The 57,671-nt window shown below is 50.1% G+C and carries 50 protein-coding genes, 1 other RNA gene and 1 pseudogene; 17 read left to right on the forward strand and 35 right to left on the reverse strand.

Annotated features, from left to right (window positions below; all coding sequences use genetic code 11):
- Window positions 1-2,988 (forward strand): Ig-like domain-containing protein (locus BLP55_RS02830; protein ID WP_139149572.1); only part of this gene is annotated, 2,988 nt, incomplete at its 5' end.
- A gap of 168 nt (window positions 2,989-3,156) precedes the next feature.
- Here BLP55_RS02830 and BLP55_RS02835 read toward each other — a convergent pair.
- Window positions 3,157-4,350, reverse strand: a complete 1,194-nt coding sequence (locus BLP55_RS02835; protein WP_091141046.1) for a pyridoxal phosphate-dependent aminotransferase — start codon at window positions 4,348-4,350, stop codon at window positions 3,157-3,159.
- 117 nt (window positions 4,351-4,467) lie between these two features.
- Between BLP55_RS02835 and BLP55_RS02840 the strand changes: the two genes are divergently transcribed.
- Window positions 4,468-5,784: a retropepsin-like aspartic protease gene (locus BLP55_RS02840; protein WP_091141047.1), complete on the forward strand. Its 1,317-nt coding sequence runs from the start codon at window positions 4,468-4,470 to the stop codon at window positions 5,782-5,784.
- Window positions 5,785-5,898: 114 nt separating this feature from the next.
- Here BLP55_RS02840 and BLP55_RS02845 read toward each other — a convergent pair whose 3' ends face one another.
- Window positions 5,899-6,333, reverse strand: coding sequence for a DUF1573 domain-containing protein (locus BLP55_RS02845; RefSeq protein ID WP_091140818.1), 435 nt, complete (start codon window positions 6,331-6,333; stop codon window positions 5,899-5,901).
- Complete coding sequence (locus tag BLP55_RS02850; RefSeq protein WP_091140819.1) at window positions 6,330-6,593, reverse strand: hypothetical protein; 264 nt, start codon at window positions 6,591-6,593, stop codon at window positions 6,330-6,332. The genes BLP55_RS02845 and BLP55_RS02850 overlap by 4 nt, the downstream gene beginning before the upstream one ends.
- A gap of 178 nt (window positions 6,594-6,771) precedes the next feature.
- Between BLP55_RS02850 and BLP55_RS02855 the strand changes: the two genes are divergently transcribed.
- The gene (locus BLP55_RS02855; RefSeq protein WP_091140820.1) at window positions 6,772-9,396 is read left to right on the forward strand and encodes a valine--tRNA ligase; all 2,625 of its coding nucleotides are present in this window, start codon (window positions 6,772-6,774) and stop codon (window positions 9,394-9,396) included.
- A 96-nt stretch (window positions 9,397-9,492) separates the two neighbouring features.
- On the opposite strand, the gene BLP55_RS02860 is transcribed toward BLP55_RS02855, so the two are convergent.
- The 7 genes from BLP55_RS02860 to rsfS all read right to left on the reverse strand — a co-directional run bounded on the left by BLP55_RS02860 (window position 9,493) and on the right by rsfS (window position 14,993).
- Window positions 9,493-10,263, reverse strand: a complete 771-nt coding sequence (locus BLP55_RS02860) for a superoxide dismutase (RefSeq protein WP_091140821.1) — start codon at window positions 10,261-10,263, stop codon at window positions 9,493-9,495.
- A 3-nt stretch (window positions 10,264-10,266) separates the two neighbouring features.
- Window positions 10,267-10,530 (reverse strand): acyl-CoA-binding protein, encoded by a 264-nt coding sequence (locus BLP55_RS02865; RefSeq protein WP_091140822.1) that lies wholly within the window; start codon window positions 10,528-10,530, stop codon window positions 10,267-10,269.
- Window positions 10,530-11,183, reverse strand: a complete 654-nt coding sequence (locus BLP55_RS02870; RefSeq protein WP_091140823.1) for a phosphatidylserine decarboxylase family protein — start codon at window positions 11,181-11,183, stop codon at window positions 10,530-10,532. The genes BLP55_RS02865 and BLP55_RS02870 overlap by 1 nt, the downstream gene beginning before the upstream one ends.
- A complete protein-coding gene (locus BLP55_RS02875) occupies window positions 11,173-11,973 on the reverse strand; it encodes a phosphatidate cytidylyltransferase (RefSeq protein WP_091140824.1) in 801 nt (266 codons plus the stop codon). Before BLP55_RS02875 ends, BLP55_RS02870 begins: the two co-directional genes overlap by 11 nt.
- Window position 11,974: 1 nt before the next feature.
- On the reverse strand, window positions 11,975-12,577 hold the full coding sequence (locus BLP55_RS02880) for an LUD domain-containing protein (protein ID WP_091140825.1): 603 nt from the start codon (window positions 12,575-12,577) through the stop codon (window positions 11,975-11,977).
- 107 nt (window positions 12,578-12,684) lie between these two features.
- Window positions 12,685-14,580 carry an ATP-dependent zinc metalloprotease FtsH gene (gene ftsH, locus BLP55_RS02885; protein ID WP_394331900.1) on the reverse strand — a complete coding sequence of 632 codons (1,896 nt, stop codon included), beginning with the start codon at window positions 14,578-14,580 and terminating at the stop codon, window positions 12,685-12,687.
- 41 nt (window positions 14,581-14,621) lie between these two features.
- Window positions 14,622-14,993 (reverse strand): ribosome silencing factor, encoded by a 372-nt coding sequence (rsfS, locus tag BLP55_RS02890; RefSeq protein WP_091140827.1) that lies wholly within the window; start codon window positions 14,991-14,993, stop codon window positions 14,622-14,624.
- Between the two features lie 93 nt (window positions 14,994-15,086).
- On the opposite strand from rsfS, the gene BLP55_RS02895 reads away from it, so the two are divergent.
- Window positions 15,087-15,803 carry a biotin--[acetyl-CoA-carboxylase] ligase gene (locus BLP55_RS02895; RefSeq protein WP_091140828.1) on the forward strand — a complete coding sequence of 239 codons (717 nt, stop codon included), beginning with the start codon at window positions 15,087-15,089 and terminating at the stop codon, window positions 15,801-15,803.
- Between the two features lie 243 nt (window positions 15,804-16,046).
- On the opposite strand, the gene BLP55_RS02900 is transcribed toward BLP55_RS02895, so the two are convergent.
- Both BLP55_RS02900 and pyrE read right to left on the reverse strand, forming a co-directional pair.
- Complete coding sequence (locus BLP55_RS02900; protein WP_091140829.1) at window positions 16,047-16,439, reverse strand: orotate phosphoribosyltransferase; 393 nt, start codon at window positions 16,437-16,439, stop codon at window positions 16,047-16,049.
- Between the two features lie 41 nt (window positions 16,440-16,480).
- A complete protein-coding gene (pyrE, locus tag BLP55_RS02905) occupies window positions 16,481-17,128 on the reverse strand; it encodes an orotate phosphoribosyltransferase (RefSeq protein ID WP_091140830.1) in 648 nt (215 codons plus the stop codon).
- 8 nt (window positions 17,129-17,136) lie between these two features.
- Here pyrE and BLP55_RS02910 point away from each other — a divergent pair, with 8 nt between their 5' ends.
- Window positions 17,137-17,739, forward strand: coding sequence for an NUDIX hydrolase (locus BLP55_RS02910; RefSeq protein WP_091140831.1), 603 nt, complete (start codon window positions 17,137-17,139; stop codon window positions 17,737-17,739).
- A 32-nt stretch (window positions 17,740-17,771) separates the two neighbouring features.
- Here BLP55_RS02910 and BLP55_RS02915 read toward each other — a convergent pair whose 3' ends face one another.
- The 4 genes from BLP55_RS02915 to BLP55_RS02930 form a co-directional block, all read right to left on the reverse strand.
- Window positions 17,772-20,444 (reverse strand): T9SS type A sorting domain-containing protein, encoded by a 2,673-nt coding sequence (locus BLP55_RS02915; RefSeq protein ID WP_091140832.1) that lies wholly within the window; start codon window positions 20,442-20,444, stop codon window positions 17,772-17,774.
- A 79-nt stretch (window positions 20,445-20,523) separates the two neighbouring features.
- On the reverse strand, window positions 20,524-22,212 hold the full coding sequence (locus BLP55_RS02920; RefSeq protein WP_244503406.1) for a M14 family metallopeptidase: 1,689 nt from the start codon (window positions 22,210-22,212) through the stop codon (window positions 20,524-20,526).
- 246 nt (window positions 22,213-22,458) lie between these two features.
- The gene (gene coaD / locus BLP55_RS02925) at window positions 22,459-22,917 is read right to left on the reverse strand and encodes a pantetheine-phosphate adenylyltransferase (protein ID WP_091140834.1); all 459 of its coding nucleotides are present in this window, start codon (window positions 22,915-22,917) and stop codon (window positions 22,459-22,461) included.
- An 84-nt stretch (window positions 22,918-23,001) separates the two neighbouring features.
- Window positions 23,002-23,991 (reverse strand): D-alanine--D-alanine ligase, encoded by a 990-nt coding sequence (locus BLP55_RS02930; RefSeq protein ID WP_091140835.1) that lies wholly within the window; start codon window positions 23,989-23,991, stop codon window positions 23,002-23,004.
- A gap of 238 nt (window positions 23,992-24,229) precedes the next feature.
- Here BLP55_RS02930 and BLP55_RS02935 point away from each other — a divergent pair, with 238 nt between their 5' ends.
- Both BLP55_RS02935 and BLP55_RS02940 read left to right on the forward strand, forming a co-directional pair.
- Window positions 24,230-24,850, forward strand: a complete 621-nt coding sequence (locus BLP55_RS02935) for a PASTA domain-containing protein (protein WP_091140836.1) — start codon at window positions 24,230-24,232, stop codon at window positions 24,848-24,850.
- Window positions 24,843-25,889: an RluA family pseudouridine synthase gene (locus BLP55_RS02940; protein WP_091140837.1), complete on the forward strand. Its 1,047-nt coding sequence runs from the start codon at window positions 24,843-24,845 to the stop codon at window positions 25,887-25,889. The genes BLP55_RS02935 and BLP55_RS02940 overlap by 8 nt, the downstream gene beginning before the upstream one ends.
- Here the strand turns inward: BLP55_RS02940 and BLP55_RS02945 are convergent, their stop codons facing one another.
- From BLP55_RS02945 to panB, 9 genes and pseudogenes are all read right to left on the reverse strand, one after another.
- Window positions 25,890-26,396: a hypothetical protein gene (locus BLP55_RS02945; RefSeq protein WP_091140838.1), complete on the reverse strand. Its 507-nt coding sequence runs from the start codon at window positions 26,394-26,396 to the stop codon at window positions 25,890-25,892.
- Between the two features lie 32 nt (window positions 26,397-26,428).
- Window positions 26,429-27,046: pseudogene (locus BLP55_RS17255) on the reverse strand (DUF998 domain-containing protein).
- Entirely contained in the window at window positions 27,043-27,909 is an 867-nt protein-coding gene (ypfJ, locus tag BLP55_RS02960) for a KPN_02809 family neutral zinc metallopeptidase (RefSeq protein WP_091140841.1), read from the reverse strand. Before ypfJ ends, BLP55_RS17255 begins: the two are co-directional and overlap by 4 nt.
- Window positions 27,910-27,928: 19 nt before the next feature.
- Window positions 27,929-31,432: a PAS domain S-box protein gene (locus tag BLP55_RS02965; RefSeq protein ID WP_091140842.1), complete on the reverse strand. Its 3,504-nt coding sequence runs from the start codon at window positions 31,430-31,432 to the stop codon at window positions 27,929-27,931.
- 89 nt (window positions 31,433-31,521) lie between these two features.
- Window positions 31,522-32,328 (reverse strand): hypothetical protein, encoded by an 807-nt coding sequence (locus BLP55_RS02970; protein WP_091140843.1) that lies wholly within the window; start codon window positions 32,326-32,328, stop codon window positions 31,522-31,524.
- 1 nt (window position 32,329) lies between these two features.
- Window positions 32,330-33,655: an aldehyde dehydrogenase gene (locus BLP55_RS02975; protein ID WP_091140844.1), complete on the reverse strand. Its 1,326-nt coding sequence runs from the start codon at window positions 33,653-33,655 to the stop codon at window positions 32,330-32,332.
- 29 nt (window positions 33,656-33,684) lie between these two features.
- Entirely contained in the window at window positions 33,685-35,034 is a 1,350-nt protein-coding gene (locus BLP55_RS02980; protein WP_091140845.1) for a hypothetical protein, read from the reverse strand.
- 148 nt (window positions 35,035-35,182) lie between these two features.
- Window positions 35,183-35,896, reverse strand: a complete 714-nt coding sequence (locus BLP55_RS02985) for an RluA family pseudouridine synthase (protein WP_091140846.1) — start codon at window positions 35,894-35,896, stop codon at window positions 35,183-35,185.
- Window positions 35,897-35,999: 103 nt separating this feature from the next.
- Window positions 36,000-36,818, reverse strand: a complete 819-nt coding sequence (gene panB / locus BLP55_RS02990; RefSeq protein WP_091140847.1) for a 3-methyl-2-oxobutanoate hydroxymethyltransferase — start codon at window positions 36,816-36,818, stop codon at window positions 36,000-36,002.
- 403 nt (window positions 36,819-37,221) lie between these two features.
- On the opposite strand from panB, the gene BLP55_RS02995 reads away from it, so the two are divergent.
- Window positions 37,222-37,656 (forward strand): nuclear transport factor 2 family protein, encoded by a 435-nt coding sequence (locus BLP55_RS02995; RefSeq protein WP_091141048.1) that lies wholly within the window; start codon window positions 37,222-37,224, stop codon window positions 37,654-37,656.
- A gap of 10 nt (window positions 37,657-37,666) precedes the next feature.
- Here BLP55_RS02995 and bla read toward each other — a convergent pair whose 3' ends face one another.
- The 4 genes from bla to BLP55_RS03015 form a co-directional block, all read right to left on the reverse strand.
- Window positions 37,667-38,398: a BlaB/IND/MUS family subclass B1 metallo-beta-lactamase gene (bla, locus tag BLP55_RS03000; protein WP_091140848.1), complete on the reverse strand. Its 732-nt coding sequence runs from the start codon at window positions 38,396-38,398 to the stop codon at window positions 37,667-37,669.
- 12 nt (window positions 38,399-38,410) lie between these two features.
- On the reverse strand, window positions 38,411-39,838 hold the full coding sequence (locus tag BLP55_RS03005; protein WP_091140849.1) for an L-serine ammonia-lyase: 1,428 nt from the start codon (window positions 39,836-39,838) through the stop codon (window positions 38,411-38,413).
- Between the two features lie 83 nt (window positions 39,839-39,921).
- A complete protein-coding gene (locus BLP55_RS03010) occupies window positions 39,922-40,878 on the reverse strand; it encodes a hypothetical protein (protein ID WP_091140850.1) in 957 nt (318 codons plus the stop codon).
- 2 nt (window positions 40,879-40,880) lie between these two features.
- Entirely contained in the window at window positions 40,881-42,326 is a 1,446-nt protein-coding gene (locus BLP55_RS03015) for an MBOAT family O-acyltransferase (RefSeq protein ID WP_091140851.1), read from the reverse strand.
- Window positions 42,327-42,465: 139 nt separating this feature from the next.
- Between BLP55_RS03015 and BLP55_RS03020 the strand changes: the two genes are divergently transcribed.
- Both BLP55_RS03020 and dnaK read left to right on the forward strand, forming a co-directional pair.
- Entirely contained in the window at window positions 42,466-43,362 is an 897-nt protein-coding gene (locus tag BLP55_RS03020) for an EamA family transporter (RefSeq protein ID WP_091140852.1), read from the forward strand.
- Window positions 43,363-43,655: 293 nt separating this feature from the next.
- Window positions 43,656-45,545, forward strand: a complete 1,890-nt coding sequence (gene dnaK, locus BLP55_RS03025; protein WP_091140853.1) for a molecular chaperone DnaK — start codon at window positions 43,656-43,658, stop codon at window positions 45,543-45,545.
- 54 nt (window positions 45,546-45,599) lie between these two features.
- Here the strand turns inward: dnaK and BLP55_RS03030 are convergent, their stop codons facing one another.
- Window positions 45,600-46,313, reverse strand: a complete 714-nt coding sequence (locus tag BLP55_RS03030; protein ID WP_091140854.1) for a carboxypeptidase-like regulatory domain-containing protein — start codon at window positions 46,311-46,313, stop codon at window positions 45,600-45,602.
- 123 nt (window positions 46,314-46,436) lie between these two features.
- Here BLP55_RS03030 and BLP55_RS03035 point away from each other — a divergent pair, with 123 nt between their 5' ends.
- On the forward strand, window positions 46,437-47,105 hold the full coding sequence (locus tag BLP55_RS03035) for a hypothetical protein (protein ID WP_091140855.1): 669 nt from the start codon (window positions 46,437-46,439) through the stop codon (window positions 47,103-47,105).
- Between the two features lie 69 nt (window positions 47,106-47,174).
- Here the strand turns inward: BLP55_RS03035 and BLP55_RS03040 are convergent, their stop codons facing one another.
- The 3 genes from BLP55_RS03040 to BLP55_RS03050 all read right to left on the reverse strand — a co-directional run bounded on the left by BLP55_RS03040 (window position 47,175) and on the right by BLP55_RS03050 (window position 50,118).
- On the reverse strand, window positions 47,175-48,002 hold the full coding sequence (locus tag BLP55_RS03040) for an alpha/beta hydrolase (protein ID WP_091140856.1): 828 nt from the start codon (window positions 48,000-48,002) through the stop codon (window positions 47,175-47,177).
- Between the two features lie 10 nt (window positions 48,003-48,012).
- Window positions 48,013-48,876: an alpha/beta hydrolase gene (locus tag BLP55_RS03045; protein WP_091140857.1), complete on the reverse strand. Its 864-nt coding sequence runs from the start codon at window positions 48,874-48,876 to the stop codon at window positions 48,013-48,015.
- 192 nt (window positions 48,877-49,068) lie between these two features.
- Complete coding sequence (locus tag BLP55_RS03050) at window positions 49,069-50,118, reverse strand: glutaminyl-peptide cyclotransferase (protein ID WP_091140858.1); 1,050 nt, start codon at window positions 50,116-50,118, stop codon at window positions 49,069-49,071.
- A gap of 87 nt (window positions 50,119-50,205) precedes the next feature.
- On the opposite strand from BLP55_RS03050, the gene ffs reads away from it, so the two are divergent.
- The 5 genes from ffs (at window position 50,206) to fsa (ending at window position 54,006) form a co-directional block, all read left to right on the forward strand.
- Window positions 50,206-50,304: signal recognition particle sRNA small type (ffs, locus tag BLP55_RS03055), an RNA gene on the forward strand.
- Between the two features lie 359 nt (window positions 50,305-50,663).
- On the forward strand, window positions 50,664-51,062 hold the full coding sequence (locus BLP55_RS03060; protein ID WP_139149574.1) for a hypothetical protein: 399 nt from the start codon (window positions 50,664-50,666) through the stop codon (window positions 51,060-51,062).
- 212 nt (window positions 51,063-51,274) lie between these two features.
- Window positions 51,275-52,072, forward strand: a complete 798-nt coding sequence (locus tag BLP55_RS03065; protein ID WP_091140860.1) for an SDR family oxidoreductase — start codon at window positions 51,275-51,277, stop codon at window positions 52,070-52,072.
- A 91-nt stretch (window positions 52,073-52,163) separates the two neighbouring features.
- A complete protein-coding gene (locus tag BLP55_RS03070; protein ID WP_091140861.1) occupies window positions 52,164-53,231 on the forward strand; it encodes an SGNH/GDSL hydrolase family protein in 1,068 nt (355 codons plus the stop codon).
- Between the two features lie 118 nt (window positions 53,232-53,349).
- On the forward strand, window positions 53,350-54,006 hold the full coding sequence (gene fsa / locus BLP55_RS03075; protein WP_091140862.1) for a fructose-6-phosphate aldolase: 657 nt from the start codon (window positions 53,350-53,352) through the stop codon (window positions 54,004-54,006).
- Window positions 54,007-54,117: 111 nt separating this feature from the next.
- On the opposite strand, the gene BLP55_RS03080 is transcribed toward fsa, so the two are convergent.
- Window positions 54,118-55,575, reverse strand: a complete 1,458-nt coding sequence (locus BLP55_RS03080; protein WP_091140863.1) for a TlpA family protein disulfide reductase — start codon at window positions 55,573-55,575, stop codon at window positions 54,118-54,120.
- Between the two features lie 151 nt (window positions 55,576-55,726).
- On the opposite strand from BLP55_RS03080, the gene BLP55_RS03085 reads away from it, so the two are divergent.
- Window positions 55,727-57,343, forward strand: a complete 1,617-nt coding sequence (locus tag BLP55_RS03085; RefSeq protein WP_091140864.1) for an ABC-F family ATP-binding cassette domain-containing protein — start codon at window positions 55,727-55,729, stop codon at window positions 57,341-57,343.
- 89 nt (window positions 57,344-57,432) lie between these two features.
- Here BLP55_RS03085 and BLP55_RS16935 read toward each other — a convergent pair whose 3' ends face one another.
- A complete protein-coding gene (locus tag BLP55_RS16935; protein WP_170826776.1) occupies window positions 57,433-57,606 on the reverse strand; it encodes a hypothetical protein in 174 nt (57 codons plus the stop codon).
- Window positions 57,607-57,671: the final 65 nt, after the last annotated feature.

Consider the following 57,671-nt stretch of genomic DNA (forward strand, 5'->3'; position numbering starts at 1 on the left):
CTTCCGACGATCACGGGCGCTACGGCCTTGTGCGAGGGCACGACGACCACGTTGACTGGCTCGGGTACGGCATCGGCCACCGCGCCATGGGTATCTTCTGATCCGTCTATCGCTTCGGTCGACGCCACCGGATTGGTCACGGGCATCGCCGCGGGCGGCCCTGTGACGATCACCTATACCAATGCCGACGGGTGTACGATCACCTCGACGATCACGGTGAACCCGCTCCCTACCATAGGCGGCACGTTCACGCTGTGCGAGGGCGACACGAGCATCTTGACGGGCTCGGGCACGCCTGCAGCGACAGGCGCCTGGGTATCCGATGCACCTGCGGTTGCCACGGTGAACGCGACGGGTACCGTTGCGGGTATCGCCGGCGGTACGGCCAACATCACCTATACCGACGCCAACGGCTGCACGAGTACGCAAACGGTTACGATCATCGCCCTGCCGACGATCACCGGCGATACGGCGCTTTGCCTTGGCGCCACGACCACATTGACCGGCTCGGGCACGGCATCGACCACCACGCCATGGACGTCGTCGAACCCTTCGATCGCCTCGATCGACGCGACCGGCTTGGTCACGGGCAACGCTGCGGGCGGCCCTGTGACGATCACCTATATGAATTCTAACGGCTGTACGACGACCTCGACGATCACGGTGGATCCGTTGCCTACGATAGGCGGCACGTTCACGCTGTGCGAGGCCGCCACGAGCACCCTGACGGGCTCGGGCACGCCTGCTGCGACAGGCGCCTGGGTATCCGACGATACTTCGGTAGCCACGGTTGACGCCACGGGTACCGTAACGGGTATCGCCGGCGGTACGGCCAACATCACCTATACGGACGCCAACGGCTGTACGGCCACGCAGGCCATCACGGTCATCGCGGCCCCTACGATCGGCGGCACGTTCAACGTTTGCGTGGGCTTGACCACGGCGCTCACTGCCAGCGCGGCGCCATCTACGGGCACACCATGGGCATCGTCCAACACGACGGTGGCCACGGTAAGCAGCACGGGCGTAGTTGCCGGCGTGTCTGCGGGCACCACGGTGATCACGTTCACCGACGCCAACGGTTGCCAGGCGCAGGAGACCGTCACGGTCATTGCTTTGCCTACGGTTACCGGAGCGACGGCTTTGCCTGATGTTTGTATCGGTACGGCCATGACATCGGCGGTGTATACTTTTGGAGGAAGCGCCACTGGCATGACCATTGATCCGGCGTTTACGTTGCCGGCGGGTATTTCGCTTGCACCAGGCGCACCTAACACGTACGTTTTGAGTGGTACGCCTACCATGGATGGCCTTTACACTTTTGATATTATTACCACGGGCGGTTGTACACCGGCCGACAGGATTACCGTCACCATGACAGTCAAGCCGGATGCGACCTTGAGCGCTGCACCTGCAGGTGCAGACGACCAAACGGTTTGTATCAACGTAGTTATCAATCCTATTGTGTTTACGGTGGGCAATGGCGCGACCGGAGCGGTTGTTTCGGCAGGCTTGCTTCCTGCAGGGGTTACGTTGACCAACAGCGGCGGTGGGACCTTTACGTTGAGCGGGTCGCCTACACAGGCTGGTATCTTTAACTATACGGTAACGACTACAACCGTGAATGGTTGTACCGAGGCCAGTATCCCTGGTCGTATCGAGGTGTTGTCTCCGGGTACTTTGGTGTTGACATCGGCAGCAGGCACCACCAACCAACCGGCTTGTCAGGATGTGAACATCTTGCCGATCACGTATATGCCGGGCAACGGCGCCACCACGGTTTCTGTTTCGGGTCTTCCGGCAGGAATCACCGGGGTGATGAATACATCGACAGGGGCTTTTGAAATTTCGGGTGCCTCGAATGTCATCGGCGCACACCCGTACACGGTTTCAAATACCGACGGATGTCTGCCGTTCGCCACTTTATCGGGTGTCATTACCATTACCCCGAAAGCGTCTATCGTATTGACTTCTGCTGCGTGGACAGATGACCAGACGTTATGTATGGTCCAGGAAACGCTGACCGATATCGTCTTTACGGTTGCCGATGGCGCAACGGGCGCTTCGATTGTAGACGGCACCGTACCTGTGGGCATCAGCGGTAGCTACGATCCGTTAAACCATACGTTTACCATCGGCGGTACGCCAACCGAGTCGGGTACTTTCAGTTTCAAGGTCCGTACGACAGGCGGATGCGGATTCAGCGAACTTGAAGCGACCATTACGGTCGATCCGCTGCCGACCATTGTCTTGCCAACCGATGGCTTTGTGTGTATCGACCGCAACGGAAATCCGGTTCCAGGCTCTACGACGACATTGACCACCGGATTGCCGCAAGCCAACCATACCTTCGAATGGTCGGACGCCAATGGCATCATCGCAGGAGCTACAGCCAACAGCTATGAAGCGACAGCACCGGGTGTTTATGCGGTGAAGGTGACCAACACTGTGACAGGTTGTTCGAATTCCGAAACGACTACGGTAAACAGTTCGTTGCCGCCAATGTCGGTGACGGCTACGGCATCGGAGTATTTCACGCAAGATCAAATGGTGACCGTGGTGGCTTTGCCGGCAGGAAACTACGAATACCAAATGGACAACGGCGCATGGCAAGATACGGGCAACTTCTATAACCTGCCTTCTGGCGAGCATCATTTTAAGGTGCGTGACAAAGTAGGTTGCGGCGAGTTGGAAACCAGTATCATCATCATCGATTACCCAAGGTTCTTTACGCCGAACAACGATGGCTACAACGATACCTGGAACATCGAAGACCTGAACTTGTTGGGCAACCAGGAAACGTCTAAGATCGAAATCTACGACCGTTATGGCAAGTTGATCAAGCAGATCAGCCCGCTCGGCATCGGCTGGGATGGAACGTTTAACGGCAAGATGCTCCCGGCGACCGATTATTGGTTCAGGGTGTACTACACCGACGAAGTCGGCATCCGCAAGGAGTTCAAGGCGCACTTCTCGCTCAAACGATAAGTCCAAATAAAATGAAAAGCTGTTCAACCGAGCAGCTTTTCTTTTTTTACAGTGCTCCAAACGGTGCACGATGCCCTAGCCCGGATGGAAGCGGCATCCTTTAAAAAAAGCCCCTGTGTTAGGGGCTTTTTTTAAAGATACAGCGGACAGCCGGAACAGCTCCCGAAATTACTTTTTGTTGTATGCCGTAAGCGCTTCTTTTAGGATTTGTACCGAACGGATCAAGTCTTCTTTTTTGAGCACATAGGCGATGCGCACCTCGTTGAGCCCGACGCCCGGTGTAGAGTAGAAGCCCGCAGCCGGTGCCACCATGACGGTTTCGTTGTTCAGATGGTAGGACTCGAGCAACCATTGCGCAAAATCGTCGGCGTTGTCGACGGGCAATTGCGCGATGCAATAGAATGCGCCTTTGGGTTTGGCGACCTTGACGCCGTCGATTTTTTCAAGTTCGGCCACCAGCGTATCGCGTCGGTCGCGGTATTCGGTGATCACTTCATCAAAGTAGCTCTTTGGCGTGTCGAGTGCGGCCTCGCTGGCGATTTGCGCAAAAGTAGGCGGACTCAAACGCGCTTGTGCAAATTTCATTGCGGCGGCCATGACCTCTTTGTTTTTCGAAACGATGCAACCGATGCGCGCGCCGCACATGCTGTAACGCTTGGACACCGAATCGATCATGATCGCGTGTTCTTCAAGCCCGGGGACGTTCATTACCGAATAATGTTGGTCGCCGTCGTAGGTGAACTCGCGGTAGACTTCGTCGGCAATCAGGAACAGGTCGTGTTTTTTGACGATGTCGGCCAGTTGCTGGATTTCTTCTTTCGAATACAGATAACCCGTAGGATTGCCCGGGTTGCAAATCAGGATCGCCTTGGTTTTTGGCGTGATCAGTTTTTCGAAATCGGCGATGGGCGGCAACGCAAAACCCGTATCGATCGACGAAATGACCGGCACGACGTTCACGCCAGATGCGGTAGAAAACCCGTTGTAATTGGCATAAAACGGCTCGGGGATGATGATTTCGTCGCCTTGGTCCATGGTCGATCCCATGGCAAACAGCAGCGCTTCGGAACCGCCCGTCGTGATGATGATGTCGGACAATTCAATCGGTAACCCGTGGTTTTTATAATAGTTGGACAGTTTCGTACGGTAACTTTCAAATCCCGCCGAGTGGCTGTATTCGAGTACCTTGACCGTGTTGTTCTTGATGGCCGCCAGCGCGACTTCGGGTGTTTTGATATCGGGTTGGCCGATATTGAGGTGGTACACCTTGTGGCCTTTTTTCTTCGCGGTCTCTGAGTACGGCACGAGCTTGCGGATGGGCGACTCGGGCATTTGTTTTCCTTTGTTCGAAACTTTTGGCATGATGAGCGTTTTTAGAAACGCAAATTTGCAAATTTTTTGCGCGCGAGCCAACTCTTTTGCATCGTATTGCATCTAGTGGTTGGCATATTTTTTTTAATTTTAACCAAAACCACCGGTATGCGTTTAGGTCTGATCCTCCTTTTTTTGTTGTTGTCACACGTGCCGTGCGCGGCGCAAAAAGGATTCCAGTTCGTCACCCACAAGAGCAAAGTGGTCATTCCGTTTCAACTCATCAACAATTTGATTTTCATTCCCGTAAACGTCAACGGTGTCGAGCTCAATTTCCTGCTCGATACGGGCGTCGAGGAAACCATATTGCTCAGCCTGGAAGACAAAGCCGAGGTGCGTTTTTTTGATGTCCAAAAGATCATGTTGCGCGGCCTGGGTAGTGCCGAACCGATCGAAGGGATGAAGTCGGCCAACAACGAATTGTCGGTCAACGGCATTGTCGATAAGTCGCATGATTTGTACATCGTACTCGATCAGAGCTTTAATTTTTCGTCGCACATCGGGATTCCGGTCAACGGCATCATCGGCTATCATTTTTTCAAGGACAACCTGGTAGAGGTAGACTACGACAAGCGGCGTCTTGTGGTGTTTCGCGACACGCAAAAACGACGCAAGAAAATCAAGGACAAATACATTCCGGTGCCGATTACTGTCGAAAAAAGCAAGCCTTATGTCGTGGCCGATGTCACCGTAGACGGGCGTACCGAGCCTGCGAAACTACTTCTTGACTTGGGCAACTCCGACGCGCTTTGGCTTTTTAAGGGCAGTCGTTTTGAGATCCCTGCGCAGCATTTCGAAGACTATCTCGGCAAGGGATTCAGCGGCGACATCCACGGCAACCGTGCGCGCATCACCGATATGAAGATCGATCGGTTTGCGTTCGACAGGCCCATCGTGGCTTTTCCCGATTCGGCTTCGGTCAAAAGCGTCAACATGGTCAAGGACCGCGTGGGTTCGATAGGGGGAGAGGTGTTGCGCCGGTTCGATCTCGTGATGGACTACGCGCACAAAACGCTCTACCTGCGCCGCGGACGCGCTTTCGACGAACCGTTCCACTACAACATGAGCGGCATCGAAATGCAACACCAAGGCACGCAATGGGTACAGGAAACCGTGGCGATGCAAACTGTTTATCTCGAAAATACCTTTGACGAGTCGGGCACCAAGAAAGACAATTTCAAATACAAATTCTCGCTCAAGCCGGTGTATTCGATTTCGAGCGTCCGCAAAGATTCGCCGGCCGATTTGTGCGGGCTGCAAAAAGACGACGTCGTGGTGAGCATCAACAACAGCCAAGCCTACAAGCTGACGCTGCAAAAAATCAACGAATTGCTCAAATCCGAAGACGGCAAGTGGATCTACATCGAAGTCGACCGCGGCGGGCAAATCCTGAAGTTTAGGTTCCAGTTGAAAGCCATGTTGTAGGTCGTACGCCCGCCAAAAAAAAGCCAACTGCTGTTAACAGATGGCTTCTATCTTGGTCCTTAATTCTTTCGTTCGTTGTCCTTCGACTTTCGACTTTCGACTTTTGTCTTTCGGTTAAAACTCGCTCGTCGGGACGCCTTTCTTCTTTTCAAGAATATTCGGCTCCTCTTTGGCGATGACGTCGCCTTTGATCTTGAGCGCTACACGGCCGCCTTCTACGTTGGTGGCGTTCGATTCTACGGTGATCGTCTTGCGGATCGGCCCTGGGTTCATGTTGTATTTCACATCGATTTTCCCTATTTTACCAGGCATGATCGGCTCTTTTGGTTTCGACGGAACGGTACAACCGCACGTAGATTGTACGTTGGTGATGATGAGCGGTTGGTCGCCAGTGTTCTTGAATTCAAAGGTCCTCAGGCCGCTGTCGGTATCTTTCGACACCTTGCCGTAATCGATGGTGTTGTCCTTGGCCAGGAATTCGATCTTGGGTTGTGCCCATGCGCCAAGGCTTGCAGAGATCGCGAGTAGGAAAAATAGTTTTGATTTCATTGGGTTACAATTTGTTTAATGGAACGTAAAAATAACTTGTTTTGGTCAATGTGCAAATTATTAACTCTTAATTTTTTATAAGGCTTGAATTCTGTACTTTTGCAGGCCGGCCTTTCAAAAGACATGCCAATTGGTAATGTTTGTTTTTTTAGGAGCTGTTTCCCGCTGTACGTTGTAATCTTTTTTGCATTCCGCTGCGCTCCATGAAGATTTCCCTTCGCTGCGCTACGGGTAATCCAAAAAAGGATTTCCACTTCCATCGGGGCTAGGGTTTATCACCCGTTCGGCGTTGGCGTTCGTTGATAGAAATTCATCATCCAAAGAATTTCGAATGTCGATCAACGATCAACGAATGTCGAAATACAAATAACCACCCGAGGCGCAGCCGAACTGATGGAGCGCAGCGGAATAAATCAACGAATCAACAAATTATCAATAATGAGCATTCCCGCACAATTCGACGCCCAATCCATCGAGCAAAAATGGTACGCCTACTGGATGGAACACAACTTTTTCCATTCCGAACCCGATTCGCGTACGCCGTATACCATCGTGATCCCGCCACCCAACGTGACCGGGGTGCTGCACATGGGGCACATGCTCAACAATACCATTCAAGACGTCTTGATCCGTCGTGCGCGTCTCAAGGGCTTTAACGCTTGCTGGGTGCCCGGTACGGACCACGCGTCGATCGCGACCGAGGCCAAGGTAGTGGCCAAACTCAAAGCAGAAGGAATCAACAAGCACGATCTCACGCGCGAGGAATTCCTCAAACACGCATGGGATTGGACCGACAAATACGGTGGCGTAATCCTCGACCAACTCAAGAAACTGGGCGCGTCGTGCGATTGGGAGCGCACCAAATTCACGATGGACCCCGACATGTCGGCATCGGTCATCCGCTCGTTTGTCGATTTGTACAACAAGGGCTTGATTTACCGCGGCTACCGTATGGTCAACTGGGATCCAGAGGCCAAGACCACGTTGTCTGACGAAGAAGTCATTTATGAAGAGCAGCAGGGCAAATTGTTCTATCTGCGTTACCAAATAGAAGGAAGCGACGATTATGTGACCATCGCCACGACGCGTCCCGAGACCATTTTGGGCGATACGGCCATTTGCATCAACCCCAACGACGAACGCTACGCGCACCTCAAGGGCAAGAAGGCCATCGTGCCGATCGCGAATCGCGTCATCCCGATCATCGAAGACGACTACGTAGACATCGAGTTCGGTACGGGTTGTTTGAAAGTAACGCCTGCGCACGACGTCAACGACAAGACGCTGGGCGAAAAGCACGACTTGGAGATCATCGATATTTTTAACGAAGACGCCACGCTCAATTCCTTCGGGTTGCATTACCAGGGCAAAGACCGATTTGTGGTGCGCGCTGAAATCGCCAAGGAACTCGAAGCGCTGGGGCACTTGGTCAAGACCGAGACGCACCTCAATAAAGTAGGCACTTCGGAACGTACCAAGGCGGTCATCGAACCGCGTTTGTCCGACCAATGGTTCCTCAAGATGGACGATTTGGTCAAGCCCGCGATCAAGGCGGTGCTCGAATCGGACGAAATCAAATTGTACCCGAAAAAGTTCGAGAATACTTACCGTCATTGGCTTGAGAACATCCGCGACTGGAACATTTCGCGCCAGCTGTGGTGGGGCCAACAAATCCCGGCGTATTATTACGGCGACGGTAAAGAAGATTTTGTCGTAGCCGAAACCGCCGCGGAAGCGCTCCAACTCGCCAAAGCCAAAAATCCGAACATCACCGCCGAAACCCTGCGTCAGGATGCCGATGCGCTCGATACGTGGTTTTCTTCATGGCTTTGGCCGATGGCTGTTTTTGGCGGTATTATGGATCCCGAGAGCAAAGACTTTAAATACTATTACCCGACCAACGACTTGGTTACCGGCCCAGATATTTTGTTCTTTTGGGTGGCGCGTATGATCATTGCGGGGTATGAATATGCCGATGCCAAGCCGTTCACCAATGTTTATTTGACCGGGTTGGTACGTGACAAACAACGTCGGAAAATGTCTAAATCGCTCGGCAATTCTCCCGATCCGCTCGACTTGATCGACAAGTTTGGTGCCGACGGCGTGCGGGTCGGGCTTTTGCTCAGCGCATCGGCTGGAAACGACATCTTGTTCGACGAGGAATTGTGTGCGCAAGGCAAGGGCTTTACGAACAAAATCTGGAATGCGTTCCGACTCATCAAAGGTTGGGAAGTGGCCGATATTGCGCAGCCCGAATCGGCCAGGGTGGCCATCGAATGGTACGAAGCCAAGTTGCAACAGACGCTGGCCGAGATCGAAGACCATTTCGAGAAATACCGTATTTCAGACGCGCTCATGGCGATCTACAAATTGGTGTGGGACGACTTCTGTTCGTGGTTGCTCGAAATGATCAAGCCGGCCTACCAGCAACCCATCGACCGCGTGACGTTTGGCAAGGCCATCGAAATGCTTGAAGCCAATTTGCAACTGTTGCATCCGTTCATGCCGTTCCTGACCGAAGAAATCTGGCAGCACATTAGCCAGCGTGCGCCAAAAGACGCGTTGATCGTATCGACATGGCCAGCGGCCAAGCCGTTCGACGCCCGATTGATTGCAAATTTCGAGCATGCGGCCGAAGTGGTTTCGGGTGTGCGTTCGATCCGCAAGGACAAGAACATTGCCTTCAAGGACGCGATCGAACTCAAGGTAATCAACAACGAAAAAGTTTCGGATTATTTCGATTCGATTGTCGTAAAATTGGGCAACCTGTCAAACCTGGCGTATGTAACCGATAAGGTAGACGGGGCGCTGTCGTTCCGTGTCAAATCGAACGAACATTTTATCCCGATCTCTGGTTCGATCGACGTGGCGCAGGAAATCGCCAAGCTGACCGAAGAGTTGAATTATACGCAAGGCTTTTTGAAGTCGGTACAGGCCAAGTTGTCGAACGAGAAATTTGTCAACGGCGCGCCAGAAAAGGTCTTGGAAATGGAACGCAAGAAAGAAGCCGATGCATTGGCTAAGATTGCGACCATTGCGCAAAGCCTTGCCGGGTTGAAATAAGAAAGGGACTTGCAGAAAGTTGTATAAAAAAAGCCGCATGAATCACGTTTCATGCGGCTTTTTGTTGTTTGTAGTTTGCCCATCGTTTGATGCGCATCAGTATTTTCGGCGCATCGCCTCTTCATACCGTTCGTTCACTTTCTCCCAATTGATCACATTGAAAAAGTTGTCGATGTAGTTTTTGCGTTTGTAGCGGAAGTTCAAATAGTAGGCGTGCTCCCAAACATCCAGCCCCAAAATAGGCGTCCCTTTGACGGGCATGCCGGGCATAAGCGGGCTGTCCTGGTTGGGCGTCGCGGTGATTTGCAGTTTGCCTGCCTTGTCGGTCACGAGCCAAGCCCATCCCGAACCAAATTGTTTGGACGCCGCGTCGGCGAACAACGTCTTGAAATTTTCAAACGATCCGAAGTCGCGTTTGATCGAAACGGCCAGCGTGTCCTTGGCTTCGCCGCCTGCTTTGGGCGCCATGCCTTCAAAGAAAAGCGTATGGTTGTAGAAACCTCCGGCGTTGTTGCGCAAATCGGCGTTCGACATATCGACCTTGGCGACGATTTCCTCGATCGGCAATTTTTCGAGTTCGGTACCCACCAGCAAACGGTTCAGGTTGTTGGTGTAGGTGAGGTAGTGTTTCGAATAGTGGATTTCCATCGTGAGCGCATCGAGGTTGGGGGCGAGCGCATCGTAGGCGTATGGTAATTTGAGGAGCTGAAAAGCACCTTCGTCGGCGCGCACGTCGTCGGGTTGGCCGATCGTCATTTTTTCTTCGGCGGCGGGCAACGGAACCTCGACCACTTCCTTGAGTTTTTTGTCGTTGCAAGAGACGGCCGCAAAAGCAAGCGCCAGCGGTAAAATGAAACACTTTTTCATGGCTTATTTGTTAAGTTCGTGGATGGCCTGGATGTATAGTTCCTTGGCCTCGTCGATGGTGAGGTGGTTGATCTGGATCCACGCGTTGGTCTTGAACGCGTTGCGCAAATCGTTGGAGTTAAAGGACGAAGTAGGCGTACCCGACGTGGCCTTTTTGTAATAGGCGTACAAACGCAATTGCACGTCCTGCGGCAGGTCGGCCTGCAACATTTTGTCGGCAATCTCGATCGCTTCCTTAAAACGGGTATCTAAATCCTTCTCGGTCATTACGATTGGATGGCGATGACGGTTTTGCCGCCCACCGCTTTCTGGTTGAGTTTTACGTCTACTTTGGTGCCCAGCGGCAGGAACAAATCGACCCTTGAACCAAATTTGATGAAACCGGCATCGGTGCCTTGTACCACCTGCATGCCTTCCTGTGCATAGTTGACGATGCGTTTGGCCAACGCACCCGCGATTTGTCTGTAAAGGATCTCGCCAAAAATGCGGTTCTCGACCACCACGGTCGTACGTTCGTTTTCGGTGCTGGCCTTTGGATGCCACGCCACGAGGTATTTACCCGGATGGTATTTGCTGTATTTCACTTTTCCGTTTACCGGATAACGCGTCACGTGTACGTTGATGGGCGACATGAAAATCGAGACCTGCAGTCTTTTGTCCTTGAAATATTCGGGTTCCTCGACTTCCTCGATCACAACCACCTTGCCGTCTACGGGCGCGATGATGTGGTTGTCGCTGATGTCGGTTTCGCGTTTCGGATTCCGAAAGAACTGCAAAATCATCAACAGGAAGAACAAGACAATCAGTTGTAACGTCATCTCGAGCCACTCGGCATCGATAAAATGTTCGATGACAAAAATCAGGATGACGGTCAGTGTCGTCGAAATGAGGATAATCTTTGCGCCTTCTTTATGAAACATAATGTAGGGTTTGGTACAACAAAAATACGAATGGTGCCACGAAAATTATGCTGTCGAGCCGGTCGAGAATGCCGCCGTGGCCGGGCATGATCTTACCGCTGTCCTTGACACCTGCGAGCCGTTTGAATTTGGATTCAATCAAATCGCCGATGGTGCCAAAAATACTAACCATGAGCGAAATCCCGATCCACAAAACAAGCGGCTCAAAAATAAGGTATTTTGCGATAAGCACCGCGAAAATCAAGGCAAAAATAAGCCCGCCCAAAAAACCTTCGATCGTTTTTTTTGGGGAAATCCTTTCGAACAATTTGCGCTTGCCGATCGACTTTCCCACGACAAAGGCGAAGGTGTCGTTGGCCCAGATCAGGACAAAGATCCCGATGATGATGATGGGGTTGTAATTGCCCGAAATACAAGGGATTTTGGTGATTAATACGATGGGAAGAATCACATAGCCAATCAGGTATACGTATTTGGATGCCGTGTCAATCGGTCGTTGGTGTTTGCCGAACAAAAACACCATGCATTTGACCGAAACCAGTAAAGTTGCAACAAGCAGCAGCCATTCGGTGGTTTGCGTGAGCGGAAAAAAAGCAAAAAGCAGGTAGGCGCCTATGGCGATCGCAATGGGAACAAATCGTTTGAGATGGACGAGTTCGCAAAACTCGGCGACGGCAATCAACAAAAAGATGCCAAACAACAACAAAAAACTCTGTAAATACAAGGTGGCCGCCACCAGTATCGCGATGTAGACAATACCCGACAGCGTTCTGGTGAGCGTTTCGTTCATGTTAGAGGTCTTCTAAAAGCAGCAGATAGAGGTTTTTGGCCGAACTGCCGTATTGCAGAAAGTCTTCCTCCTTGGCCTTTTCGAAATACTTGATCGTGGTGATGTTGGTAGGGTAGTCCTTGTCGTATTTTTTCTTGATCACGCGCAGCCCGTCGCTCTTGCTTTCGAGGATTTGGCTCGTGGTGGCGATGATCACGATGTTCACCGGCAAATCGTTGGGTTTGTTTTGCTTGATCTGGTTTGAGGAGAACAGGATCGATCCTTCGTCGGCAATCAAATTCTCGCAACTGGCGAGCAGAAATTTTGGATTGGTGACGTTCTTGTATTCGAGTTTGTTCTCGTCGAGCAGGTGGTGTAATTTGGGCTCGAAACAAATCGCTTCGCACTCGAACCAATCGTTTTCTTCGAGTATGTTTTCAAACTGTTCCTTTACTTCGTCGAGGTTCTCGCAATACAGGAATTTGCCTCCGTTTTTCTTAAAATTGAAGGTGAACTTTTCGTCGGCCGGAGCAGATAGATTGGCTTGCAGGTTGTTGAATTCGCTTTCCTTTTCCTCGTCGGAAGCATCATTACCAGTACCAAAAAATTTCCTGAAAAGACTCATAGAATGGGCGCAGTGGTTTAGTTAACGTTTTGAAAACATTCAAAGATAAAAAAATCTTATTTCAAAAACGTTGAAATAAGATTTTTTTTAAAAATCACGCTGTTTTCTTACAAATCCTTCTCTTCCTGCAAGTTACTGTCAAAAGTACGCTTGCCGAAAATCGCTTCGAGGTCGTCTTTGAAAATGACTTCCTTTTCGATCAGGATGTCGGCCAACTGGTTCAGCTTGTCCTTGTTTTCTTCGAGGATTTGGATCGCACGTTGGTACTGGCTTTCGATCAAGGCAGAAATCTCCTTGTCGATGAGCTCGGCCGTTTCCTCGGAGTACGGTTTCGAGAAATTGTATTCGTTTTGACCCGTTGAATCGTAATAGGTTACGTTGCCGATCTTGTCGTTCAAACCGTAAATGGTGACCATCGCACGTGCCTGTTTGGTCACTTTTTCGAGGTCGCTGAGCGCACCGGTCGAGATGCGGTCGAAGGTCACTTTCTCGGCTGCGCGTCCGCCCATGGTGGCGCACATTTCGTCGAGCATCTGGTCTGGACGAACGATAAGGCGTTCTTCTGGCAAGTACCAGGCCGCACCCAGGCTTTGTCCGCGTGGTACGATTGTTACCTTGACGAGCGGTGCCGCGTGTTCGAGCATCCAGCTCACCGTGGCGTGGCCCGCTTCGTGGATCGCGATGGCTTTCTTTTCGTCGGGTGTGACGATTTTATTTTTCTTCTCGAGTCCGCCGACGATACGGTCTACGGCATCCAGGAAGTCTTGTTTGTCTACGGCTTTTTTGTCTTTTCTGGCGGCAATCAACGCGGCTTCGTTACATACGTTGGCGATGTCGGCACCTGAAAAACCAGGGGTTTGTTTGGCCAGGAAATCGGTATCGAGTTCCTCGACTTTTTTGAGTGGCGCCAAATGTACTTCGAAGATTTCTTTTCGTTCGCGAATGTCCGGCAAATCGACAAAAATCTGACGGTCGAAACGGCCCGCGCGCATCAGCGCCTTGTCGAGTACGTCGGCGCGGTTGGTGGCGGCCAGTACGATGACATTAGAGTTCGACCCGAACCCGTCCATTTCGGTAAGCAACTGGTTGAGCGTGTTTTCGCGTTCGTCGTTGCCGCCCGAGAAATTGTTCTTGCCACGTGCGCGTCCTACCGCATCGATCTCGTCGATGAAGATGATGGCCGGCGCTTTTTCCTTGGCCTGCTTGAACAAATCGCGAACGCGCGAGGCACCTACGCCCACAAACATTTCGACAAAATCGGAACCAGACAGCGAGAAGAACGGCACTTTGGCTTCGCCGGCAACCGCCTTGGCCAGCAACGTTTTACCCGTTCCCGGAGGCCCGACCAAAAGCGCACCTTTCGGGATCTTGCCACCTATGCTGGTATATTTTTCAGGGTTTTTGAGGAATTCTACGATCTCCTGGATTTCTTCCTTGGCGCCTTCGAGTCCGGCCACGTCCTTGAACGTCGTCTTGATGTCGGTCTTTTCGTCGAACAAACGTGCCTTCGATTTACCGATGTTGAAGATCTGGCCACCGCCACCTGCACCGCCGCTGCTCATCTTGCGCATGATGTAAATCCACAGGCCAAAGATGATGACAATCGAAAAGATGTTGATGAAGTCGGACCAATTGCTTTTTTGCTGGAAGCTGAATTCCTTGAGTTTGCCTTGCGTGACGGCGTCTTCCATCTTTTTCTGGAAGATTTCGTCGTTGCCGATGTCGAACACATAATGCGGTCCGGCATTGACGCGGTTGAAAAGGTCTTTCTTGGGAACATCCTTGTGCTCGGGTTTGGTCAGCGAAGCAGGATTCAGGAACACTTCGGCCTCGGCCTTGTTGTAGATGATGACCTTGGCCACATCGCCGTGCTCGAGATAGGTGTTGAATTTAGAAGATGTCGTTCGGGCCGGATCCTTGAAATTCGATCCGCCTCCGCTGACAAAAATCGAAGCGAAAATCAGAAAGATCACGCCGTAAATAAGCCACGGGCTGATCCTCATTCTATTGGGATTGGGTTTGTTATCCATCGGATTACGTGCTTTTAGTAGTTGGTTTGGATGGTGGTGATTTTGGCGTCGCCCCAAAGACTCTCAATATTGTAGTACTCGCGGATGTGTTTTTGGAACACATGCACGACGATGTTGACATAGTCCATGAGCACCCATTCGGCGTTGTCTGCGCCTTCTACGTGCCACGGCTTGTCTTTTAATTCTTTGGATACGGTTTTTTGGACCGAGTTGACGATGGCATTGACCTGAGTATTGGAGTTGCCGTTGCAGATGATGAAATAGTCGCAGGCCGCGTTGTCTATTTCCCTCAAATCCAGGATGTCGATGTCGTTTCCTTTTACTTCTTCGATACCCTTGATGATGTTGGCCAATAAAACATCATTGTTTATATTCTTTTTCGTCATTTACTAATTCTGTATAAGTGTGCAAAGTTACCATTTTTTGTGATTAAATTTGAACCTTAACACAAGATTAAATTCAGCCACAACAAATTTCGTATGCGCTTTGTCAAATTGGATGCCACTCGTTCGACCAACGATTTTTTAAAGGAATTATCGGCCGCCGAACCTCTCGAAAACTTTACCGTTGTCAGTGCCGAAAGCCAGACCCAAGGAAAGGGTCAAATGGGTGCTGTTTGGACGTCGGAAGCTGGTAAAAATCTGACAATGAGTGTTTTGGCAAAAGATGTAGTTGCCGATATCCAATCGGTGTTTTTGCTCAATGCCGCCGTAGCGACCGCGGTTGTTGATGTTTTGAAACGGCATGCCATTCCGCAGCTGCAAATCAAGTGGCCAAACGACATAATGGCAGGAAATAAGAAAGTTGGCGGGATTTTAATCGAAAACAGCTTCAAAAGCGATGGCAGCGTGTCGTCTGTTGTCGGGCTCGGACTCAATGTGAACCAAACCAATTTTAACGGATTGCCGCAGGCCTCTTCGCTTTCGTTGGCCACCGGGCGCATGTTCGACCGCGATGAATTGCTCGTTCAGATTGCCGAAGCCGTCAAGGAAAATGCGGGGCAACTCGAACCAGCTTGGGAAAGATACTCCAGCCTTTTGTTTCGAAAGGGCGTCCCTACGGCGTTCCAACTTCCGAACGGGGAACGCTTTATGGGGATCATTGCCGATGTAACTTTAGAAGGAAAACTGCAGGTGCAACTCGAGGACGGTTCTTTGGTTGTGTTTGGGATCAAGGAGATCCAAATGCTGTATTAAATCAACGAATCACACTTGCCGCAAACCATTCCACGCGCCAAAAAAGCGCTTCCATACAAATAAAATTTTTAGAAAATATACAGATTATCTGTATCCAACCTAACTTTTTATTCGGTAGGGGATACCTTCATAGCCCCCTTCCCTAGAGCTAAAATACAATTTTTGAAGATTAGTTCCTTACAGAAAAACTGTAAATCGCAAACACATTCGAAAATGCCATGTGCTTTTTTGCAGGTACAATAACTACAGTTTGCCCATGTTCCCGGCCAGCGTCTCGATGAATTTAGAGATCGGCCCTTTGACCATCATGGCCATCATCGCGTTGAATTCGCCTTGGAAAAACAATTGTACGTCCGACTTGTTATCGGCCACAGGATCGATCTTGGCTTCGAGCGAAAAAGGCAATTTGTCGCTCGCCGCGCCCAAAAGCAACTTATTTGGAGCCGATTTTTCCTTCATCTTGAGTTTGATTTCGGGCATGCCCTTGAGCCCAAAGATAAACGAATCGTCGCCTGTAACTTCGAACTTGGCGATCGTATCGGGCATCAATTTCTCGAAGTTCTTGACATCGGACAATTGATCGAATAAATATTGCGCAGATTGGTCTACGCTAACCTTTGGACTTTCTAGATTCATTATTTTGAATGATAAATTTTAAATTTTGAATGGGCCGAGGATCAAACTTCGACGCCCCACACATCGGGATGCACGCTCCATTCGCTCAGCGTGGCTTGCTCTTCCTCGGTGATGTATTTTTTGGCGACGGCCAATGTGAGCAAGCTTGGGTAGTTGCTCAGCGTATACAAATCGACGTGGGCCTGTTTGAAGTTCTCTTCGGCGACCTCGAATCCGTAGGTGAAAATCGCGGCCATTCCCTTGACGTTGGCGCCCGCTTCGCGCAAGGCTTCGACGGCCATGAGGCTGCTTTTTCCCGTACTGATCAGATCCTCGACCACCACCACGTTTTGTCCTTTTTGCAAAAAGCCCTCGACCTGGTTTTGGCGTCCGTGTTTCTTGGGTTCGGGACGCACATAAACAAACGGCAATCCCATGCTTTCGGCAACCAAAACACCAATGCCAATCGCACCCGTTGCCACACCCGCAATCACGTCGGGTTTCCCGAATTGTTTTTCGATGTTTTTCGAGAATTCGTCGCGGATGTAGTTGCGGATTACCGGAAAAGACAGCGTCATCCTGTTGTCGCAATAAATAGGCGATTTCCAACCCGAAGCCCATGTAAAAGGATTTTTCGGATTCAATTTAATTGCATTTATTTGCAAAAGCAATTCGGCGGTTTTTTCGGCTGTATCTTTATTAAAAATCATAGTTACAAATGTATAAAGTTTTTGTAAACGACAAACCACTTTTTTTGACAAATGAGATTGTTAAGGAGACCGATTTCCAGTTGTTTTTGCTAGAGAGCATTGACATCGAACAGCTTATCGTCAAAATGTTCAACGGCAAGATCGACAAGGCTTATTTGTACTATCCGGACGAAAAAGAAATCCTCAAGAAACTCAAGGAAAAAATTCCGGTGCAAAAGGCCGGCGGCGGGCTTGTCTATAATCAAAATGGAGACGTGTTGTTCATCTTCCGCAACGGCAAATGGGATTTACCCAAAGGCGGCATCGAAAAAAATGAGGAGATCGAATTCACGGCCTTACGCGAAGTGCAAGAAGAAACCGGCGTGTCCAAACTCAAGCTCGGACGCAAACTCCAAAAGACCTATCACATCTTCAAACGCAACGGCAAATACAAATTAAAAGTCACGCATTGGTTCGAAATGACCACGACGTTTCAAGGAACCCCGCAGCCGCAAGCCGAGGAAGGCATCGAAAAAGTCGCCTGGCTCAATCCCTCGCAAATCCAGCAGGCGTTGCAGAATTCGTACGAAAACATCAAATTGTTGTTTGAAACAGAAAAGCTCCTGGAATAGGAGCTTTTCTTATTTCATCAAGATCGGTTGATTTATTTCTTGATCAACTTTTCAGTCTTTGTCGATCCGTCTTTTGTCGTGTAACGCAGCAGGTAGATTCCGTCAGAAAGTTCAGAAAGGTTGACTTGGTTTGCCGTTACGGACATGCTTTTTACCAGTTTTCCTTCCAATGTGAACAAGCTGGCCGATTGCGTTTCTGTAGAAAAAGAGATCTTGTCATCGGCCGGGTTCGGATAAAATCCTGCCGTATTTGCCTTATTCGGATTGACGAGTCCTAAAGTGCCGTCGGTTCCGAATTTGGCCAATGCGTGGTCAAAACTGTTCATTATGGCATCGGTCGTATAGCCACAAGTCAGTATGCGGTTGTCTGCCGTGAACAGTGAGGTCGATAGTTTGTCGTTTGTCCCTGAAAAGTCGGTAATCATGATGCCGTCCGGGGCAAACGTAGTATCGGGTGTCCCGTCGCTGTTGTATTTTGCCAGCGCGAAATTGGAATTGTCGCCATAAGACGTTCCCGAAACAAGGAACTTTTGGTTGGAGAGCACCTTGATGTCGGCCAGGCGTGATTCGCCTTCGATGTCGGTATCGATCCTTCCGCCACTGCCGAAAGCATTATCGATCGTTCCGTTGGCATTGAATCTCATGACGATGAATTTGTAATTGGCATCCGAATAGTTCAGATTGTCTGCCAGTCCGGCCAAAATCTTCCCGTCACTTTGCGTATCGAGTGCCATGATGCTGCCGTCGCCCTCGGGAAGCACGCCGTCATATACGCCGCCATTGGCAAAAGAAGTATCGAGCGCACCATTGATCGTGTATTTGAGCAACGTATAATGATTTGGCGTTCCCCAACTGCTGCCGCCGGCCAGGATTTTACCATCGGCCAGGATTTTCAGTGCGGTAATCTCTTCGTTGACGCTGCCCGATCCAGCCGTAGAATAACCGCCGACGCCAAAAGTGGTATCGATCGAACCGTTTGAATTGAGCCTCGCCAGGAAATAGTTGTGACTCGTGACGTCGTTGATGTCGGAGAAATTTCTTCCGGCAATCAATATTTTTCCCGTTGACAAAATCTTCATCTGATTGAGCGTCGAACCAAATTCCTCAAAATCATCCGAGAGTTGGGAAGAATCAAAAGTAGTATCGAGCGAACCGTCTGTGTTCAATCGGAACACATACATGTAGATGCCATTGCTGCCGCCGGCAATAATCTTACCGTTGGTTTGTATGGCTACCGCTGCAACAGCTCCATCTTTGGGAAGGATCACTTTGCCGCCGTTGCCGAAAGCGGTGTCCAATGTCCCATCCGGATTGTAACGAAGTACGGTACCGTAATAATCATCGTTGGCCAGAGTAACACCACCGACAATGATTTTCCCGTCGGTTTGCAGCGCCATGGCAGTGGCGGCATCGTAGCTGTTGTAAATGAAATTCATGAATTTTGTACCATCGTCGTCAAAGGTAGCGTCGAGCGATCCATCGGCATTGAAACGTGCCATGGCGATGCGGTTTTCTGAAAAACTCATTTCACTGTTGCCCGAAATCAGGATCTTGGTTCCGATGATGTCGAAATCGCGGCCAAAATCACTGCCGTCGCCATAAGAGAAAATCTTTGAGCCGTCACCGTCAAAAGTGGCGTCGAGCGATCCGTTGGCGTTGTAACGTATCATGAAAACATCCTGGGAATTGTCTGCGGAGTAACTGAATCGGTTGATGGCAAATATCTTTCCATCGGGTTGGATTTTCATTTTTCCATCGCCGTTCGAAGAATCGATATTCACCGCAGTTGTCGTATTTCCACCCGTACCGAAAGTATTGTCGGTGGTGCCGTTGGCGTTGATTCTGCCGGTAATCATGCGTGTTGGCGAATACAAGCGTCCGTTGTAGACGATCTTTCCGTCTGGCTGAACCGCCACATCGTAAAGGTTTGCGGCATTGGTAAACGTAAAGATTTTTTTACCCGTACTGTTGAAACTGGTGTCGAGCGAACCGTTGGCATTGTGGCGCGTGATGAAAAAATTATCCGTGGCCGCCGCCAGCGTATAACCGCCCACGAGTATTTTTCCGTCGCCTTGAAGCGTTACCGATACCGGCTTGTCGGCCGCGTTGACATTGGTGACGATTGTGCCGTCGCCGTCAAAGGAAGTATCGGGAAAACCGTCTGTAGTGAAACGCATCAATCGGTAGTCTTCGTAGGGTGAATTGGCATATTCGGTCAAAGCGACAATTTTTCCGTCGGTTTGGATGGCCACGTCTACGAGCCTGCGCGAAACATTGGCTTCGGGCGTGTAGATCAGGCCGTCGTCGTCAAACGTGGTATCCAGGGTTCCGTTGTTGTTGTAGCGCGCCATTGCGATTTCTCCGTCGAAACCTCCGCCAACGACGATTTTTCCGTCGGTTTGGACCGCTACCGCAAAATAATGATCGGCATATTCGTTGATGATGTTGCCGCCATTAAAGCCAGTGTCGGTTGACCCGTCTGCATTGACACGGCATACGAAGCCCCTGGATCTGTGGCCATCGGCTACATGTCCGGCCATCACTATTTTTCCGTCCGATTGCAAAGCCTGGCAAGTGACGTTGAAAGTGGCATTCGAGACATTGGTCACCACTTTACCGCCCACGCCAAAAGTAGGATCGAGTTGTGCCTGCATGGCCCCGACAGATAACAGCCCTGCAAAAATTGAAAGTAAATTTTTCTTCATGTTAATTTAATATATCGTTTGCGGTAAAAATAGAACAATATATGTGACAGACAACAGGAAGTTATGAACAGTTACTGTGCTAACGGTGAAGGCGGTAGACAGGATATTCCATGTGCGACTTTTCGTAGTGGTCGGACTGCCGGTAAATCCAATCCAATTGCGCAGCGCCCGATTCGGCAAAGGCTTTGTCGGAGGCTTTCTTTTTTTCGAATTCCGCTTTTACCGACGGATTGTCGCGTAAGATTTCGACGGCCAAATCCTCGAACACATAAGCCGAGAAGTATTCCTTTTGCTGCAACACCGAATCGAAGAAATTCCAGGTAAAGAACGAATCGTTGCCTTGCGGTTCCAGCATTTCCAAAATATACTTGACGCCGGGTTGTTGGGTGTCTATAAGGAAATCGCCTTTGCGGAACTTCATCTTTTGGATCTTGGTGTCGATCTTCAGTTGGCTGTGCGGATAATGTCCTTCGTAGGCCGATTTCGACGTCTTGAAATCGCCGATACGGTAACTTTCGACCTCCAACTCCGTGTCGTTTTCGAGTGGCTTCAAGACGATGCCGTTTATTTTGAGCAAGTCGATGACGGACCACCACGATTGCGGAACCACGTAGGCTTTTGGAATGATCACCTCGACCACGGGCTTGTACTGCTTGTAGTAGGGGATCTCTCGTTGGAAAGGCTTATTTTCGTCATAAAACAACCGCGGTTTTCCCGATATTCCGCTGGGTTTGTAATCGCCTTCGAATCCCAAGAACGGGATCGACGTCGTTTTAGATTTGTCCAGTTCCCAGAGCAACGGATATTTCATGCCGGGCTTTAAGTTGTCGAGATTCTCCCGTCGCAATTTCTTGATCTTGGTTGCATTTTTTTCGATGTAAGCGATCGACGAAGCCATGTATTCGTAGGTTACGCCAACGCGCGATCGATAATCTTTGAGCATGTGCGTCTCGGGCATCGATCCGACGGTGTTGAACAAGGCCGCGTAACCGGTGGAATACCGCGGGTAATCCATGAACATTTCGAATCCCGCATCGGGCTTTTCGTCGTGGATGTTCACATAGGGCACCGACGCGATGTTCTTTTGTTTCAAATCGGCCATCAACGCAGGGACCATTTCGGTGTCCCAAAAACTACCGAGCGCGCCGCCCATTTTTTGCGGATGCGTCGCGATGTAGGTAAAGGTATACTGGTAATCGGCGCCGTTACTCACGTGGTTGTCAATGAATACGTCGGGGTTGACTTTTTGAAAAATATGTGCAAAGCTCCTTGCATTTCGCGTGTCTTGCTTGACAAAATCGCGGTTCAAGTCATAATTCCTCGCGTTGCCACGAAAGCCATATTCTTCAGGGCCATTTTGGTTGACGCGCGAATGTGCATTTCGGTTGAGCATCCCGCCGATGTTGTAGACAGGTATGTTGACGATGACTACATTTTTCGGGGTTTTGATCTTGCCCGTGGCCAAATCGCGAAAGAACATCATCGTGGCATCGATGCCGTCGGGTTCGCCGGGATGGATGCCGTTGTTGATCAGCAAAACGGCTTTGTTTTTGCCGATTTGGTCAAAGTCAAATTCCTTGTCGGGATTGAACGTTACAACGTGCAAAGGCTCACCCGAATCGGTCGGGCCCATTTCCTGCAAAGAAATCGTTTCGAATTGCTGGTCGAGCTTTTTGAAGTAGGCTATGGTTTCTTGGTAGGTGGCGGTTTGGTTGCCGTTTCCGTTTTCGAAAGGCGTTTGCAAGTCGTGTTGCTTTTGGGCTGCCATAAGCGAGGTAATTAGGATGAAGACGATGGATCGAAGCTGCATGAATGTTATTGTGCGATGGGTATTTGTTGTAGGTATCAATGTTTCGATACAAACTTTAACAATTTCGGCAGATTTTCTGTAATTAAAAGTCGATTTTATTTCGTTGGGGTATACTTCCAATGCCCCCTTCCCATACGGTGAAACTACAATTTATTCGAATTCGGCTATTACAGAAAATCTATAAACTTCGATTTTCAATCCAAATTATTGCTTCAACCGCACCGAATCAGGCACCAAAACCGTATAATCGCCGCCGTTTCTGATGACATCCCGAACAATACTCGAACTGATGTACGAAGTCTTGGCCGCAGTCAACAAAAACACCGTCTCGATCTTCGAGAGCAAACGGTTGGTGTGTGCGATCGCCTTCTCGAACTCAAAGTCGGCCGGATTGCGCAGCCCGCGCAGGATAAAACCCGCTTTTTCGCGTTTGCACAAATCGATCGTCAGCCCCTCGTAGGTCACCACCGAAACGCTCGGATAGTCGGCAAAAGCCTCTTCGATGAACCGCTTGCGTTCGTCCAACGTAAACATGTATTTTTTGTCGGCGTTGATGCCAATGGCCACCACAATTTCATCGAACAGCGGAATGGCGCGTTTAATGATGTCGTAATGTCCGTTGGTGATGGGGTCGAACGAACCGGGAAATATCGCTTTTCTCATAGGTGCGGGTTATACCCAAAGGTAACAAATAATTCAGCCGATGCAAGCGTTTTTAGCACCGCGCTTCCTTGCAATGGCATGGTGCTATCGTTTCCACAGCAACTTGCGCCGCATGGCCAGTTCGATTTCGCTGTCGAGCAAATCCGAAAACGAAAGGTTGGCGTGCGCGGCCTGTTGCGGGAAGATGCTTTGCGGCGACAGCCCCGGGTTGGTATTGATTTCGATGAAATGCGGAATGTTGTCCATGACGATGAAATCGGCGCGCGAAAACCCCGACATGCCCAGTGAATCATATACCTTGGCGGCCGTTTCACGTACTTTTTGCTCGACTTCGGCCGAGAGTCGGGCAGGGGTGATCTCTTCGGATTTGCCTTGGTATTTGGCCTCGTAATCGAAAAAGTCGTTTTGCGAGACGATTTCGGTAATGCCCAACACCGTCGTTTTCCCAAGATAGTTGAGTACACCCACCGATATTTCGGTGCCTTTGAGGAACGATTCGACCAGGATGTCGTCGTCTTCGGCAAACGCAAACGACAGCGCTTTTTTGAGTTGCGATAGGTCGTTCACCTTTGAAACGCCCAACGAGCTGCCCGATTGGTTGGGTTTGACGAAAAACGGCAAGCCCAGTTTGGCGACGATTTCTTCGCCCGAAACCTGATCGCCTTTGGACAAATAGATCGAATTGGCCTTGGGGATGTTGAACTTGGACAAAACCGACAATGTGTCGCGTTTGTTGAACGTAAGCGACGATTGGTAAAAACCGCATCCGGTGTACGGGATCTCGAGCAATTCCCAATACGCCTGCAGGTGGCCGTCTTCGCCCGGCGTGCCGTGTACGGTGTTCGCAATGGCGTCGAATGTGATTTTTTGGCCGTTTTTGGTGATCGAAAAATCGCTTTTGTCGATCGGAAATTTCCGGCCGTCGACCAGCACGTTCCAGCCGTCGCGCAAGATGTGCACTTCAAAGACGTTGTATTTAGAACGGTCGAGGTTGTTCAGGATGAGTTGTCCGCTGCGGAGCGAAATGACCGATTCGTCGGAGTAGCCGCCCATGACGACTGCAATATTTTTCATGGATTGTGGTTTAAGGATATAGGGTTCGGACTTTTTGGGAACGTATTTGTGGTTCTGAAGCCTAGCCCCGATAGCAGTGGAAATCCTTTTGCTTGATGCTAAGAAAGCAAAAGATTGCAACGAATAGCGGGTAAAAGCTCCCAAACAAAATTATCATTTTTTACCGAAACCAAACGAGAAACCTTTACAATTTATATCTTTGCGACACCCGCGTTTGCCGCGCGATAAAACGACTTTTATGACATTACGCAACTTCTTGACCAGCAAGACCTTTTTCATCCAGCTCGCGATCGCCCTGGGTATCATCGCCGTTGTCGGATACCTGTTTATGCATTGGCTTACCTATACCACCGACCACGGACACGAGATCACGGTGCCCGATTTGCGCGGCCTGAGCGAACAACAGGTAGAGGAAAAGCTCGACGCACTCGATTTGGGTTATGTGTTGCTCGACAGCGTCGATTTCAGGAAGGAATTCCCGAAACATTCGGTGGTGGAGCAAGACCCGATTGCAGGCGCGAAAGTCAAGGAAGACCGCAAGATTTACATCAAGGTCAATTCGTCGGGGTTTACTACCGTACGCATTCCGAACCTGATCGAAAAAACATACCGACAAGCCGTTCCTACGCTCAAGGCCCTTGGGCTCGAGGAAGGGAAAATCACCTACAAGCCCTACTTGGGCAAGGACATGGTGTTGGGGATGTTCTTCAACGGAAAGAAGCTCAATCCGGGCGACAAGGTGCTCAAATCTTCGAAGATCGACTTGCTGCTCGGCGACGGCAAAGTGGCTTTCGACGAAGGCGGGCTTGACCTTGACAAAAAAGATTCCACCAGCAATGAACCATCGGCCGATGAATGATGAAATCGAAAACCAGGAGTTGCTAGACGACGACCTGTTCGAGCATTTCAAGTTTGAGGTGCCCAAAGGCCAAGCATTTTTGCGCATCGACAAATACCTGATGCAAATCATGCCCAATGTGACGCGCAACAAAATCCAAAAGGCGGCCGACAATGGCAACGTCTATGTCAACGATTTGCCCATCAAGTCAAATTACAAGGTCAAACCGTTCGATGTGATCCGCATTTTGCTCGAGCATCCGCCGTTCGAGAACCGTATTGATCCCGAAGACATTCCGCTCGACATCGTCTACGAAGACGACCAACTGCTCGTGATCAACAAACCCGCAGGCCTGGTCGTGCATCCCGGCCACGGCAATTATACCGGTACGCTGGTCAATGCGCTGGCGTTCCATTTCAAGGATCTACCGATGAATTCGAGCAATCGTCCGGGGCTCGTGCACCGCATCGACAAAGACACGACGGGGCTTTTGGTCATCGCCAAGACCGAAAGCGCGTTGACGCATTTGGCGTTGCAGTTCGAAAAGAAAACCACCGAGCGCGAATATGTGGCGATGGTCTGGGGCAATGTCAAAGAAGACCAAGGTACGTTGGGCGGTTACATCGGACGCCATGTCAAAGACCGCATGCAGATGGCGCTTTACGACGACCCGAATATGGGAAAACCTGCCGTGACACATTACAGTGTACTCGAACGTTTTGGCTACGTGACGCTGGTGTCGTGTGTGCTCGAGACCGGGCGTACGCACCAGATCCGTGCGCACATGAAGTCGATCGGGCATCCGCTCTTTAACGATGCGCGCTATGGCGGCGATTTGATCCTGAAGGGCACGACGTTTACCAAATACAAACAGTTCATCGACAACTGTTTCAAAGTCATGCCGCGTCAGGCGCTACACGCCAAGACACTCGGTTTTGTGCATCCCACCACCGGCGAGATGATGCGTTTTGATACCGCGTTGCCGCAAGACATGCACGAGCTCATCGAAAAATGGCGCGGGTATTCGAAAAACCATGAAATAGACGAGGAGGAAGCCTAATTATTCGAATTTCCAATCCTTCATCACCACCGAGCTGATCGTTTCCTTTCTCCAGATTTCGTTGCTGGACCACTTGGCTTTGGCCGTGTGCGAATCGCTTTGCCATTTGCTGTCCTCGATCGAATAGACGAGGCTGTTGTAGACGAGTTTGCGGTCGAACGGATTCTTGATCCAAACCTGCGTGGGTTTTGCCGTACCTTTTTCGACGGTTTGACAGAATTCGATTTCGAGCGTTTTTTCGGGATGAAGATTTTCCTTGACGGAGGTCATCGAATAAACCGTATCGGCCTTGATTTCGACTTCGATCCATACTTTTTCATGCGGATACAATTGCAGGATTTTGTCTTGCGCAAAATAAGGCCCTGGATTGACCTGTTGCACGTAAGTTTGCTTGACATTACGCGGCACGCGAAGGATGAATCCCGAACGTTCGGGGTGCAGGTTTGACTCCTGGGCATTGCTCGCTGTATATGCGACAAGCGCGCACAGGCAAATCAGTTTTTTCATAGCGGTTGTTTTCGTAAAGATACGAAACGCGTTCAATTCCTGATCAAATAACGCGAGCAGACCAAGATCCACAACAAAATCGAACCTTCTACGATGCGTTGGAACAGCCCGGTCCAAGCGCTGTCGGGTTGCACGAAAAGCACCGCCACAAAAACAAGCGCCGTCGCTCCGCAGCCGATGCCCCAACGGGAGAGTCTTTCTGCATTGGGCCAGCGGTGCGACACAAACCCAAGTGCGAGTACGGCAAGCGGTACGGTAAGATAGGTGAGCGCGCCCACAAGATTGTGTATGAATTGCGAAAGCGTCGGGTCGATGAATTCCTTGTTGCAGCCCGCATCGCACGGAAAGATAGCGACCGTAGCCGTGGCCAGTCCGTATCACACGCCAACCACACCAAGACCGATGGTGGTTCCGGGATGTTTCGGAAGTTTCAGGATGGCCAGCACCGCAAACAGGAACAAGCAGATACCACTTGGGATGTACACATAAAACCGCAGGGTTTCGCCCAAAGGCGTGCCCATCGCATACGATTCGCTGATGAGTTGTGCCGCATGGTCATACCCGGGGATCGATTGTCCGCCCAGGATGACGCCGCTTACAAAAAGCAAGACGCCGAGAAAACCCAGCGCGCCCGCCCATTTTCCGATCACAGGGAAAGCCCCATTTGCGCAAAGGTGTTGCCCTGGCTTACATCGCCCGATTCAAAGCCGCGTTTGAACCAATACATGCGTTGCTCCGACGAGCCGTGCGTAAAGGAGTCGGGGACAACCTGACCTTGCATTTTCTTTTGGATGGCGTCGTCGCCTACGGCATGCGCGGCGCTGAGTGCTTCCTCTATATCGCCCGATTCCAAGAATTGGTTTTTTTCCTGTCCGTAGTGTGCCCAAAGACCGGCGTAAAAATCGGCCTGGAGTTCGAGCGCCACCGATAATTTATTGGCATCGGCTTCTGAAAGCCCTTGTTGTCGTTGGCGCATCTTGGCCGAAGTGCCCAAAAGTGTCTGTACGTGGTGACCCACCTCGTGCGCGATCACATAGGCGATCGCAAAGTCGCCGCCCTTGGCCCCGAAACGCGTTTGCAGTTCCTCGAAAAAAGCCAAGTCCATGTACACTTTTTTATCGCCCGGGCAATAGAACGGCCCCGAAGCCGACGAGGCGCCGCCGCACGCCGTTTGCACGCTGTTGCGGAACAACACCAATTGCGGTTCTTCGTAGGTCATGCCGTTTTCCTTGAAAATCTGGTGCCAGGCATCTTCGGTGTCGGCGAGCACAACCTTGACAAAGCGACCCATTTTTTCGTCTTCGGCCGAAAGCGGTACCGATTCGGTTTGTCCTTGTTGTTGCTGCATTTGCTGCACCTGTTCGAGCAATTGCGTGGTATCGCCGTTGCCCATGAACATGCTGATCAATACGACGACGATGCCAATGACGCCGCCACCCAAGGCCACTTTTCCGCCGGAAATACTCCTGCGGTCTTCTACGTTGCCGCTTTCTCTTCTGCCTGACCACTTCATAATTTTCGTATTTAGTTGTTTATACTTTGATCCAGTTGGATAGGATTTGTTCGATGGTTTTCCTCACGATCGGCTTGGCCGCGTAATCGTCCATGCCTGCCTCGAGGCATTTTTCGCGTTCGCCGATGACCGTTCCCGCGGTGAGTGCAATGATGGGTACGTGCTCGGTTTGTATTTTTCGTATCTCCTGCGATGCCTCGTAACCGTTCATGACCGGCATCTGTATGTCCATGAACACAATGTCCGGGCGCTCCGCCGTGTATTTTTCTACCGCTTCCTTGCCGTCAAAGGCCTCGATGAGCATCGCCATCGGGACAATTTGTTTGATCAACGTTTTGGCCAGCAACATGTTGATTTTGTTGTCTTCGGCGATGAGCACCTTGATGGTTTCGTGTTCGACCACCATTTTTTCGGGTGTCGTTTCGATTGGCGGGGCCGATTCGGTGTGGTTCGCTCCCGCTTCATCGGCCGTTTCGAACGTGACTTCAAAAAAGAATTCGCTGCCCTGTCCGTAATGGCTTTCGAGTTGCAATTTGCTGTCCATCAACCCGAGCAACTGGTTCGATATCGAAAGACCGAGTCCCGTACCGCCGAATTTTTTGGTCGTCGAGGTATCTTCCTGCGAAAAGGCGTCGAAGATCTTCTCCTGGTTCGCCCTTTGGATGCCGATGCCGGTGTCCTTGACCGAAAAACGCAACGTGGCGCTTTGTTGCTGTTTCGACACCACATCGATGCCGAAGACAATTTTGCCTTGCTCGGTAAATTTGACCGCATTGCTGAGCAGGTTGATCAAAATTTGCTTCAGACGAATGTAATCGGTCTTGACAAAACGCGGCACGCCCTCGCCAATGTTCAATACGAGCTCGAGTTGTTTGAGCTTCGACTCATACGAAACCAACTCCATGGCCTGGTTCGCTATCACAAATATATCATATTTTTCGATGTCGAGCTCCAATTTGCCCGATTCAATCTTCGAGAAATCAAGGATGTTGCTGATGACTTCCATGAGCAAATGCGCCGATTGGTTCACCGTGCCCATGTACTGTTTTTGGATGTCCTCGAGCTTGGTGTTCATGAGCAGGTCGGTAAACCCGATGATACCGTTGAGCGGCGTACGGATCTCGTGGCTCATGTTGGCCAGGAATTCGCTTTTGGCCTTGTTGGCGGCCTCGGCGATTTCTTTTTGTTTGACGGCCGTTTCAGAAAGTTTGCGTTCGGTGATGTCGATGAAAATACCTTCGACGAATGTAATCTCGCCGTCCTTGTAGATGGGTTCGCCAAACTCTTCGACCCAAACCTCCTTGCCATCGGCGCGCAAAATGCGGTACACCGAATGGATGGGATTGCCGTTGTCGATGGCCAGCCGGTCTTCGGCAAGCGTACGTTGGCGGTCTTCGGGATGGATCAGGTCGACAAACGAAATTTTGTTTTCGATAAAATCGGATTTGGGATACCCCGTGAGCTTCTCGATCTCGTCATTGAGGTACACCTTGCTCCAGCGTTCGTCGTATTTGGACAAGTACACCGTGCCCGGGATGTTGTTGGCCAGCAATCGAAATTTCTCCTCGCTCTCGTAAATCGCACGTTCGTTGTTCAGGCGTTCGATCGATGCGGCAAAGTTGCCCGCCATCGTGTGTAGGATCTTGATTTCGTCTTCGTTCCAGATGCGCTCTTCGCTGCAATCGTCGAGCCCAATGAAACCCGTAAATTCATCCTTGATGAAAATCGGCAACACCAGGATCGACTTGATGTCGTTGGCTACAAGCAACTGCCTGAAAAAAGTGTCGTCCAACTGGCTCGTGATGGTGGTGAACGGCTTGCGCTGTTTTACGTTTTGCACCACTTCGTCCAGTTTTTCGTGCGTGAAATACTGTAGCGGCGTAATCTGCAAAACCAAATCCTGTTTGCCCCATTTGTACTGTTGCCTGATCAGGCTGGTTTGCGGATCGTTTTCGTAATAGTACATGTGGTGCGCGCCCGTCGCCTCGGCAATGATCGGAAACGTGTCCTTAAAGATTTCGTCCTTGGTCTTGCTGCTGAGGAATTTGTCGGTACACGCCGCCATGGCCGTAAGCAAATCGCTTTTGTAGGCGAGGCGCTGTTCGACTTCGAGTCTTGTTTGCGATTCGATGGCGATGATGATCAAATCGGATACCGACCGGGCAAACGTGATGTCTTCGGCGTCCCAATCGCGGATCTTGCCCGTGGCTTCGAAACTGACGATGCCGGTCAGCGTCCCGTCTATCATCACGGGCGTGTCGAGCAACGAACAAATATTGTTCTTGTCGACATAGTCTACGCACAATTCCTTGGTCATCGGATTGAGCCTGACATCGGGCGCCACGATCTGGATTTCGCTTTCGATCGTCGAAAAATAATACGGATAATCGGCGCGGCGCAATTTGAATCCTTTTTCAAACTTGTCCTTGTGACGCTCGTAAAGATTTTGACACCGAATATGGTCCTGCCCATAAATCCAGTAACTGGCGCGGTCTACATCGAGCGTTTTGGTGGTGGTTTCGAGTATGCTGCGCAAAATATCGTCGAGCTGCGTGCCCGAATAACTTTTGGCCGCGAATGCCTTGAGTGCATCGTTGTACCGTTGCGTTTTTTCCTGGCGGCGCAGTCGATCGTTCTCGACGTTTTTGAACAGGGTGATGTCGCGCGCAATGGCCGAATAGCCGATGACTTCGCCCGCCGAATCCTTGCGCGAATTGACTTTTTGCGAAAGCCAGATTTCCTCACCGGTGGTTTTGATGGCCGGGAATTCGATGGTTTTCTGGTTGTCGATCTCGGTGAAGAATTCGCTCACACGGCCCACATGATCGGGGCGGATGAACGACGAAAAATGCTTGTTGAGCATTTCTTTTTGGGTGATGCCGAGCGTTTTCTCGGCAAAATCGTTGATAAACGTAAACTGCCCACGTTTGTTGGTTTCGAAGATGATGTCGTTGGCCGATTGTACCAAGCTGCGGTACTGGTCCTGCATCATGATTTGCTGGGTAACGTCTTGGCCTATCCCGATCACGAGGTCTTCGTTGTACTTCTTATCTTTCCACTGGATGTACTTGTATTCGCCGTTTTTGCATTTGAGTTTGCGCACGTGGAGCCGTTCGTCTACATAGTTTTCATGGTAGGCTTCGCCGACGAACTCCGGGTCTTCGGTAAGGCTCCAAAAGCCAAGCCCCATCGATTCGGCCACGGTATAGCCCAATATCGACTCGATGGTTTCGCTGCAAAACGTGACCTCGCCCTTTTTGTTGGTGGCAATCGTGAGCGAGTTGCCTTTGTTGACGATTTCGTTGGCAAACAGGAACTTGTCGAAGTCCTTGCTGTATTTGGAGTTTTTGCGAAGCGTAAAGTACAAAAGCGCAATCGCGAGCAAGACCAACGCGATGAGAATCATCAACTTAATGTCAAAAAGCGAAAGATTCGGATTGTGAAGCGCAACAAAAAGAGGCCATTCTGTTACGGAACCGATGCTTTTGATGGGCAACGAAATCAATTGTAGGTTTGCTGGCATGTTGTGGCAATATAGTGGCTAAAATAGCAAAACAGCCCGTTCACCACAACAAAACCGCAACAAAATTAACGCCAGTTATTAACATTTTCTTAACTCGGTTCGGTCGTAGCGTCGTCGATGCCAACCGATTGGGCATAGATCGCATACTGGCACGCCGACACAATCGGCAAGGTAAAGAACAGGCCGATACAGCACGCCAGCAGCCCCAACAGTGCGATGATGCCGCAAACCAGCAACAAAAAAAGGATCGGCCAAAACTTTCGCGAGACCACCACGGCGCTCGAAACAATCGACTCGATAGGGGATTGGTCGCCAAAGATGATCAACGGAACGAACAACGTGGTCAGGATCGATACGGCAATGATCAACAGGAACAATACCAACGTGACCCCCGGCGACAACGGCAACAAATATTCCGACCCGAGCGCCGCGGCAAAAGTCACCAGGTTGATGACGAATCCGGCCACAAACAAGTCCGAGAAATGTGCCCCTTTGTAGTACTGGAAGGCACTGCCCAAACTGATCTCTTGGCCTTTTTCGAAGTCATAACACATCCTTATCAATCCCGCCGACAGCGGTATCGACAAGGCGCCCAGCAAGATGCGCGACAGCCCGTCGATGACTTTGTGTTGCAGTGTTTGGTGCTCGAGCTGAAACTGGAGTTCCTTGAGCATTTCCTCAAAATTCATATCTGGCGTCACGCGACTCATGTCGAGCGTGCTCGCCGCCGTCATCGACATCACCGCAAAATAGACGATGCCAAACAGCAAGAATACAATCCCGCCAGGCAACGCGATGGCTTTGTAGGCGGCAAACGCACGGTTCAGGGTGTCGTCAAAGCTAAAGGTGTAACCGTTGGTTTTTATTTCTTCGATGCGGTTTTTGATGGTTCTCATGTCAAAGCCATTTTAAAAGTTTGCGTATGGTTGTGAATTTGTCGGAATAAGGGGCGTACCGCATCGGCAAGTCAAGCCAGTTGGCCTTTTTGACGATGGGCTTGCGGTGCGAAAAAGTCTCGAAGCTGTACCGTCCATGGTAGGCGCCCATGCCCGAATGTCCGACGCCGCCAAACGGCAAGCGCGCATTGCCGAACTGCACCACGGTGTCGTTGATGCTGCCGTTGCCAAACGAAAAACGTTTCATCATTTTGCGCGTAAAGCCGCTGTTGCCAAAGGCGTACAAAGACAAGGGTTTCTCGTAACGCGAAATAACGGTTGCGATTTCGTCTTCGGTTTCATACGAAAGGATGGGCAGGATAGGGCCAAAAATCTCGTCTTGCATGACGGCGCTTTCGAGCGTGGGTTCGTCGATCAGCGTAGGGGCAAGGTAGCGTTCGGCTGCGTCGGATTCGCCGCCGTACAGGATTTTATCGGTGTCGATCAAATCGAGCAGACGGCTCCAGTTTTTGTCGTTGATGATTCTCGGGAAGTCGGGCGATTGCTTGGGATTAGTACCATAGGCCCGTTCGATTTCGGTTTTGAGCAAATCGATGAAACGCGTCTTGACCTTGTTCTGGATCAGCAAATAGTCGGGCGCTATACAGGTTTGTCCGGCGTTGAGGAATTTGCCCCAAACGATGCGTCGCGCGGCAAGCGCGAGATTGGCCGTCGCATCGATGATACACGGGTTCTTGCCGCCCAGTTCGAGCGTCACGGGTGTCAGGTGCTCGGCCGCGGCCTTGGCGACCAATTTGCCCACGGCCACGCTGCCCGTAAAAAAAATGTAATCCCAACGGTGCGTGAGCAATTTTTGCGAGACCTCGGCGCCGCCTTGGTACACTTCGACATGGTTGGGCGAAAACGTAATCCGCACGATTTCGGCGATCAGCGCCGCGGTGTGGGGTGTGAGTTCCGACGGTTTGAGCGTCACAGAATTGCCCGCCGCCACTGCCGCAATCAGCGGACACATCGCGAGCTGGAACGGATAATTCCACGGCGCGATGACCAGCACCTTGCCGTAGGGCTCGCGGTAAATCCAATCGGTAGACGGGAAGTTGAGCAGCGAAGGCCAAACGCGTTGCGGACGCGCCCAGCGGTTCAGGTTTTTGATCGTTTTTTTGAGTTCTGACGTCACGATAAACGTCTCGGTCACCAACCCTTCGAACGCGGGTTTCCCGAAGTCTTTTTGCAACGCCGACAAGATTTCGGTTTCGCGCGTGGCAATGTGGTGCAGCAACTGCGTGAGCACCTTTTTGCGGAACTGGACGTCGGTTTGGAAATTCATTGGCGGGATCACGCCCAAATGTAGCAAATTTAATCGAATTGGAAACCGTATCCGATATAGGCGTCGGCTTGCTTGGCGTCGGACAGCAAAGCGGTGATCACCGAACCCGATCCGATGAAAAAGCCATACGCCCTAAACCCGAGACCCGTGGCAAATCCCGAGAATTCACTCGACGACATCGGCAAATAGACCTCGATGGTACGCGTGGTAAATCGCGGTGTGAGCGAAAAGACGTTTTGCCCCGCGATTTGTGTGTTCTCCTCGTCTTTGCGCATTTTGAGCTGTGCGAATGCGGTGACGTAGAATTGGGGCACGATCTTGAGGTCGGCGTAGGCGGTCAGGACGGTGGGCAGCGTCACCTTGAACGATTTGCGTTCGGCCACCGTTTTGTTCAAAAAGCCGCTCGCGAGCAACAGGCTTTCAATTTCCCTGAGACTTTGGGCGCCCTGGAATTGGTTCAATCCGAGCGTATCGGTGCCTTGTACCGACAGCACATAATTCGTATCGGAATTGTCGTTCGATTTGAATTTCATGCTGCCAATGTTCTTGACGGCCACGCCCACGTTGAGTTTGTAGTGCCCTTCTTCGGCATCTTTCAGACGGTAGTTGACACCAATGTCGGCCGCAACGCCGTTGGGTTTGCCGAACAACGAGCTCGCGTAATCGCCAAACTGGCTAAAGTCGTCGCCCAGGTTGCCCGAGTATGCGATGTTCAGGTTGGCCTGTGCATTGGTCAGGCTGACTTCGCCGAATTCGTTGTGCACCGTACCCGAAAACTCGTTCGCGCCAAAGTTCGCGTACGAGCCTGGAAACAACAGTTTTACCGAAGCCCCGAGGTTGAGTTTGTGCGTTGCATCTTCGAACAGGATCGTTGCCGCAGAAAATGCGACCTCGCCCCAGCTGGTTCCCGCCAAGCGTTGGTTGTTGCTGTTGGCGATCACCGACGATCCGCTCAAATACGAATCTATTGCGCTGTTGGTGAGCGCGTCGCCAAGGTTGGCGTCTACATCAACCAGATCGAGTTTGGCGTGGCCCTTGGTGGTAAAGGCAAATGCCCAGCGTTGGCTGTTCCAGGCGATGCCGGGGCCGGTAATTTGGGCGTCCATCCGCAAGTCGACGGCAGTGTTGCCGGTGAACAGTTTGTCGGCAAAATCGCCGCCACCCACAAGGTCGCTGAAGCCGAGTTCGCTGTTCGACGCCTTGGCGCTTATCGAAATGACGTGGATGTCATAGCGGGCATTGAGGTTCACGAGTTCGGCGGGGTTCACCCCAGCGTTGATGATCCCGCCGCGTTGCGAGGTGTTGATGCCCGCGTAATGTTCTTGCGCGAAGTTCGCTTGGGAAAGAAGTCCGAGTAAAAGACAAAGCATTTTTTTCATGGCAAATAGTTTTAGATTCGACATTGGTTTTGTTTTTGTGGGGACATCTTGGGCCGCACTTTCCCTACCTCACGACAAATTATTTGTCCGCAGATTGGGATGACGGTAAAATAATAACGTTTTACAGCAAAGAATGTTATGGGTTTGCCTAGTGGGTATTAGGCGTTTCCCTATCGACGGCGCGCCATACGGTTTCGTCGGGCACCGGGGCGATCAGCGTAAGATTTTCTTTCGAAACGGGATGCACGAAGTGCAGTTTGCGCGCGTGCAGGTGGATGCCGCCGTCTGGGTTGCTGCGGTCGGCGCCGTATTTCAAATCGCCTTTGATGGGGCTGCCGATGGCCGCGAGTTGCGCACGGATTTGGTGGTGACGCCCCGTATGCAGGTCGATTTCGAGCGCGCAGTAGCTTTGCAGCGAGGCAATGACTTTGTAGTCGAGGCTTGCCATTTTGCTGTCGGGGACTTCTTTTTCGTGCGCCTTGGAGGTGTTGTTTTTTTCGTTGCGCTTGAGGTAATGTATCAGTTTGTCCTGCGTTTTTGCAGGTTGGTTTTTGACGACGGCCCAGTAGGTTTTTTGCGTCTCGCGGTTCTTGAACAAATCGTTGAGCCGTGTAAGGGCCTTGGATGTCCTAGCAAAAACGACGATGCCGGTAGTAGGTCTGTCCAATCGATGCACGACACCCAAGAACACTTCGCCGGGTTTGTTGTATTTGTCCTTGAGGTATTCCTTGACCACGTCCGACAGGGGTTTGTCGCCGGTTTTGTCGCCCTGCACGATGTCGCCCACGCGCTTGTTGACCACGATGATGTGGTTGTCTTCGAACAGGATTTGCAGGTTGGTCTTGTTTGAAACGATTTTCATAAAGGAAGACAGGGCCGCGTTAGGGATGGGAGCAAGGTGCCGCGCACCGCGTACAGCCCGGGCCGCAGGCAACGCCCTAATAAATAGTAAAAATAGAAAATGATTAATATTGTTCCTTTTCGTTCGGAAAGTCTGCCGATTTCACGTCTTCGACATATTTGCCGATCGCGCCCGTCATTTGTTCGTACAAATCGAGGTAACGGCGCAAGAACCGTGGGCTGAATTCGTTGTTCATGCCCAGCATGTCGTGGATTACGAGCACCTGGCCGTCGACGCCGCCGCCCGCACCAATGCCGATCACGGGGATCGAGATGCTTTGCGCCACGCGCTGGGCGAGCTTGGCGGGGATTTTTTCGAGTACGATTGCAAAACAGCCCAAGCGCTCGAGGAGTTGCGCGTCTTCGACGAGTTTTTCGGCCTCGGCTTCTTCCTTGGCCCGTACGGTATAGGTCCCGAACTTGTAGATCGACTGCGGCGTAAGCCCCAAGTGCCCCATGACGGGGATGCCTGCGGCGAGGATGCGTTTGATGGATTCCTTGATTTCGCTGCCGCCTTCGAGTTTTACCGCGTGCCCGCCGCTTTCTTTCATGATGCGGATGGACGAACGCAGCGCCTCTTTGGGGTCGGATTGGTAGCTGCCGAACGGCAAATCGACCACCACGAGTGCGCGGTCTACGGCGCGGATCACCGACGAGGCGTGGTAAATCATTTGGTCGAGCGTGATGGGCAGCGTTGTTTCATGGCCCGCCATGACGTTCGAGGCCGAATCGCCTACCAAGATCACGTCGACGCCCGCGGTGTCTACGATTTTGGCCATCGTGAAATCGTAGGCGGTGAGCATCGAGATTTTCTCGCCGTTGGCCTTCATTTCGATCAGCGACTTGGTGGTTACTTTCTTGTAGTCTTTTTTCGCGACAGACATAGGTGTTGTTTTAGGATGGTAAAAGTAGTAAATGGTTTTTGATGCCGCGGCATCGGGCGCGGAAAATTATGCCGATGGGCAAGTAAAGCATGGTTGGATTTGCGGTTTTTGGAACATGGGATTGGTGCGATCGAAGGGAAAATGTAAAAATGGGGAAAATCTGTAGGAGTTAGGGGATAAAATTGTATTTTTTCGGTAGGGAAGGGGATTTAGAAGGTATTCCCTACGACAATTCTGCGAGACACCGATACAAACCCGAGCCCGGAGGGCGAACTGTACGAAGTAAAAATCTGTACATTTTGTTAAAGTTTCAGATGATGTCCCCAAAGAGTTGTTATTTGACCAAAAAATCGGAAACCCGTACCCGGAAAAACCAATGCAAAACGATTCACTACCCAAAATCATGAACAAATTTTCCCTTTTTATTTTGTTGCTCTTCGCGCAATTGACGTTCGCGCAGGAAGCCGATATACGCAGGTCGATCGATACTTTTTTCGAAGGCCTGCACCAAAAGGATACCATCAAGATGAAGTCGGTGTTGGCCAAGCCGATGGTTTTACATTCGGTAGACGAACGCAAGGATGGCGCGGTGTTTTCGGTCGAATATGCAGCGCAATTCTACCGCTCGGTGGCGTCGGTTCCCAAAGATTTTTCGTTTGGCGAGAAGTTGCTCTCGTGCAAGATCCAAATCGACGGAAGCATGGCGCACGCCTGGACCCCCTATGAATTCTACGTCAACGGCAAGCTCAGCCATACCGGCGTCAACTCGTTCCAGCTGGTCAAGGAAGGCGACAAATGGATGATCGTTTACTGCATCGATACGCGTCGCAAGCCTTGACGTTTAATGACTAGGGTTTCAAGTGCGCTGTAAGTAACCGCGCGGTATGCTGTAATCCTTGATTGCTTTGCCAGCCTTCATGCCCCGGAATCACGTAGGACGGATTCGGGAATTTGGCCAGCGTGCGGCGGATCGATTTAGGCCATTGGCGCACATCGGCGTCGGCGAGGTTCCCCAGATTGTCGGTGTCGGTGCTTTTGACGAAACAACCGCCGTGCAACACTTTCTCGTTTTCAAACCATACGACGATGTTGTCCTGGGTGTGTCCAGGGCCGGGGTAAAACGTTTCGATTTTACGCCCTCCAATGATGAATACAGTATCTTTTGAGAACGTGTATTGCGCCTGTTGTTCGTTGTATTTGCGACACAATTCGAGCGTTTGTTTGGAAGAGTAGGTCTTGACGCCTTTCGATTGGAGGTAGTCAAAACTCCCCGTGCGGTCGGCGTGGAAATGTGTGGCGATGCAAAGCAACACCTTTTTACCGTGCTTTTTTTGGATGGAATCAAGTAGCGGTTGGGCTTGCGAGGAATCCCACGGCGCATCGATAAGCGCAACGCCTTGGTCGGTGACAAGGTAGGTCCCGTTGGCGGGGTACGGTTTTTCGCCGCCCAAATCGTGGTAGGTGGTGTAAACGTAGAGGTTGCCCGTAAGGTGCGCGATGTCGAGCTGCGCGTGGGCCATATCGAAAACCAACAGCAGCAGCCACCAACGCATCGTCATCCAAAATCTAAAATTCAACATTTAAAATAAAAACTAGCAATCGGCCATATTCACGGCTACGGCCAATCCGCCCTCGGAGGTTTCCTTGTATTTCGAGTTCATGTCCTTGGCCGTCTGCCACATGGTATTGATGACTTTGTCGAGCGGTACTTTGGCGTTCTTGGCATCGGTTTCGAGCGCAAGTTCGGCCGCGTTGATGGCCTTGATCGCACCCATCGTATTGCGTTCGATACATGGGATTTGGACGAGTCCGCCAATCGGGTCGCACGTCATGCCCAGGTGGTGTTCCATCGCAATTTCGGCCGCCATGAGTACCTGTTCTGGCGTTCCGCCCATGACTTCGCACAAAGCACCTGCCGCCATGGCCGACGATACGCCGATTTCTGCCTGGCAACCGCCCATGGCCGCCGAAATGGTCGAGCCTTTTTTGAAAATACTGCCGATTTCGCCCGCCACCATCAAAAACTGCTTGATTTCGGCTTCCGAGGCCTGGTGGTTTTCGATCACGCAATAATACATGAGCACGGCGGGAATCACGCCCGAACTGCCGTTGGTAGGCGCGGTCACCACGCGACCGAGCGCCGCATTGACCTCGTTGACGGCCAGCGCAAAACACGAAACCCATTTGAGGATTTGACGGAATTTGACCTCGGTCTTGCGGATGGTCTCGAGCCACTCCTGCGGGGTCGAATAGTTGGCCAGCCCAATCAGGTTCTGGTGCATGTCGAACGCGCGTCGGCGTACGTTGAGCCCGCCAGGCAACGTGCCTTCGGTATGGCAACCGATGTACATGCATTCGAGCATGGTATGCCAGATGCGCATCAGTTCACGGTGGATTTCGTCTTCGGAACGCATCGATTTTTCGTTGTCGAGGACGATGTCGGAAATCTTGCGGTTTTGCGCAACGGCATATTGCAGCAATTCCTCGGCGTTTTGGATCGGATACGGAAACGCGCATTTGATCGCGCTTTTTTTCTTGGCGTTGACGCGTTCTTCCTTGACGACAAACCCGCCGCCGATGGAGTAGAACGTAGATGCGTATTCGGTATCATTGTCAAGATAGGCAGTGAACATCAAGCCGTTGGCGTGGAATGGCAGGAAGTTTTTGTTGAACACGATGTCCATCAGGAACGAGAACGGGATGGTTTTTTCGTTACCCAGGTTGATTTGCTGGTTGTCCTCTATCGATTTGATGATGCCCGAAATGTTCTCGACCGGGATGTATTCAGGATCTTGCCCCGACAGCCCAAGCATGACGGCCAGATCGGTGGCGTGGCCCTTGCCCGTAAGCGACAGCGAGCCATATAAATCTACCTTGACACGTTCGACTTTGGCCATCAAATTTTCGTCGCGCAACTCGGCCAGGAACCGCTCGGCGGCACGCCAAGGCCCGAGGGTGTGCGAGCTCGATGGCCCGACGCCTATTTTGAGCATGTCGAAAACAGAGATACATTCTTCCATAGCAACGGAGTTTGTCACAAATATAGCGCGAATGTTGTGAAATTCTTAAAATCACAGGCTTTTTTTGCCATATCTTCAATTGATTAATTTTGAAGGATCGTCGAAATCGAGGGTTCTCGTTTCAGTTTTTGGATCAGGTCTTGCGTAAACAACCGAGAGCCTTTTAAATTGAGGTGCATGGCATTGTAGAAATTATCCCGATCCATCGATAGGGGATGGTTCGAATAGTCGAAAAAAGGAATATGGAATCGACGGCTGCAATCGCGATAAAACTTGAAAATTTCCTTTCGGTTGGTAACCAAATACTGGCCTTCGATATACTGTGGCGAATAGACCAATATGACTTTGATGTCGGCCGCTTGACATTCCTTGAGGAATTGGGTAAACAAATCGGCCAGTTCGCCGACAGGAGCGGCAAAAGGTTTTACCTTATTCAAGTCACCTAGCCATTGGGCATCTCGTCCTTGATAGCCTTTCAATCTTATTACAGGATTCTTTTCGGGTGTGCGTTTCAATCGAATCACTTCTTTAACGGCATCCAATTGACCATAGTAACGCACCAAAGGCAAAAGATAGTCATAGGAACTGAATCCATTATAATGATGGATGCGGCTCCAAATCTCGGTATTCCAAAGCAAATACGGCAAGAACTGCTCAGCATTGTAAAGGTCCGGGCGGGTAAATAAACTCAAATCGTCTACCGACAGGACAATCAGTTTGGGTTTCGTGTTGGTTGTCGCCAATCGATGACGCAAATACTGCATCCTGAAATTGTGGCCGTCAATCCCCAAGTTGTAGGTGCCCAACCCAAGCGAGTCTTCGATCATTTGGGAGTCGAAATGAACCCATGCGCGCGAGCTGCCATAGATCAATATCGGTTCATCGATTGTGCCGTCGATCAAACCGTTCCAAATTGTATATTCCTTGTTCGCGAACGAATTCGATTGCTTGAGGTTTTCAGACAAAAAAATATCGATTGCATAAGCCACAAACACTATAGGCACGAAAAACAGGGCGATGCGAAAAAGGAATTTTTTCATGACTAGAATTGGAAGTAAATGAATTGCTGATTTTTACCGGCATAGAGAAAAATGATGACAACCAGCAGATAGTAGAATGCCCAACGGCACCAGACATTTTTGCGGAGCAGGTTGGCGATGGCATACTTTTGTTCACGCCCAAACCATTCAACGACCACAAAGCACGCGACAAGCAATAGGATTGCAGGCGCAAGAGAATCGTCCTTGAAAACAGGTTTGGTCCATAGCGATCGCGATACCATCCCAGATAGGTATTCGATGGCAATCGTTACATTCTCGGCCCTAAAGAAAACCCATGCAATACAAGCAAGGACAAAGGTAAAGCCCATCGACAAAAGGTCCTTGACGCCGGGCAGCAACTTTCCTTTTGCGACTATTTCCAGATTGTTTCTGTTGCGGCTGGTGATGATCGATGGCATAATAAATAAGGCATTGAGCGCACCCCAAATAATGAACGTCCAGTTCGCGCCATGCCAAAATCCGCTCACAACAAAAATAATGAACGTATTTCTGATACGCATCCAATGACCGCCCTTGCTGCCGCCAAGCGGAATGTACAGGTAGTCCTTAAACCACGAAGAAAGCGAAATATGCCAACGGCGCCAGAATTCTGCTATATCCCTTGAGAAATAAGGATAAGCAAAATTGCGAAGCAGGTCGATTCCCAAAAGACGGGCCGTACCCAAAGCGATGTCGGAGTAGCCCGAAAAATCGCCATAAATCTGAAAGGCAAAAAACACCGCGCCCAAGGCCAGCGTACTGCCCGAATGGTCGCTTGGGTTTTCAAAAATGATGTCTGCAAAATGTGCACAGTTGTCGGCAATGACCACTTTCTTGAACAACCCCCAAAGGATTTGCTTCATTCCGTCGGTGGCAGCCGGAAAACTAAAGATGCGTCTTTGTTTGATTTGCGGCAACAAATGCGTCGCACGCTCTATGGGTCCCGCCACGAGCAGTGGAAAGAAACTCACGAAAACGGCGTAATCCACAAAATCCTTCTCGGCCTTGATCCGGTCTTTGTAAATATCAATTACATAGGAAAGTCCGTGGAAGGTATAAAAAGAGATACCAACCGGCAGGATGATCTGCAGCGTATAAGGATGGACAGTCAAGCCAAAATTGGCGAGCGCCTGCGCAAAAGACTCTGCGAAAAAATTGTAATATTTGAAAACCCCAAGAAACCCCAAGTTGACGCATACGCTGAGCCAAAACCAAAATTTCTTGTTGCGTTGCGTTGGCGCTTCGGCCATCCTTATGCCGGTGTAATAATCGAGTACGGTCGAAAAAATCAACAAAAACAAAAAGCGCCAATCCCAGCATCCGTAGAAAAAGTAACTTGAAACAAGCAGCAGCAGATTCTGATACCTTAGGTTCTTTTGGAACACAAACCAGTACAGCACGAAAACGACGGGAAAAAAGACCGCAAAATGAAGCGAGTTGAAGAGCATGGTTTGTTGGTTTGGGCAAATATACACATTACCGTCGATCTCAAAAGGATGCACATTGGTTTTGTCGATTGTTAAAGGAATTTGAACAAAGCATTGATATTAGTCGACAACAAACTACCTTTGCCCCGAAATCACGACCATGCCCAACAAGTATTTCCTATCGGCCATCACGGCTTTTGTCATGTGGGGTTTTTTTAGCCTCGCGCTCAAGCCGTTGCACGACTATCCATCGCTCGACATTTTGTTTTACCGTGTTTTCTATGCGACGGTCTTGTTGCTGTTGATCAATGCAGCGTTTAGAAAAAAAGCGCTCCAGAGCGATTATGTGGTGTTCACCAAGCTCGAAAGAAAACGACGGGTCAAAATGCTGGCCTTGACCATTGGCGGCGGATTCCTGCTCGTGGTCAATTGGTTTTTGTTCATTTATGCGATCAACCATGTCAGTTTAAAGTCGGCGTCGTTTGCCTACTTGATTTGTCCGATCGTGACCACGGTGCTGGCCAATCTGATCCTCAAGGAACAATTGTCGCGCTGGCAGTGGTTGGCCGTGGGGATGAGTTTCCTGAGCTGTGTTATCCTGGGCATGGAGAGCGCGACCGATTTGGCCTACAGCCTTGTCATCGCCTTTACTTTTGCGATGTATTTGATCACGCAACGCAAGAACAACCAGTTCGACCGTTTTGTCATCCTGACCGTGCAAATGGCCATCGCGGCGCTCGTGATCCTTCCGTTTTTTCCGGTCTACAGCGGGCCACTTCCTACGGCATCGGTGTTTTGGGTTTCAATGAATTTTATCGTGATTTTCTTTACGATTATTCCATTGTTTTTGAACCTGTATGCGCTCAAAGGCATGCGGTCGGCCACGGTGGGCATCTTGATGTACCTCAATCCGATGATCCACTTTATGCTGGCCGTTTTTTACTTTAAGGAACGCGTCGATGCGCTCGAAGTGACGGCCTACTTGCTTATCCTGGCTTCTATTGTGGTGTTCAACGAACAGTTTTTGTTCAGGCGCCGTACGCGAGTCGAAAGCTGAAAGCCTATGGCAGGTGTTGTTCGAACAGCATTGGCAAACTTGCCGTTGCTTTCCATTTCCCCTTGGGGACGCCAGCCCCGCCCTGGTCTAAATTTACAGCGTTCGGCAGACATTGTTGTATAGAAAATCTGTAATCTTTTGGAGCAACAGACAATAACAATAAAAAATGCCATCTTGTCATACCTCAATCGGTCAAAACTGACAATTTCACGCTTTTTCCCGCATGGCACAGTCATTGACTAAAGCCGATCCGAAGTTCAAAAACAATCAACAACAATATAATTTAAATAAAAATGGGTAAAATAATTGGAATTGACTTGGGAACCACCAACTCGTGCGTGGCCGTTATGGAAGGCTCGGAGCCGGTAGTAATCCCAAATTCAGAAGGAAAGAGAACAACGCCGTCCGTGATCGGATTCGTGGAAGGCGGCGAGATCAAAGTGGGTGACCCTGCCAAAAGACAGGCGGTGACCAACCCAACCAAAACCATCGCTTCGATCAAGCGTTTCATCGGGCACACGTTCGAGGAAGCCAAGGAAGAAGCCTCACGCGTACCGTACAAAGTAGTCAAGGGCGACAACAACACGCCGCGCGTGGACATCGACGGACGCGCCTACACTTCGCAGGAATTGTCGGCGATGACGTTGCAAAAAATGAAAAAAACGGCCGAAGATTATTTGGGAACCACCGTTTCTGAAGCGGTCATCACCGTGCCGGCTTACTTTAACGACGCGCAACGCCAAGCAACCAAAGAAGCAGGCGAGATCGCGGGCTTGAAAGTCATGCGTATCATCAACGAACCTACCGCAGCTGCACTGGCTTATGGTTTGGACAAAAAAGGACACGACCAGAAAATTGCCGTATACGACTTGGGTGGTGGTACGTTCGATATCTCGATCCTCGAATTGGGCGATGGTGTATTCGAAGTATTGTCTACCAATGGCGACACGCACTTGGGCGGAGACGATTTCGACCAGGTGATCATCGACTGGCTTGCCGACGAATTCAAGGCCGAGGAAGGTATCGACTTGCGTCAGGATCCGATGTCGTTGCAACGTTTGAAAGAAGCGGCAGAGAAAGCCAAAATCGAATTGTCGTCTGGTGCCGAAACCGAAATCAACCTGCCTTATGTGACGGCTACCGCTACAGGGCCAAAGCACTTGGTCAAAAAATTGTCGCGTGCCAAATTCGAGCAATTGGCCGATACACTTGTCAAGCGTTCGATGGAACCGGTAGCCAAAGCATTGAAAGACGCCGGTTTGTCTAAATCAGACATCGACGAAGTGATCTTGGTAGGTGGTTCTACAAGAATCCCTAGAATCCAGGAAGAAGTAGAGAAGTTCTTTGGCAAGAAACCGTCAAAAGGCGTAAACCCTGACGAAGTGGTAGCCATTGGCGCGGCCATCCAAGGTGGTGTTTTGAGCGGAGACGTCAAAGACGTATTGCTCCTCGACGTGACGCCATTGTCGCTCGGTATCGAAACCATGGGCGGCGTGATGACCAAACTCATCGAATCGAACACCACGATCCCGACCAAGAAGTCACAGGTGTTCTCGACGGCCGCCGATTCGCAGCCATCGGTTGAAATCCATGTTTTGCAGGGCGAACGCGCTTTGGCAGGTGACAACAAAACCATCGGACGTTTCCACCTCGACGGTATTCCGCCGGCCCCGCGTGGTGTTCCGCAAATCGAAGTGACCTTCGACATCGACGCCAACGGTATCATCAAGGTATCGGCCACCGATAAAGGAACAGGCAAATCGCACGACATCCGTATCGAAGCTTCTTCAGGTTTGACGCAGGAAGAAATCGAAAGAATGAAGAAAGATGCCGAAGCCAATGCCGATGCCGACCGCAAGGCCAAGGAAAAAATCGACAAGCTCAACGAAGCCGACAGCATGATTTTCCAGACCGAAAGCCAGCTCAAGGAATTGGGCGATAAATTGTCGGCCGACCACAAATCGGGTATCGAAAGCGCTTTGGAGGAACTCAAATCGGCGCACCAGTCGCAGGATTTGGATGCCATCCAGGCCGGTCTCGACAAAGTGAACGCCGCATGGAAAACCGCCACCGAAGCCATGTACCAGCAAGGTGAGCAAAGCGCTCCGCAAGCCGACGCCCAACCGCAAGGCGAGGCGCAGGGCGACAACGTCCAGGACGTCGATTACGAAGAGGTAAAATAATTTACTTGATTATAGAAGAAAGAACCCAGATCGGAAACGGTCTGGGTTTTTTGTTTAGCGGAACCAGTTGCGGACATCACGTACAATCCGACCGAAAAATGTTCTTTTTCGTGAGCCACCCGTAACCACCACGCCACTAAGTTCTGTGACATCAGGCCGCATGTTGATAATCAAATTGTTATCGTCTAATGTGATGATATGCTCGTAAGTTTCGTATCCAACATACGACGCTGTAATTATGTCACCAATTTTAGCATCGATGGTGAATTTTCCGTCGAAATCAGTACTGGTTTTGGCGCGTTTGCCTTTGATTTTAATGTCTACCATCGGCATCGGTAGCCCATCTTCTATCAGGAATCCAGTTACAGTAACTTTTACCAGTTTCGCCTTGGTTTGTGTTTGGAGTGAAGCATCTTCTACTTTCCCTGCATCCAAATTTGGCTGAAACATGGTGAGTGTTTGTGGTTTTGATTGTGCCCAAGTGATACTTCCAAACGATGAAAATGTTAGAATACCAGAAGCCAACGCCATCCAAACAGATGACTTTTGTTGGGGTGCAATTAAATCTCGATCCAACTGAGAGGCCAAAAAACGGCCGCACAAGTTTTTCTCACTTTTCATTTTTTCCACGATGAAACGATCTGAAGCCGTCGTGAAATCATACACTGTTTTTTGGCAAGAATTACAAAAGCGCCCTCTTTCCTGTTCGGACATTTCTGCCCAATTCTCTGTGCAAGGTTTCGGTACGTATATTTGCTTGACTTTCATTTCACTAAGATATTAATTTTTTATTCTGGGTTGTAACGTGTTAAAGTTTTCTTTCCAGAGAATGAAACCGATGCCGTTGCGTTTATATTTTTTGTACTTTCGACCACCTTCAAAACTATTTTTATGAAAAAAATCATACTGTTGCTCATCGCGCTTTTGATTACGGGCGCTTCGTTTGCGCAAAAGAAAAAGAAAACGGCCGCCAAGACTTCGGCAAGCAAAACCGTCCTGACCAAAAATGGCAACTTGACCGCCGAATTGCTCAAAGGCAAGGACGCCTACCGTTTGTACCTGCTCAATGGCGTCGGGAAAAAAGCCGATACGGTGTCGCTCGAGCGTTTTGCATTCGACCCAAAATCCAACGTCAAACCCACTTTGCCCGAAGGATTAACCATAACGGCTTTTTCTGCTAAGGGCACCAAGTTGCACAACATCTCCTGGACCGAAAAAACACTGACCGAAGTCCCTGATAAGAAAGAAGACGCCACGCGCACCGTGTCGCAAATCTGGGACCTGACCAACAAAGTGCAATTGCATTCAAACGTGCAAACGGCCACCAAGATTACCGAAATCCTCTACCTCGATAAATTGAAAGGCGCTTCGCAAACCAGCGAAAAGATGCGTAACGAAGGGTTTAACCTGACCATATCGGCCGAAGGGGACCTGGTGCTCAAAAATCGCACGCAGGAAAACCGCATGAGCTACGACGCGGCCACGGGGAAATTTGTCGCGGTAAAAAGTGCGCCGCAAACAGGAAGTGCCGCCAAACCAGCGGCCAAAAAGAAAAAATAGTAAAACCGTTGCATCCAAAGACCGCTTCGCTAAAAGACGACCATGTGTTTGATTTAGCGAAGCGTTTTTTTAAAGATGCGTCGCAAAGAAAGTGCCCAACTTGCCATAGATGTCCTGGCTGTCGCCGAACGAAAAGTTTCCGTGGCCCGCATCGTACACATGCCGGCTGTTGGTTACGCCCGCCGCATCGAGTGCCGCTTCAAGCCGTTCGCCTTGTGAGATCGGAATCAGCGGATCGGCATTGCCCGCAAACTGTATGGTGGGCGGCGCACTACCGGTAACCCGAAGTGCCGGGCTTACTTCGGCCACGAGTTCTGCGCTTGGCGAAGCACCGACCAAGTAGGGGAAAAGTGTCGTTTGCAGTTCCGACCCCGCATAGGCAGGATCGGTAAAATCGGTGGGGCCCACGAGGCTGCATACGGCCCTGACATTGTTGTTCGGGTCAAAGCCGTACGCGTAAAGCATCGACAAATGTGCGCCCGCGCTCACGCCCATGAATCCGTATTGTTTAGAAATGTGGTATCCGCCCGACTCGAGGTGCGCAATAACCGACACAATGTCGTCGATTTGTTTGGGATAGGCCGGGCTTTCGGCCGTGGCCAATCGGTACTCCATATTCACGATGGCATGGTACGGGAACTGTAACCGCGCAAAGGCAACGGCCCCGGCCATGTCGCTTTTGGAACCGCCGTACCACGCACCGCCGTGTACCAGGACGATGACCTTGGTGGTCGCGGCGTTGCGGCCTTCGGGCAAGTCGATATCGTATACTTGTTGCGCGTCAGGGCCATACGATACATTCGACAATTGTTGTGCGGGCAGTACGGCGTTTTGGTCGTCGCTTGAGGAACAGTTCCACAGCAAGCCGACAAAAAGAAGCAACAGGTATTTTTTCATGTTGTTTGGTCTAGAAGTGCAAGGTAAAAAATAATGTCATCTTATCCTGCATGTCGTCCAATTGTTCTACGGTCCATCCGATGTGTCCCATGTCGTATTCATGGTACTCATTGTACACCAGGTTCTGGTTGAGTTTGTTGTGCACGATTTGGCCTTGCGATTCGGGAACCAAGGTGTCCTGGTTGCCATAAAGCAGGATGGTTTTGGGCGAAAGTAGCGAAATATAACGCGACGGACTCACTTCATTGTACAGCGCTGGGTTGGATACATAAGTAGGGTAGTCGCCTACAAAATAGCGCAAGCCCGTCGTGAACAGGTCGTTGCCTTCGTAATTCGGGTCGCTGAAATCGGCCGGGCCTACCATGCTGCACACGGCCTTGACCTGACGCCGCGTGTCGTACCGGTAGCTGTACAACATAGACAGGTGTGCGCCTGCGCTGACGCCTACCATCGCGTAATTTTTTGACAAATGGTACTCGCCTGTGCGGTCGTTCAGGTGTTTGATGGCGGCGGCAATGTCCTGTATTTGCCGCGGATAACCAATGTTCTCGAGCGTACCGAGCCGGTAATTGATGTTTACGATGGCATGGTTCGGGAAATTGGTCTTGAGGTAAACGACCAAAAAATTGAGTTCGGCCTTGTCGCCTTCTTTCCAGCCGCCGCCGTGTACCAGCAGGAAAACCTTGGTCAGGTTGGCGACACGACCGGCGGGCAAATAGATGTCCATTTTTTGTTCGGGGTCGTCGCCATAGGACACGTCGAGGATTTGTTTGGCGAACTCTGGGCTCATCGGGGTTGTCGTATCGGCATCGGAATCGGAGTCACATCCTAAGAACAATGCGGCAATCAAGGTAAGCAGGAACATTCGTTTCATCGTTGTCGGTTTGAGGTTACGACGCAAAAATAGAACGCGAAAGTTTCGAAACAATTATAGTTTATGGGGATTGTGTTATAGAATTGTGGATTTGGTTATTCGTGGATTCGGTTATTCGGACGAAACAAATAACCAAATCCACACCCGAGTCCGTAGGCCGAACTGAACGAAGTTAAATCCACGAACAAACACTTACTCGCTTATGCGAATCTCAAACATCTTATCCCAATACTTGCCCGTCACGAAAATCGTCTTGGTCTTGGGGTTGTAGGCGATGCCGTTGAGTACCTCGGCTTCTTTGCTCGTAACTTGCTTGCGCAACGCCGACAAATCGATGGCGCCGTGCACCGCACCCGTAGCCGGATCGATCACCGCGATGACGTCTTTTTGCCAGATGTTGCCGTAAATCTTGCCGTCGATCCATTCGAGTTCGTTGATGCTCTTGATCTTGGTGCCGCCCGTGTAAACGTTTACATAGTCGTTGATTTTTTGCGTGGCCGGGTCCATGATCCACAATTTCTCGGTTCCGTCAGAGAAGTAGATGTTCGTGCCGTTGTTGGTCATGCCCCAACCCTCGACCTTGCGGTCGTAATGGAACGTCTTTTCCTGTTTGAGCGTGTTGGCGTTCCAAATGAAACCCGTCATGTCCTGCCATGTCAGTTGAAAAATTTTGCCGCCGATTACCGTGATGCCCTCGCCAAAAAACTCGGGATCCATGTTGACCTGCTTGTAGGCAAACCCGGTCTTGTAGTCGAACTTCCTGAAGTACGAAGCGCCCTTTTGTCCGGTGCTTTCGATAAGTGTATCGCGGTAAAATTCAAGCCCTTCGGTAAACGCTTTTTCGTCGTGCGGATAGGTGTTCACCACCGTATAGTTATAAATTTTTGGGGTCACGTTCGAGATCACTTCTATGCGGCCCTCGACTTCCTCGGCCTTGGCATCGCCCTCGAAATACACCAGCGCCTTGAGGCTTTGGTACCCCAACTTTTGGTCTTTGAGCGCAAAAGCCATGGGTTCGCCTTTGTTCGATCCGACGTTTTTGTCGTTCACATAATACACCACACTGTCGATGGCTTTACCTTCCGGATTCTGGATGGCCAGCGAAGCCGTTTCGGTAGGGGCGTACTGCTGTTTGAGTTGGGCCGCGTCGAACGCGAAGAATTTTTTGTCCCCGTCCGAACAACTGGAAATCGATAGTAAGATGCTTAAAGAAATGAAAGCGAATGTATTAGGTATTCTCATGGCTGTTTTTTACGACAATAAACGAAAAAGGCAAACGTTTATGCGGGTTTGCCCTTGCGAAAATACAAAAAGATTGTATATTTGCAACGGCAAGTCCTACACGACCAGCTCCTGTAGAATCCTCCAGGGTGGGAACACAGCAAAGGTATACGGTTGTAGCGGTGCGATGTAGGTCGCTTGCCATTTTTTTTTGAAATTTTGTAATCTTCCGTTAGGAAGATTTTTTATTTTTATCAGGAGCTATTTGCTTCGCCAGTTCGGCCTTTGGCCTCGGGTCCGGCTTTTCGCAGTATCTTTTGTTCCATAAATTCCACAAAAGGATACTTGCTGTAAATGCCTTTTTTTAGGCATTCACCGAACACCTATTTAAATATTAACTAGGTGAGGTAATCCGGGCTAGGGCTCCGTCGTTCGAAATTCGTTAATCGTTATTCGACATTCGTCATTCAAAATTTTTGAATATCGAACCGATGATCAACGAACACCGAATGTCGAAGTTTACGTTTCTTTTTGAATTGACCAATATCAACCTAAAACAACCTACCATGAAAAAGTTAATCATCGCACTGCTGTTTACATCAGCCGCACTCGCCCAAGACACCGACGCCAAATACGCCGCATTTGCCAAAGAATTCGAAGCCTACCGCGACAATCCAGAAGTTTCCTCAGAAAACTCCACCATCAAGCCCGCACCATGCGGACAATACAACCTGGCCTACATGGTCACCGAAAAAGGCGGCAAGGAATACGTCAACACGCCACCGCCCAAAAAGTTGTGCGGCGATTTGAACCGTTTCGACAAAAGCAAAAACCCCAACGCGCCCGCCGATTGGACCTATGAAATCAAACCCATCGGCAACCGTTATTACGTGATCCGCGCTAACAAATCGGGCGCCGATAGTGTGCAGGAAGTGTACTATTACGAAAGAAAAGTGGCCAAGTAATTTGAAAATTTGAAAATTTGGAAATTTGAAAATGGGTTTGTCGAAAATGGACAAACCTTTTTTATTTGTCGTTGTTAGATTGGTCAAAAAGAAATTCGTGTCCCTGGCGGAACAATTAGACGTCGGGTTAATATTTTGCCTAAATTTGACACGACATTTGAAGGCACTCCGCATGCATTTTCAAATTTCCAAATTTTCAAATTTCCAAATTCATGAAAGTTGTCCTCATCACCGGCGCCTCATCCGGTCTCGGCAAAGCCATCGGCGAATACCTGCACCATAAGGGTTTTGTCGTTTATGGCACGAGCAGAAACCCAGAAAGAATCACCAACTCGGTATTTCCGTTGCTCAAACTCGACGTCAGGAGTGTCGAGAGCATCCAACACGCGATTGCCGAAGTTATCCGTATTTCGGGCCGTATCGATGTGGTGATCAACAACGCCGGCGTGGGTATACTCGGGCCGCTCGAGGAAATCCCAACCGACGAGATCCGCAACAATTTCGAAACCAATTTGTTTGGCCCAATCGAGGTCATGAAGGCTGCGTTGCCGCACATGCGTTTGCAAAAATCAGGACTCATCATCAACATCACCTCTATTGCGGGTTACATGGGCTTGCCGTACCGTTCGGTGTATTCGGCGTCCAAAGGCGCGCTCGAGCTCGTTACCGAAGCCTTGCGTATGGAAGTCAAGCCGTTCAATATCGAGATCACCAATGTTGCGCCAGGCGAGTTTGCGACCAACATCGCCGACCACCGTTACCATGTTCCCGTTGCTCCTTCATCGGCTTATGCGGCCTATGGGCGTACGATAGCCGAAATCAACAGCCAGGTCAGCGCGGGAGACGATCCGGCCAGGATGGGCGAGGCGATTTACCGCATCATCAATACACCAAAACCAAACGGGCATTATAAGGTTGGGCCGTTTTTGTCTAAATTCTCGATTGTACTCAAACGCATTTTGCCCGATAAGATGTACGAAAAGATGCTGATGAACCACTATAAATTGTAGTTTGTAGCAGATTTTGTGTTTTCTGTCGCGGTTGCGTAAACCTTTCTTAAGAAATGCATCCTGTAAGTAATTCAACTTACACCGCATCATCATGAAGAAGACTATCATTGCGATTGCAGTATTTTTATGCCTTATTCCGGCATCGGCGCAGCAAACCAAACGGGTTTTATTTTTAGGCAACAGCTACACCTTTGCCAACAACATACCACAAATGCTTGCCTATGCAGCCGAATCGGCGGGGAAGAACCTGGTTTTTGACATGAATGCACCAGGTGGTTATTACTTGGGACAACATGCGACCAATGCAGTATCGCTGGCAAAAATAGCGATAGGGAATTGGGACAATGTGGTGCTGCAGGACCAAAGCCTGGCGATGGCCTATCCGGGTTATTTCATGAACAACCTGTCGGCGAATGTTGCATTGGACAGTATTATCAAATCGCACAATCCGTGTGCGCAGACCATGTATTTCGCGACCTGGGGCCGTAAAAATGGCGGTACCTATGTTTGCGGCCAGCCGTATTGCGACCCACCGGAAGTAATCGTACGGGATTATTTTGCGATGGACAGCGACATTGAGTCGCATTATCATTTTTTTGCCGATTCGCTGAAATCGTCGATGGCGCCCGTGGGTGCGGTATGGCGGTACATCAGACAAAACTACCCGTCGATTGAATTGTTTGCGCCCGATGAAAGCCACCCAACCTTGGCCGGAAGTTACGCCGCGGCCTGTTGTTTTTACGCCACGATTTTCAGGAGCGACCCATCGTTGATTGTCTTTGACGGTGGTGTGCCAGCTGAGCACGCAACGCAAATCAGGAATGCCGCCAAGCAAGTCGTTTATGACCATCTCCTGCAATGGAATGTAGGTTTGTATGACGATTTGCTAGGCGAAAGCTGCGCGGTGTTGCGGGAACCTACAAAACAAAAAGGCCGATTCGCGATTTTCCCCAATCCTACGCAAACGATGCTGCACTTTAGAATTCCTGCCGATTTAGAGGTGGGCACCATTGCTATTTACAACAGTCTTGGGATTTTGATGAGAAGCATTACTGTTGAATTAAAATCTTTCGAGATTGATGTGAGCGACTTGCCCACCGGATTGTATCTTATTGTTAGCGGTGATTTTGCCGCCCCCTACAAGTTGATTAAAAAGTGATGTGTGGGTCGTATAGCAAAGATTCGAAGTGAAAACTTTCGTGAAGAGGAATAAAAATCGTACTTTCGCGGCGAGGAATATCTGATAAATGTAAAAACAACACTTAAAAATAATCCAAATGAAATTTTTTATCGACACGGCCAACCTCAATGACATTGCAGAAGCGCAGGCATTGGGCGTTTTAGATGGGGTGACCACCAACCCGTCGCTGATGGCCAAGGAAGGCATTACCGGAAGAAACAACATCTTGAAACACTACGTCGACATTTGCAACATCGTAGACGGTGATGTGAGTGCCGAGGTGATCGCGACCGATTTCGAAGGCATGATCAAAGAAGGTGAGGAGCTGGCCGAACTGCACGAGCAAATCGTCGTGAAGATCCCGATGACCAAGGACGGTGTCAAGGCGTGCAAGTACTTTACCGAGAAAGGCATCCGTACCAATGTGACGCTGGTGTTTTCGGCAGGGCAGGCATTGCTCGCGGCCAAAGCAGGCGCTACGTTTGTTTCGCCATTCATCGGCCGTCTCGACGACGTTTCTACCGACGGCTTGAACCTGATCCAGGAAATCCGCGAAATCTATGACAACTACGGCTATGAGACGCAAATCCTTGCCGCGTCGGTACGCCATACGATGCACATTGTCAACTGCGCGAAAATTGGCGCCGATGTCATGACCGGACCGCTGTCGGCCATCTTGGGCTTGCTCAAGCACCCGCTTACCGATATCGGATTGGCGCAGTTCTTGGCCGATTACGCCAAAGGCAACAAATAATTTAAAAAGAAAAGCGGCTCAAAGCCGCTTTTCTTTTTAAATTATATTTTCTATTAATTATTATTTATTATTCGTCCGCTGTTATAATAAAAAATAGCAATAGACAATAAACTATCGCTCCGCCAGCGCATGCAAATGTCCGCTGTCTTTTTCCAACGGCTTGTCGCGCAGTTCGTTTTCAAAATCGACGTCGAAAATGTTGGTAAAGGCATTTTTGATCTTGCCGTCGCCACCTAAGATAATGGTGCGGTGTACTTTGGTGATCGCCCATTTGTTCTTGAGGTCTTCGAAATCCTTGCACCGCAATTCGACAATGCCGTCTGTTTTGTATTTCTCAAGCAGCTTGGTCCATTTTTGCTGGTCTTTGTCGAGACAAACCGCCACAAACTGGTAATCCGGATGCTTGACTTTAAGGTCGTGCACTTTTTTGTGCGCGGCTTGCAAATGCGATACGAGGTTTTCGGTCCAAAAGAACAGCACGGTCTTTTGTGTCGTGAGCGACGACGAAGAAATCTTTTTATCGTTGGCATCCACCAAAATCACTTCGGGCAACGGATTGCCGCTGGTGAGTTGCTGGATGGCGCGTCCAATTTTGAGGATTTCATTCTTTTTGCTCTTGTCGGTAGACAATTCGCGGTAGGAGGCGAGGAACTTTTGGTTGTTCACCATGTTCTGGTCTTCGAGCAAATAAGTGAAAGCGATGTTGTTCAAGATGGTGTTCTTGACCTTTTCGTTCTTGATCAAGGTGTCGGCAATGTGCAACTTGTTGATGTTGGTCTTGAGCGCCAAATCCACCTCGGTAAAATGGTTGTGGTAATTGATGGCCGCCATGTTGTTGAGCATGTGCGTCAAATAGGCGACAAAAGGCGAAAAGTTGATCAGGTCGTCGTCGTTAAAATCGATCGACTTGCGAAAGTCGTAATAGCCTTTGGGCAACTTTTCGACCACATCGTTGCCCGTACGGATTTGGTGCACTTGCGGATAAATTTCCTTTTTCGAGAAATGATGCAAATCGAGCGCGGCTTTGGCGTAACGGTCAAAATCGTCGCTCCATTTGAGGTCTTCCTTTTTACTTCGGTAGAACTCCTCACGCGAGGCGTACGACGAATCGATGCTCGAAAGGAACTGGTCTACATCGTAATCGAATATCTCGAAAATCTTGCTGCGGTCGTCCTCGTTCTTGAGATAAAGGTTCATCAAAAAGTTGTTCTTTTGGTCGCCGCGTCCGCAAAAAACCACCGAATTGTCGAAGTCGCGCGCATTGACGCGTACCATGATGCTGTCGTTTTTGTCGAAATAAACGTATTGGTATTCGGGCAGGTTCTTGAACGAATACATGCCCGGCGTGAGCGAATCGAATTTGATGAAAAAACGGTTGTTCTTGTCGAGTGCAACGCTGTCGATCACCTCGGAATTCCTGCAAAACAGCACATAAGGGCTGGTTGGGTTGATCACCTCGCCGCCAAAGTAAGCGGTGTAATTGTCGCCTTTGAATCCTTCGCACGAGCAAAAGAGGCCTAGGGCAGTGGAGCAGGACAATAAATAGTGAAGTGCTTTTGGGATGTGCATATTCCGAATCATGTAAACAAAAATATCCAGTTACACCCAATATTACTGTTAAGGCATAGTTAAATGTAAACCGCTTATTTTATTGGGAATCAACGCTAAAAAATGTGAATTTTTTTCATACTTTTGCGCCACATTTAAAGAAAATACATCCATGTTAAACGTCAATAATTTATCGGTACAATTCGGCAAAAGGATTTTGTTCGACGAGGTCAACACGACCTTTTCCGATGGCAACATCTACGGTGTCATCGGGGCCAACGGTGCCGGAAAATCCACCTTCCTCAAAATCCTTGCAGGCGATATGGAGCCTACTTCGGGACATGTGTTCCTCGAGCCGGGCAAACGCATGTCGGTGCTCAACCAGAACCACAACATGTTCGACGAGCACACCGTACTGGAAACCGTGCTCATGGGTAACAAGGTGTTGTATGCGATCAAAAAGGAGATGGACGAGCTTTATCTCGATTACAACGACAAAAACGCCGACCGTATCGGGGAATTACAAGTGCAGTTCGAAGAAATGAACGGATGGAACGCCGATTCAGACGCGGCGGCCATGTTGTCGAACCTCGGGATCGGTGCCGAATTCCACTACACGCTCATGGGCGACCTCGAATCGAAGCTCAAGGTACGCGTACTCTTGGCGCAGGCCTTGTTCGGCAACCCAGACGTGCTCATCATGGACGAACCTACGAACGACCTCGATTTCGAAACCATCGCATGGCTCGAGAATTTCCTGGCCAATTACGAGAATACGGTGATTGTGGTATCGCACGACCGTCACTTTTTGGATGCCGTTTGTACGCACATTTCCGACATCGACTTTGGCAAGATCAACCACTATTCGGGCAACTACACGTTTTGGTACGAATCGAGCCAGTTGGCCGCCAAGCAACGCGCCCAACAAAACAAGAAGGCCGAGGAGAAAAAAGCCGAACTCGAGGAATTCATCCGTCGTTTTTCGGCCAACGTAGCCAAATCCAAACAAGCCACGTCGCGTAAAAAAATGATCGACAAGCTCAACATCGCCGAGATCAAGCCGTCGAGCCGTCGTTACCCTGCCATCATTTTCGACCAGGAACGCGAAGCCGGCGACCAAATCCTGAACGTAGAAGGCTTGGCCGCGTCGGTCGATGGCGAAACGCTGTTCACCGGTGTCGATTTGAACATGGCCAAAGGCGACAAGATCGTGCTGTTTTCTAAGGATTCACGCGCCACCACGGCGTTCTATGAAATCATCAACGGACGTCAGAACGCCGATGCGGGCAAATTCGACTGGGGCATCACGACCAACCAGGCGTATCTTCCGGCCGAGAACCACGAGTATTTCGACAACGATTTGACGCTCGTGGATTGGTTGCGCCAATGGGCCAAAACCGAAGAAGAGCGCGAAGAGGTCAACATCCGCGGATTTTTGGGCAAGATGATTTTCTCGGGCGAAGAAGCGCTCAAAACCGCGCGCGTCTTATCGGGTGGCGAAAAAGTGCGTTGCATGATTTCGCGCATGATGATGGAACGCGCCAATGTCTTGATGCTCGATGAGCCTACGAACCACCTCGACCTCGAATCGATCACGGCGTTCAACAACTCGCTCAAGAATTTCAAGGGCTCGGTGATTTTCACGACGCATGACCACGAGTTTGCGCAAACCGTCGGTAACCGCGTGGTCGAACTGACCCCGAAAGGCGTCATCGACCGTTACATGACGTTTGACGATTACATCGACGACGATAAGATACAGGAACTCAGGAAGAAAATGTATTCTTAACGATAAGGCCCGCTCCATGCGGGCTTTTTTATAGAAGTAAAAATCCCACAAACCAATCGGCCTGCTGGATTTTTGTCCAAACCTATATTTTACTTGCTTCCGCCCAATTTGCTGACGGCAAAAACAATCAGGGCAATCACGGCGATGACCAGAAAGATGCCCACGGCCATACCGGCCTCGAAGATGGCTTCGATTACGTCACAAGAAGTAACGCCCATTAGCATGAGCGGTAAAAGCAACAGGGCGAGCGTTCTTTTTGACATGATTCGGTGTTTTGTGGTTCATCTAAAGCAACACCACAAAAATGCAAACCGCGCACGATGTTCGG

Source organism: Flavobacterium caeni, assembly GCF_900101895.1.
GTDB classification, from domain to species: domain Bacteria; phylum Bacteroidota; class Bacteroidia; order Flavobacteriales; family Flavobacteriaceae; genus Flavobacterium; species Flavobacterium caeni.

Excerpts from the sequence above, each read along its gene's own strand:
- BLP55_RS02835 (WP_091141046.1), bottom strand. The coding sequence starts at position 4,350 with ATGCCAAAAGTTTCGAACAAAGGAAAACAAATGCCCGAGTCGCCCATC.
- BLP55_RS02840 (WP_091141047.1), top strand. The coding sequence starts at position 4,468 with ATGCGTTTAGGTCTGATCCTCCTTTTTTTGTTGTTGTCACACGTGCCG.
- BLP55_RS02845 (WP_091140818.1), bottom strand. The coding sequence starts at position 6,333 with ATGAAATCAAAACTATTTTTCCTACTCGCGATCTCTGCAAGCCTTGGC.
- BLP55_RS02850 (WP_091140819.1), bottom strand. The coding sequence starts at position 6,593 with ATGGAAGTGGAAATCCTTTTTTGGATTACCCGTAGCGCAGCGAAGGGA.
- BLP55_RS02855 (WP_091140820.1), top strand. The coding sequence starts at position 6,772 with ATGAGCATTCCCGCACAATTCGACGCCCAATCCATCGAGCAAAAATGG.
- BLP55_RS02860 (WP_091140821.1), bottom strand. The coding sequence starts at position 10,263 with ATGAAAAAGTGTTTCATTTTACCGCTGGCGCTTGCTTTTGCGGCCGTC.
- BLP55_RS02865 (WP_091140822.1), bottom strand. The coding sequence starts at position 10,530 with ATGACCGAGAAGGATTTAGATACCCGTTTTAAGGAAGCGATCGAGATT.
- BLP55_RS02870 (WP_091140823.1), bottom strand. The coding sequence starts at position 11,183 with ATGTTTCATAAAGAAGGCGCAAAGATTATCCTCATTTCGACGACACTG.
- BLP55_RS02875 (WP_091140824.1), bottom strand. The coding sequence starts at position 11,973 with ATGAACGAAACGCTCACCAGAACGCTGTCGGGTATTGTCTACATCGCG.
- BLP55_RS02880 (WP_091140825.1), bottom strand. The coding sequence starts at position 12,577 with ATGAGTCTTTTCAGGAAATTTTTTGGTACTGGTAATGATGCTTCCGAC.
- ftsH (WP_394331900.1), bottom strand. The coding sequence starts at position 14,580 with ATGAGGATCAGCCCGTGGCTTATTTACGGCGTGATCTTTCTGATTTTC.
- rsfS (WP_091140827.1), bottom strand. The coding sequence starts at position 14,993 with ATGACGAAAAAGAATATAAACAATGATGTTTTATTGGCCAACATCATC.
- BLP55_RS02895 (WP_091140828.1), top strand. The coding sequence starts at position 15,087 with ATGCGCTTTGTCAAATTGGATGCCACTCGTTCGACCAACGATTTTTTA.
- BLP55_RS02900 (WP_091140829.1), bottom strand. The coding sequence starts at position 16,439 with ATGAATCTAGAAAGTCCAAAGGTTAGCGTAGACCAATCTGCGCAATAT.
- pyrE (WP_091140830.1), bottom strand. The coding sequence starts at position 17,128 with ATGATTTTTAATAAAGATACAGCCGAAAAAACCGCCGAATTGCTTTTG.
- BLP55_RS02910 (WP_091140831.1), top strand. The coding sequence starts at position 17,137 with ATGTATAAAGTTTTTGTAAACGACAAACCACTTTTTTTGACAAATGAG.
- BLP55_RS02915 (WP_091140832.1), bottom strand. The coding sequence starts at position 20,444 with ATGAAGAAAAATTTACTTTCAATTTTTGCAGGGCTGTTATCTGTCGGG.
- BLP55_RS02920 (WP_244503406.1), bottom strand. The coding sequence starts at position 22,212 with ATGGCAGCCCAAAAGCAACACGACTTGCAAACGCCTTTCGAAAACGGA.
- coaD (WP_091140834.1), bottom strand. The coding sequence starts at position 22,917 with ATGAGAAAAGCGATATTTCCCGGTTCGTTCGACCCCATCACCAACGGA.
- BLP55_RS02930 (WP_091140835.1), bottom strand. The coding sequence starts at position 23,991 with ATGAAAAATATTGCAGTCGTCATGGGCGGCTACTCCGACGAATCGGTC.
- BLP55_RS02935 (WP_091140836.1), top strand. The coding sequence starts at position 24,230 with ATGACATTACGCAACTTCTTGACCAGCAAGACCTTTTTCATCCAGCTC.
- BLP55_RS02940 (WP_091140837.1), top strand. The coding sequence starts at position 24,843 with ATGAATGATGAAATCGAAAACCAGGAGTTGCTAGACGACGACCTGTTC.
- BLP55_RS02945 (WP_091140838.1), bottom strand. The coding sequence starts at position 26,396 with ATGAAAAAACTGATTTGCCTGTGCGCGCTTGTCGCATATACAGCGAGC.
- ypfJ (WP_091140841.1), bottom strand. The coding sequence starts at position 27,909 with ATGAAGTGGTCAGGCAGAAGAGAAAGCGGCAACGTAGAAGACCGCAGG.
- BLP55_RS02965 (WP_091140842.1), bottom strand. The coding sequence starts at position 31,432 with ATGCCAGCAAACCTACAATTGATTTCGTTGCCCATCAAAAGCATCGGT.
- BLP55_RS02970 (WP_091140843.1), bottom strand. The coding sequence starts at position 32,328 with ATGAGAACCATCAAAAACCGCATCGAAGAAATAAAAACCAACGGTTAC.
- BLP55_RS02975 (WP_091140844.1), bottom strand. The coding sequence starts at position 33,655 with ATGAATTTCCAAACCGACGTCCAGTTCCGCAAAAAGGTGCTCACGCAG.
- BLP55_RS02980 (WP_091140845.1), bottom strand. The coding sequence starts at position 35,034 with ATGAAAAAAATGCTTTGTCTTTTACTCGGACTTCTTTCCCAAGCGAAC.
- BLP55_RS02985 (WP_091140846.1), bottom strand. The coding sequence starts at position 35,896 with ATGAAAATCGTTTCAAACAAGACCAACCTGCAAATCCTGTTCGAAGAC.
- panB (WP_091140847.1), bottom strand. The coding sequence starts at position 36,818 with ATGTCTGTCGCGAAAAAAGACTACAAGAAAGTAACCACCAAGTCGCTG.
- BLP55_RS02995 (WP_091141048.1), top strand. The coding sequence starts at position 37,222 with ATGAACAAATTTTCCCTTTTTATTTTGTTGCTCTTCGCGCAATTGACG.
- bla (WP_091140848.1), bottom strand. The coding sequence starts at position 38,398 with ATGTTGAATTTTAGATTTTGGATGACGATGCGTTGGTGGCTGCTGCTG.
- BLP55_RS03005 (WP_091140849.1), bottom strand. The coding sequence starts at position 39,838 with ATGGAAGAATGTATCTCTGTTTTCGACATGCTCAAAATAGGCGTCGGG.
- BLP55_RS03010 (WP_091140850.1), bottom strand. The coding sequence starts at position 40,878 with ATGAAAAAATTCCTTTTTCGCATCGCCCTGTTTTTCGTGCCTATAGTG.
- BLP55_RS03015 (WP_091140851.1), bottom strand. The coding sequence starts at position 42,326 with ATGCTCTTCAACTCGCTTCATTTTGCGGTCTTTTTTCCCGTCGTTTTC.
- BLP55_RS03020 (WP_091140852.1), top strand. The coding sequence starts at position 42,466 with ATGCCCAACAAGTATTTCCTATCGGCCATCACGGCTTTTGTCATGTGG.
- dnaK (WP_091140853.1), top strand. The coding sequence starts at position 43,656 with ATGGGTAAAATAATTGGAATTGACTTGGGAACCACCAACTCGTGCGTG.
- BLP55_RS03030 (WP_091140854.1), bottom strand. The coding sequence starts at position 46,313 with ATGAAAGTCAAGCAAATATACGTACCGAAACCTTGCACAGAGAATTGG.
- BLP55_RS03035 (WP_091140855.1), top strand. The coding sequence starts at position 46,437 with ATGAAAAAAATCATACTGTTGCTCATCGCGCTTTTGATTACGGGCGCT.
- BLP55_RS03040 (WP_091140856.1), bottom strand. The coding sequence starts at position 48,002 with ATGAAAAAATACCTGTTGCTTCTTTTTGTCGGCTTGCTGTGGAACTGT.
- BLP55_RS03045 (WP_091140857.1), bottom strand. The coding sequence starts at position 48,876 with ATGAAACGAATGTTCCTGCTTACCTTGATTGCCGCATTGTTCTTAGGA.
- BLP55_RS03050 (WP_091140858.1), bottom strand. The coding sequence starts at position 50,118 with ATGAGAATACCTAATACATTCGCTTTCATTTCTTTAAGCATCTTACTA.
- BLP55_RS03060 (WP_139149574.1), top strand. The coding sequence starts at position 50,664 with ATGAAAAAGTTAATCATCGCACTGCTGTTTACATCAGCCGCACTCGCC.
- BLP55_RS03065 (WP_091140860.1), top strand. The coding sequence starts at position 51,275 with ATGAAAGTTGTCCTCATCACCGGCGCCTCATCCGGTCTCGGCAAAGCC.
- BLP55_RS03070 (WP_091140861.1), top strand. The coding sequence starts at position 52,164 with ATGAAGAAGACTATCATTGCGATTGCAGTATTTTTATGCCTTATTCCG.
- fsa (WP_091140862.1), top strand. The coding sequence starts at position 53,350 with ATGAAATTTTTTATCGACACGGCCAACCTCAATGACATTGCAGAAGCG.
- BLP55_RS03080 (WP_091140863.1), bottom strand. The coding sequence starts at position 55,575 with ATGCACATCCCAAAAGCACTTCACTATTTATTGTCCTGCTCCACTGCC.
- BLP55_RS03085 (WP_091140864.1), top strand. The coding sequence starts at position 55,727 with ATGTTAAACGTCAATAATTTATCGGTACAATTCGGCAAAAGGATTTTG.
- BLP55_RS16935 (WP_170826776.1), bottom strand. The coding sequence starts at position 57,606 with ATGTCAAAAAGAACGCTCGCCCTGTTGCTTTTACCGCTCATGCTAATG.